Raw genomic sequence first — 43440 nt, 5'->3', positions numbered from 1 at the left:
AAATGGTCAATACTTCTCTCACTATGTTAAAAGCATATATTCAATATTGATGTATGTTGATAGCGCAATTAATATCTCGGAGCGAGAAAAGTGTGATTATGCTTTTATATTAAAATCGACGCTATCTACGGCAGAATTGCAACTTCTATTCTATGTAGGCTTGTTTCAAGAATGGAGGTCTACGTTTGTACCACTGGTAGAAAAATACTCGATGCTCGAGGGAATAGATTTATCTTGCATGCCTGATGAACTGTGCAATTCATATAGTCCAACGGCGTATGTTCCCGCTTCACAATTCACCCCACTGCCACCGCCCCAACCCCCATCTGATACCCCAACCCCTCCAACCACGCCGTGATCTCCTCGCGCGCGCCGCGTGAGGCGACGTTGGCGAGGAGGAAGGGGGCGGAAGGGGAGTAGGGCGGGATGGCCGTGCGCGGAAGCACCGGGATGCCGTGCACGCTCTGCCCGATCTTCTTGGCGTCGATGTCCACGAAGGCTTCGATGGCGAGGCCCAGCGCCACAAGCGGCGCCATCTTCTGCCTGCTCACCCGGCCAGCCCCCCACACCCACACGCGCGGGTGCCGCCTGTTGTGCCGCGCCAGCCAGCGCCACAAATACTGCGCCTTCACGCGCGCAAAGGCCTCCACGCCGTACTCCGAGGCGGTGCGCGAAAGCCGCGTGGGCGGGTCGTTCCAGACGAGGATTTCCTCCGCCACCTTGCCCATGCGCACGCCGCCCTCCAGCCAGCGCAGCCACTGCTCGTAGTCCTCGGGGAAGGGCTGCGCGCCCGCGGCGTCGCCGGTGTTGGGCAGCGCGCCACCGAACTGGTCCACCAGCTCGCGCCGGAACATGACCGAGGGGTTGGCGATGGGCGAGTCCACGAAGCGGCTGGCGCTGATGTCCTCGGGCGTGAGCAGGCTGTTCAGCCAGTCCACGTGCGCGGCGTAGCCCGCCCGGGCCGTGCGGCAGCCGCCGAAGCGCACCCGGCCGGACACCAGGCCGAGGCTCTGGTCGGCGTCGAGCAGGGCGGCTTGCAGCTCCAGGCGGCGCGGCAGGCAGAGGTCGTCGGCGTCCATGCGCGCGATGTACGGGGCGCGGCTTTCGGCGCAGGCGGCGTTCCAGGCCAGGGCCACGCCCTGGTGGGGCTGGTGCAGGGGCCGCACGCGGTTGTCGCGCCGGGCGTAGTCGCAGAGGATGTCCCAGGTGGCGTCGTCACTGCCATCATCAACGGCGATGATTTCGAAGTCCGGCAGGGTCTGGCCGAGCAGGCTGTCGAGCGCGGCGGGCAGCGTCGCGGCCGCGTTGCGGCAGGGCAGGCAGACGCTGACTTTGGCGCTGACCCTGGCGCTGACTTTTGGGCCGCCTGACACGACGCTGCCTCGGCTACTGGCGGTCCGGGTCGGCGGCGCGGCGCTCGGCCACGGCGATGCCCAGTCGGCACACGCCGCACGTGCCCGTGCTGGTGGGCGAGCCGCAGCTCTCGCACGGGGCCACGGGCGCGCCGGACTCCTGCTCCACCTGGGCGAAGGCGGGCCGCCCGCGCTTCAAAAAGCCGTCGTAGAAGGCGATCTTGGTGCCGGGGCTGGTGTATTCGAGCCTGGCCCAGAGCTCCTTGTGGCCGGTGAAGCTGGCGCCGGAGCTGTACGGGCAGGGGGCGGTGTGGATCTCGATGCCGTTCAGGAAGGCGTAGCAGGCGGTCTCGAACTCGGTGAGGCGGTACAGGGGCTTGATCTTGCGCGCGAAGCCGTTCTCGGCGTCGAGGCAGGGGCCCTGGTCGGACAGGTAGCCCGCGTCCCAGCGCAGGGTGTTGGCGAACAGCCGCGCCACCTCGTCGTCCAGGTTGTGGCCCGTGGCCAGCACCTGGAAGCCTTCCTCCAGCGCGACGCGGTTGAACCAGTGGCGCTTGATCTTGCCGCAGGCGGAGCACACCGGGCGGTTGATGTACTTCTTCACGTCCGGGATGGGCAGGCCGTGCTTGGCGAGCTCCACCACGCGCAGCTTGAGCCCGTGGAGCGTGCAGAAGCCCTCCACCTTGGCCCGCGCCGCCAGGGAGGACACGGGGATGCCCAGGTCAACGTGCAGGCCGGTGACGTCAAAGCCCATGCGCGAGAGCTCGAGCATGAGGCCGAGGGAGTCCTTGCCGCCGGAAAGGGCCACGAGCACGCGCTCGCCGGGGTTGATGAGGCCGTGGCGGCGGATGGACTTCTCCACCTGGCCGGTGAAGTAGGCGGCGAAGCAGTCGCGGCAGAAGGCGGTATTGTGGCTCGGCAGGGGCACTTCCGCCGGGGCCTTGCATTTGCGGCATTTCATGGTGTTTCCTGTCCTGTGCGATTAGCCGGTGCTCATGACCTTGCGGATGCGAATCTCGTCGCCGTCTTTCAGCTGGCAGTCCGGGGTGAGCAGCTTGTCCCCGCGGATGACGAGCGCGTCGTTGACGCGCAGGTTAAGCTTCCGTTGCAGCATGAGCACCGTGTTGTGGCGCTCGAAGGTGAGGGTCTCGTTGTCTGGCTCGATGAAAACGGTGATCATGGTCCGGGTCTCCTTGGCGGCTTCGTGCGGCAGAGGTGCGCATATCGGGGCGGGATGTCAAGCCGAGGGTGGCCTTGGCGGGGAAAGAAACCGGCTCGGCGCACAATTCTGTTGACCACAACGGAAATCAGGATATACATTTTAGACTAGGAAGAGCCAAGCCCCCAGGAGTGTCTGTATGACCGACAGCAAGCCCAAGATTCTCGTCGTTGATGATGAAAAGCACATCCGCATGCTCTATCAGGAGGAGTTGGAGAGCGACGGCTTCGCGGTGGCGACGACGGATGGCGAAGAGCCCATTGAGCAGGTGCTCGCCCGGGAGAACCCGGCGATGGTCATCCTGGACATACGCCTTGGGCCCAACAACTCCGGCCTCGACCTGCTGCAGACCATTCGCAGCCTGGACGCCAAGCTGCCGGTGATCCTGTGCACCGCCTACGACAGCTTCCAGCACGACCTCAAGTCCATCGCCGCGGATTTCTACGTGGTCAAGTCGGTTGATCTTTCCGAGCTGAAAGACAAGGTGCGCCAGGCTTTGGCGCGCAGTCACTAGCGGTTCTTTTCGCCAATCTCGTAGCCGAAGTGGCGGTCCTGGAGCCAGCGCACGCCGAAAAGGTCGCGCACGCCCACCAGGGCGCGCTGCCAATTGCTGTACTTTGACACGCCGGAATAGCGCTCGCGGTGGTTCACGGGTGCTTCGGCCACGCGCGCTCCCTGGAGTTTCATGAGCGTGGGCAGGTAGCGGTGCATGCCCACGAAGCGCGGGATGCGCACGAGCATGTCGCGGCGCATGACCTTGAGCGAGCAGCCGGTGTCGCGCACGGATTCACGCGTCAGGTAGTTCCTGATGGCGTTGCCGATTTTTGAGCCGATGCGCTTGCTCCAGGTGTCTTGGCGCTTCCTGCGCCAGCCGATGGCCATGTCGAAGCCCTGGTCGAAGAGGGCGAGCATTGCCGGGATGTCGGCGGGGTCGTTCTGCAGGTCCGCGTCGAGGGTGACGACGACAGGGTGGCTGGCGTTGTCGAAGCCCGCGCAGAAGGCCGCGGACTGGCCCCTGTTCCGCGTGAAGGCGAGATAGCGCAGCTCGGGGTTGCCCAGGGCCAGGCGCTTGAGCACGTCGAGGCTTTTGTCGGTGCTGCCGTCATCCACGAAGACCACTTCCCAGGTGCGGGCCAGCGGGCGCATGGCCAGCGCGATCTCTTCGAACAGGCGGGGGAGGTTCATTTCCTCGTTGAACACGGGGATGACGATGGAGACGGGCAGGGTGTTTGGCATGGGTGGGGTATAGGAAATTTCCGGGCCGCTGTAAATAAGCGTTGACAGTGCGAGTGTGGGGCTATACAAACCCCTTCTCGACGCGACGCCCGTTTCGTCGAAGTGTCGCGGGGTGGAGCAGTACGGTAGCTCGTCGGGCTCATAACCCGAAGGTCGTAGGTTCAAATCCTGCCCCCGCTACCAAGAAGATCAAGGCCTTACGAGAATTGCTCTCGTAAGGCCTTTTTCTTTCCCAACCGTCTTCCCAACCTTGGGCATAGTAAATGGTGCAAAGCCATATCGCTGATCTTTGCTGTCACGTGACTGGTCGGACGCCTAGCTATGATGTTTCTCATTGACCAGAATGGCCTCACCGCTTGATTGGGCTTGCGGATGGGGGTGAAGTGCGAAATGTAGTCACGGCTCATGGTGTCCTCCTAGAGCCTGCACGGATTCACCCTAAGGTCTGTCTCCCCGGTTGCCTTTTGTTATCACGAGGTTTCGAAGACACTTACTGCTTCCTCCATACGGGAGGCAAGATTCTTGATCCTCAACCCGCTGACCCGTCCGGCATTTCGCGTGGCCTCATCCGAGAGGAGCGCGGCAGTCACGACGAGCCAACCCTTTTCTTTTTTGACATTCGGCGAAACATTTAGATGTTTATAGCGCTCGCCAATGGCGGTCATCGCAGCAATGACCGCACTGGGGGAGGCATTGAGCATCGCCTCGACAAATTTCTTAGGTTCTATGTTCGCCAGAATCGGCGTATCGTGGAACATCCCTCCACCAGGAGAGCTGGTCAGGTAAAGTGACCGGGCTGCCTGAATATCGCCCTCTTGTAATGCCTTCAACAGCGTCTCCGCTTTGCCCGGTAGACTGGCTGCCTTCGTCTCCTCCCACGTGTTACGGATAAACTGAGTTAACTCATCAAATTGAGGCACATCCCGTGAAGCGAAAACCAATCCTCCCCAGCCAAACCCGTCAAGCTCACCGAAGTGCTCGTCGGATAATTCGAGCTTGCCAGCATCCTTCAAACCTACGACATTCGCTTTGGCCTGTTTCAGAATCTCATCAGATGGCATTGGGCAGAGTCCCTCTTGCGCAAGACTCATCAGTATGCCGACGACATGCCGCATCACGCCAATAACTTTGTATTCGTTGTCCTTGAACCGGCGTAGCACTGTCGCGAGCAATCCCTCAAAGGCAGCATCTTCAAGCCGAAAATATGACGCGAGTCTTCTCCAATCCGGTTCTTCGGAGGTGGAAAAGTATTTGCTTTTTGCGATTGAGGCATTGATCACGTCTGCGTCCATGTGCCCGGTATCGAGAATTTGTGCCAGGATATCTGCACTGATTGGCCCTTCTGTCCATCGGTAGCTCATGTACCTAGCATTTAGATCAAGGAATATGTCTGTTTTGTCGTCGGAAGCGTTGCCCTTCATGCTCGCAACCATGCTGCGCGTGGAGACAGAAACGATGTCATTGATGGCCAAATTCCTGGACCGGTACTCTAAGAACAGAATAATGAAAGACGTCATGAGGTCTCTTGCGGCGTCCTCGTTTTTGAGGAATTCGGCGTCAACATGCGACAGGAGCCTTTCCAGTTCGAGTATGGCCTGCCTTGCGTCACGAAGGTTCTGTTTTCCAGTGGCATCATGCACTTCACAAAGTAAATCGATTCTTGATTTCAAAAACGTGGCTGCTGGCTCGGATTTCAGCTCGTTGACGAAGAAAATGATGGCTCCTTTCGAGTCTGCCTCTATTTCGAATGACTTCCCAACAAGTTTGTCACGCATTGATGCGAATTCAGACTTGTCGCCATCAGTTTGGAGCCTGTGCTCAAGCTCTTTCTCGTTACCAATGATGACAACCTTGTTCCCGGAATGCTCAACAAAGAAGTTGATGTACCCCAGGAGCTCTTTCGGAGTCATTTCACAGCGTTCAAGGTCATCGAAGATCAACCCGCGAGAGCTAGATTTCTTGAAAATGTCCGCCTTGTCTAATTCAGGCATTGCCGGGTTGATTGACGCATCGTCTTTGCCGTCTCCATCAAGGTCGATTTTCAAAACTCCTTTCATCAGCCCCTTGGCTACGCGGGTGACGACACGCATCCCGTCGCTTGCGAGAATCGGGTGCAGCTGTCTGAAGATTTCGTCATCAATTCCTGATGCGGTAGTGATGCCATACAGGCTGACATAGATCGGTCCGCGCCCGGTTTCGTCTTGTATCCGCTGTGCAGCAACATCCTTGACGTGCCAAGTCTTCCCCGCACCCCATTTCCCCTTCACCATGACGGCATAGCCGGGAGCATACCCCATTGTGAAATATTCATGGAGGAAGCTGGTAATCTGCTCGTTCTTCGGGGTCATCTTCGTAGCACCTTTATTGTCTGTCGTGGATTCTGATTCCGTTCTGGAAAATTGGAGCATGTGACATACACGTCCAAGCAGGGCCCCACATTTCATTGCTGTCCAAGGACAGAGGCGAACTAGCACGCCACGAATATCGATGTTTCTTGCAAGTCGGCTGCCTGAATCCTTCATGCCCTCACCTCGTTCACGCTGCCCCTGGCCCGGTGTAACTGTCGTATACGTGCCGGAAGGTGAGATCCCACTATGTGTCGTGCAGGGCTAGGGGCGTCCTTGACCCTTAGCAAACATTCCAGGGCCATCTTCAGGGGCATGGGGTCCCCTTGATCATTAGCAATTCCAATCTTCATGCCCCAATGGAACTTCCTTCAGGAGAGCACGGTATTGCCGCCACTGTGGCATGAACTGGGCAATCAGCCCCATGAACCGCTCATTGTGGTGTCTCTCAAGCAGGTGGACAAGTTCATGGACCAGGACGTACTCCAGGCACTGGACAGGACGCTTGGCCAGTTCAAGGTTGAGCCAGATGCGTCGCGCCTTGATTGAGCAGCTCCCCCATTTGGTCCTCATCTTCTTGATGCCCCAGGAGGACGCCTGCACCCCTATGACCGCCTGCCATTTTTCGAGGAGAGGGGACAGGAGCGCCTTGAGCTGCTCCCTGTACCATCCGAGCAGGATGGCCTCTCGTTGTTCCTGGGAGGCCCCTGGACGAGCGAAGAGGTCTATGGTGGCGATACCGCGCAGGGCTACCTTGGGGGAGCCAACGTGCTCATGCACCCGCAAGCGGTAACGCTGGCCCAGGAAATAGTGGCTCTCGCCGTTGACCATCTCGCGCTGTGACTGTCTGGGCTGGTCCTTGAACCGGGCCTTGTGCTTCTTGATCCATGCCAGCTTTTCGATCACCGCCAAGCGCACGGCCTCATCGCTCAGCACCAACGGGGCTGCCACCCGTACCCTGCCGTTAGGCGGATAGACCCCAAGGTGCAGGTTCTTGATGTCCTTGCGGACGATCTCGACCCTGATGCCCGCGATCGTGATATGGTTGGTCTTAGGAAGCGCTGCGGTAGTCATTCTGATGCTTCGCAAGTTCGACGATATGATTCGTCAGGTCATCATCCCCAAGGATGCCTCGGATAGCATTGCGGACTTTTTTGGTCTTGCCGGAGTGGTTTTGCCAGTCATCCTGAATTTCGGCCAGGATGGCAGCATCCACCGCCAAGGCCTGCGCTTCGTTTCGGCCCAGGTTGTTGTAGAGCGCACGTTGTGCTGTGGTCTTCACCGTCGTGGGATAGCCGCCTGGGCTTCCCCCTGGCGTGTTGGCCTGCTGCGTCAAAGTGGCGATCTTGGCGAGGTACTGCTTGTAGTTCAGCACCCCCGTCCGCCTTTGCTCAATCAGTGCGTCCAGCAGCGTGGACATCTTCTCATAGTAGGCCGGGTCCACTGGGGCCTCGTTGATGATGAGCTTGCGGACATTGTTTTCGATGGTTTCGGCAACCGCCCCCTCACTCTTCTGGATGCTCTTCGGCAACTGCTCCACCGCGTCCGGGCCGCGATCAACGATGAGCTGGATCAGGCTCATGTCGTCGAAGGCGGAGATCTTTTCGCTCTCCTCGGCGCGGATGTACGTGTCGATGAGGTGGCGCATGGCTGGTTCAAATACCTTGAGGTCAATGTAGTCTGCACTATGCAGGCGTACGGCGTCACGAACCTTGCTGAAGTGGTCCACCTCATCCTTGATGATTTGGATTTCCGCCGGGCTATAGCCTGCCTCGGCCAGTTCGTTGGCGATACTCGCGTAGGCTCGCAGGAGTGCCGCCACGAATTTGTAGAGCTTCAGGCGTAGCGGTTCGTTGTCCTTGAGCTGCTCAGCGTTCCCGGACTCCTTGGCGCAGAAGTAGTGGAAGTATGCCTCCAAGCTTTTGGGGGCTTCCACTGGTTCACAGAGGGCTTTCACCGCCTCGCGGGCCTCTTCCAGGTCCTCCCGCGCATGTTCCAGGCGGTTCTCCAGCAGGCCCTTCACGTCGTCCTTGTCGTACCCATCAAGCGCTTCGCTGGTGTAGTCCTGAACCGCCCCTTCCAGGCTCTTGAAGAGATCTTTGTAGTCGACGATGTATCCGTATTCCTTTGAGTCGCCGTCCAGCCGGTTCACGCGGCAGATGGCCTGGAACAGGCCATGGTCGCGCATCTGCTTGTCGATGTAGAGGTAGGTGGCGGAGGGCGCGTCAAAGCCGGTGAGGAGCTTGTCCACCACGATCAGGAGCTTCATCTGCCCAGGCTCGTCGATGAACTTCTTCTTCACCTCCAGCTCAAACCGCTCGACCTTGCTGACGGCTTTTTCCACTGGCTCGTTGAACCAGTCGGCCAGCATCTGGGAGTACACGGCATACTTGAGCAGGTTGTCGGTATCGCCTTCGCCCGTGGCTTCGCCCTTGGTGTCTGCCACCGAGGGCGCGTAACTGGTGACAATGGCGCACTTGCCCTTCAGCTCGCCCTTGGCGAACAGCTCGTAAAATTTGCACGCCTCGAAGATGCTGCCAGCAACTAACATCGCGTTGCCGTGGCCATCCATCAGACGGGGCTTCTTGTTCATGTCGATGAGGATATCAGCGACGATTTTTCCCAACCTGTCTTGGCTGGAAAGCACCCGCTGCATGGTCCCCCACTTCGCCTTCAGCTGCGCTTTGGCGTTATCGTTCAGGCCCTGGGTCTTGATTTCGAACCATTCATCAATCTTGTTCGGGCTGGAAAGCGACTGGTCGATGTCCCGCGCCTCGTAGCGCAGGTCCAACACCACACCTTCGCGAACGGCCTGGTCGAACTTGTAGGTGTGGATGTAGCGGCCAAAGACCTCGATGCTCTTCTGCTTGTCCGCCTTGAGCAGGGGCGTGCCAGTGAAGCCGATGAACAGCGCGTTCGGTAGCAGCGTCTTCATGGCCCGGTGCAGATCGCCGGACTGCGTGCGGTGGCACTCGTCCACGAACACATGGATGTCGCCCTTGGCCTTGAAGTCTGGCGGCAGGGCCTGGATGGCCTTGATGAATTCCTTGGTCCCCTCGTCGTTCTCCTCGCTGCTGTTGTCCTTGCCGCCGAATTTGTGGATGAGTGAGCAGAGCAAGGACTTGTCGAGCGCATTGAGCTGGGCCACGAGGTCCGCGCCGCTTGAGGTGCGGTAGATGTCCTCGTGGACACCCTTGAAGACCTTCTCGATCTGCTCGTCCAGCTCGGTGCGGTCGGTGATGATGAGCACCCGTGCAGCCGGGTTGTGCTCGCGTATCCACTTGGCCAGCCAGACCATGGTGAGCGACTTGCCGCTGCCCTGCGTGTGCCAGATGATGCCGCCTTCGCGCCCGTGTAGCGCGTCCTGTGCGGCCTTTACGCCGAAATATTGGTTTTGGCGGCAGACTTTCTTGGTCCCGGCGTCGAACACCACGAAGTCGTGGATCAGCTCCAGTAAGCGCGTCTTCTCGCACAGCTGCAAGAGGTGGCGGTCCAGCAGGTTCGTCTCGCTGGAATGGGGACCGGTGTCCTCGACCCACTGGAGGTAGTACTTTTCCGGGGTCTCGATGGTGCCGTAGCGCAGGCCTTGGGAGTCGTTGCCCGCCATGATCCATTGCATGGTGGAGAAGAAGGGCTGGATGAAGGACTTCTTCTGGTTGTCCAGGTTCTGGCGGATGCCCTCGGCCATGGACACGGTGGAGCGCTTCAGCTCCAGCACGCCCAGGGCGATGCCGTTGACGTAGAGCACGATGTCCGGGCGCTTGGTGCTGGCCTTGGCGTCCGCGCCCTTAACCGTCACCTCTTCGGCAATGGCGAAGTGGTTGTTCTCCGGGTGCTTCCAGTCGATGAGCCAGACCGTGACGTGGTTCTCGCCCGCGCCGGGCTGCACATTCACGCCGTAGCGCAGCATCTCGTAGACGGCCCTGTTGCGGTCGTAGAGGTGCTTGCTGGTGTCGCCCGCCACTGTGAGCAGCTTGTGCAGCGCCCGGCTGATGAGCGTGCCGCTGACACCCTGCTGCTCCAGCCAGGCCGTGAGATACTCCTGCTCGATGTTGGCGTTGCCCGCGCGGTCGATCCAGTTGCCCAGGTAGTCGTACCCCAGGCGCTCTTGGAACAGCTTGATGACGCGCTGTTGGGTCTTCTTTTCGATTTGGCCGACGGTGCTCATGGGCTACCCCTTCAGGAGTTTAAAGCTCACTTGGTACCGGTAGAAGTCGATGTTCGGCGCCACGGCCAAGGCGCGGCGGATGCGCTGGTCGTCGCCCAGGGCGATGATGACGCCCCGCGTTGTTTGGCCCGGCTCGGCCAGTTCCTGGGCCACGAAGCCCATGTAGCGCAGGGTCTGGCCCACTACCACGTCGCTGGCGCGGCCTTTTTTGAGTTCCACCACGAGCAACTGCTTTTTGTCCTTGCTGATGGCCAGGATGTCGATGGGGCCGGTGTCAGTGGGGTACTGCTGGCCCTTGCGCTCGCCGTCGTCCTGGAAGATGTCGAAGACCTTGCCCAGCTCGGTCTGCTCCTAGTTCTGCACCAGGAAGTCCTCCAGGTGCTTCTCCATGGCAAAGGCAGCCGGGTCGTCCACGGTCTCGTCGGTAGAAATGAGCCTAGGCGCGGCCTGGGCATCAAGAAAGCGCTCGATCTCGTCGCGGTGGCCGGAGATGCTACTTACGGTGCCGATGGACCCGGCGGAGTTCCGCAGGCTCTCGCTCATGGCGGAACGATCGATGACACAGTCCAGCCAGCGCACCGGGCGGCGGTGGGGCAGGTCCTGGCCTGACGTGTAGGAGTAGTCCCCGATCACCTCACCCACGTGGTACACGCCGGAGCCGTCCGGGCAGAGCACGATGTCGCCCTTGTGGATGCCCTTGGCTACCGTCCACAGCGCGCCGCAGGCCAGCCCGGCTGAGATTTTTGACTTGTCGGGGTACAGCGCCAGGTACTTGGGGATGAAGGCCTTGTTGAAGGCGCGCCACTCGTCGGGCAGCTGCCCGGTCAGGTCCTCGGCGATGCCGAAGTCCGCGCCGATGTAGTTGCCGCTGAAACACTCGGCGGCGTGTGCGCTCTGCTTGCCCAACATGACCCTGTAGTAGTTCTTCACGTGGCTCTCCCTTGCGTCGTGGGGTGGACGGTGGTCGGGACTCCTGGGCCGCTTACACGAGGCGTATGCGCCCGGTCAAAAGCTCCTGCATCATGCCCTGCTTTAGGGCGCGGGTCTTGTCGCGCCGCGCCTCCAGCTCCGCGATCTCGGCGTCCATGTCGGACAGGACGGCTGCGATGGCGGTTTGTTCAGCCACGGATGCTAGACTGAATGGTATGCTTTTGAGGTCTGGTAGTGAAATTCCTTTGACAGTGCTCCCACTCCCCAGTTCTTCTATGAGTGAAGCGTTGTACTCGAACCAGTAGCAGAGGAACATCGTATTGATGGTAGGTTTTGGGAAAAGAGCCTTAAGATCCTGATTGATGCTCACATCAACTTCGTAGATCACAGCCTTCCCAAGCGCCATACGAGTTGAGGTAATTATGGTGCCGTGAGGAATGAGGTTTGAAGCACTGGATTTTAATCCCTCTGAAGTGATGTATTCTTGAGTTGCCAGTGGGTTGAAGGTCGTAAAATCTTTGACTGTAACCCACGGGATTTCTCCGCCCCAGTATGCGGGGTTAGAGCGGCTCGGTGTACCTCCTCCAACGATCCTTTCCAGTGCATCCCCCAGCCTCTTTTCCTCCCATTCCCCGCTGAACCCCGGCAGCCGCCTCTTGCCGGTGAGTAGCTGCTGCATGGCGGCCTGCTTGAGGTCGCGCTTCTTGGTGAGGAGTTGGTCGAGCTTGGCGATCAGGGCGTCCACGTCCGAGAGCGCGGCGGCAATGGCGCGCTGTTCGGGGAGGGGAGGGCGAGGGAGCGCGAAAGGGCGCAATTTTTCGAGATTGATGTTTAACTGTGCATTTTGCGTCGCGAGTTGCTCAAAGGTGCTCTTTTTAGACTTCAGCTCATGAAATAGCCACTCAACATCCGTTGAGCTATTTGTCGTGATGGCGATTAGGCTGTCTGGGCAAGCTGTGCTGAAAGCTGCGAAACCCAAGTCGCCAATGTTTGCAGCTATAGTGAAGAAGAGAGTTCCTTGAGGAAACAGCTTGCTGACTTTAAGCCCAGCATCATTTAAGGTTTGTGAATAGCTGGTGATATAGCCTGCCGAGTTGGTGACGTCGCCCGTTTGGATAAAGGGAATATCCCCTCCATAATACTTGGGGTCGTTTCGCGGGCGTGCGGAGAATTTTCCGCGTTCGAGTATGGCAAGTTCTGCAAAAGACTTAACCTCCCACTCCTCGGGGATCACCCCGACCTCGGTGCGCTTGTAGCCCGGCTTCAGTTCCATGCGAACCCCATCTTCTTGAGGTGTTCGCCAACGCGGGCGGAGAGGGCTTCAACTTCCTTCGCCAGCTGGGGCAGCGGGGTGGCGTAGCGGTCGGCAAGCTGCCGGATGCGCCCGGTGAGCGCCTGGCTCACGCGGTCCAGCTCGCCCTGCACTGCGGCGGCCAGGGTCGCCAGCCACTTGTCCTCCACCACCAGCATCTTCACCTCGTCCTCGCTGAGTTCCGGGTATTGGGCGAAGACCTTCTCGTCCAGCGCCTTGCGGGCGTCCTTGGCCTTCCTGCTGGCGTCGAACTCCTGCTCCAGCAGGGCCTGGTAGGCCTCCAACTGGGCGCGCTCGTCCGCCAGGTCCTTGTCGCGCTTGATCTCCTTGAGTCGGGCGGCCACGCTGCCCTTGGCGATTTTGCCGTCCTCCACCACTTCCGCCAGCAGGCCGTCCTCACCGCCGTGCTCCTCGCGCAGCTCGTCCAGCTGCTGCGCATAGGCGGCGGCCTGGGCCTCGAGCGCCTCAATGGCGGCCAGCTCGGAAGGGAAGTAGTTGGCGATGATCAGCGCGGGCGGGATGATGTCCGCCTTGTAGCGCACCTTGTTGAAGACGAAATCGTGCGGCTCGTTGTAGGTGGGCTTGTTGTTCTTGTCCTTGCTCGGGATGAGCTGGCGCACAGTGTTCGCCACGGCCCAGCCCTCGGCCACTAGCAGGTACACGTCATCCTGCATGGTCGTTTCCCAGTAGTCCATGAGGTGCTGGTACACGTCATAGGCGTCGATGAGCGGCACGGCCTGGAAGTCGGCCAGCAGCCGCTCGGAAAGCTCCGCGATGAGCGTCTTGGGCCTGTCGCCGATCTGGATGCCCTCGACCGACGGCTTAGAAGGCCGTTGCCATGCCTCGAACTGTTTGGTCACCAGTTGGTTGAAGGCGGTGAACTCGGCATTCTCGAAGATGGCGGCCTTGATGGCGCTGGCCTCGACCTTGAGCTGGCTGTAGCCGGGGCGGTCGGCATCGGCGAACAGCTCCTTGCGCACAGAGGGGAAGACCTTCCAGTAGGCGGCCAAGGCGTCGATGTCCCGGTTGGGGATGCCGCCCTTGAGGTGCGCCTCGATGTCCTGCAAATCCTCCGGCTCGGTGCTGTCGATGTAGCGCGGCAGGTTCAGGTTGAAGTCGTTGCCCTCGATTTCGCTGAGCGGGACCATGCGCGAATACTTGGGCAGCTCCGCCAGCCGGGTGAAGGCGTCCACGATCTTGTGGATGTCTTGGGCGCGCAGGCGGTTCTTGTTGCCGTCCTTGAGGAAGCCCTTGCTGGCGTCGATCATGAAAATGCCCTTGCGGGCGGCGGCGTGCTGCTTGTCCATGACGATGATGCAGGCCGGGATTCCCGTGCCGTAGAACAGGTTCGCGGGCAGGCCGATGATGCCCTTGATGAAGCCCTGTTTGATGAGGCGGGTGCGGATGGAGGCCTCGGCTCCGCCACGGAACAGCACACCGTGGGGCAGGATCACCGCCGCCTTGCCGGTGCTCTTCATGCTTTTGAGCATGTGCAGCAGGAAAGCGTAGTCGCCGTTCTTGTCGGGTGGGGTGCCGTATTCGAAGCGGTCGTAGGGGTCGTGTGCCGCGTTTAGGCCGCTGGTCCAGTTTTTGTTCGAGAAGGGCGGATTGGCCACCACGAAGTCGAATGTCTTGAGGCTGCCGTCATCGTTCACCCAGTGCGGGGAGGACAGGCTGTTGGCCTGCCATATCTCCGCCGTGGGGCAGCCGTGCAGCACCATGTTCATGCGGGCCATGGCGGACGTGGCGTTGTCCATTTCCTGGCCGTAGATCGTGAGGTCGCGCCCGGTGAGGTTCTTGGCCTCATCGTGGGCCTTGAGCAGCAGGGAGCCGGAGCCGCAGGTCGGGTCGTAGATGGTCTGTGCGCCGCTGGTGGCCCGGCCCAGCTCAATGACCATGGACATGACGCGGGAGACCTCAGCCGGGGTGTAAAACTGGCCCTTGCTCTTGCCCGACTCCGTGGCGAAGTGGCGCATGAGGTACTCGTAAGCATCCCCCAGCAGATCGTCGCCATCGGCGCGGTTGCGGCCAAAGTCCAGGCCTTCGAAGATGGACACCAGCGTGGTCAGCCGGTCCACCATCTCCTTGCCCTTGCCGAGCTTGTCCTCGTCGTTGAAGTCCGCGACGTTGATGGCGCCCTTGAGGCTGTCGTTGGCGTCGGCCAGCTTGCCGATGATCTTGTTGAGGCGGTCGCCGATCTCCTTGTCGCCCTTGGCCGCCACCATGTCGGCAAAGCCGCCGCCAGCAGGGATGTCGATGAGGGCGTCGCGGTCCCCGGCGTACTTGTCAGAGACATATTTGACGAACATCAGGACCAGCACATAATCCTTGTACTGGCTGGCATCCATGCCGCCGCGCAGCTCGTCGCAGGACTTCCAGAGGGAGGAGTAGAGTTCGGATTTCTTGAGTGCCATGGGGAGGGGGGGGCCTGCCTGGTTCGAGTGTGTTGGGCATTGCCTTGACCGTTGCCTTCAACTCTGGCGCAGCCCAAGAGTTGCCATGGAATGGTATGTACACAATCTACTTGAAAATGGAAAGCATGGTGAGGTGATCAACTTGGAATTGTTGCTAAACTGAGGCCGTGTGGTGGGTTGGGCTCAAGGCGGTGTTGTTGAGGTCAGTCGCCTCCACTTCAGAGGAACAGAAGGTCTGTTACGACCACGCATGGGTGTTGCCCTGAATCTCGAAAGAATTAAGAAGTGTTTTCTTGGGTAGAATTGCCCTGTTTTCGGGGCAACGGCATGAGGAATCAATGAAAACATCGACACTTGTTTTAGCACTGGGCTTGGTGGGAAAGATGGGTTTCCTATTCCGCTTCAGCTAACGGTGACCGTCGTAAGTTCTTATAGCATCCCAAGGTGCCTCATTATCTTCTCGATGACCACCAACTTGTCGTGGAGTTTGAGTGTCCAGCTGCTGTTCTTCCCTTGTTTGATGGCTTTAACCATGGCGAGGTCTTGTGGGTTGATGTCTGCTAGCGCTTTGAGCTCGATGCTGTCGCCCCTCCAGTCGATAAAGTCATCGATTGTGACATCCGTCATTTGCACCAATTTGCCCAGGATTGCGTCTGCGGTGGTTATACAGGCGTCCCGACGCTCCAAAAGTGAGCGCTTGATGGCCTTGCTTATGTTAGGACGCTTTTTAAGGCGATCGGCATTGCTTGTGTCTTTGTACCCCGCTCGGATCATCGCTGCTGAAAAAATGCAGTCACGCATGAATTCTCGAACAAGCAAATGCTGTTGGATTGTCAGCGGTCTGTTTGGGTCGTTGGCTGCCCATCGGTTATCATTAGGGTGGATCACCCGCAATGCTTGTTCCGAGGGCCATGCTGGAGTGGGGATGTTGCGCATTATTTGCTGACAGGAAGACTCAATAGCTTCCTTAGGAGTCCTAGACAATGAATGGGTGGATTTTGCCATGGTTAAACCCCGTGGTTTGGCACACAAAACTAGTCAGACGGCAATGGTGCAGGTGAGCCGGATTAAGGGCTGCAGTTTCCTCGGTCTGGCCCTAGCGCACACAGTTATGCCCCTAGTCTGTAGCGTGACGTGGGCTCCACCCGTAAAGACGGGTGGCCTAGTTACTCGTTTGTCAGTGTCTGGTTGATGAGGCTGGTTTGAAAAATTGTTCCGGTTCGCTTTTGTCCGACTGGGTGCGGGATGCTGTCTGTGAGAGCGTGCACAAGGTCTTCTTGCTTGGGCGTTCATGTCTGATTGCTCGTCGTATGGCCCCCAACGAGCGTATTGCTCCGGGGCTGGCTTTGGCTCTGTCCTTCTTTGTCAGGCGATCGAGAACCGTCTGGGCCACTAGGGTCGGAGTGTCGACCAGCAGTATACCCGTTCTATAAAAGTCAGTTGGAGAGAGCGGTGCGGTGCCTTCGTCGTTCACAAGGAGTAAACCGTTTTCAAACAGCCAGTTTTTTGCCCTAGTGAAGGTCCGAGGCTCAACCCCTGCGAGTTTCTGTAAATAAGCAGGGCCTAAGCGTTCGACTGGCACAAAACGCGATTCCCCTTGCATTATATCGGTGTTTTGCCAATCACCAAGGTTGTCACCTGAAATGTATGCAGCCCTTTCATTCCAACTTAGAGCGAGGAGGGTGAGGTATAAACGTCTGACAGAGGGTGGCATCACCGCCCATATTCCATTGAAGACGATGTAGTTTTCGATGCGGAGCCAAGATAAATGGTCACCTTGCTGATATTGTGGATATATCATGTGGTATTCGAACCGAGTTCTGCCACCAGAAATTTGACAAGTATATATACTAAGCCAGTTCGCCTTTGCGAGAGCTGCAACGGAATCTGCGACTGCTTGCTTTGAAATTCCTGCCAATGCGGAAATTCGTTCTTGAGATGGGTAGGCAATGCGTTTCGCATGATTCTCATGGGCAATTAGGACTGTCAGAACTGATAGCGCGGCATCCGGCCAGTTCGTCAGTAATTGCTCCGAGAGAATCCTTTTCCGCAAAGGCAATAATAAGAAACTGCCGCCCGCCATATGTCAGTCTTTATGCCCTGTCGCTGCTGGTCACTCGGGATGTTTCAATAAATACTTCGAGATCGCTTTTTAAATATCTCACAGACTTTCCAAATTTGATGTACGCTGGTTGACGTCCCGTAAAGCGCCGTGCCCGTAACGAATGCACACTCATCCCGAGATACCGTGCGGCCTCTGTTTCGTTGATAACCTCTAGGGGATTCATTGTGGACATGGAAAGGCTCCTTTTTTCATTGCTAACGTTAATTTCGAGCTGCAGGCGACTAGGAAGTGCTTAGTGATTCTGGCTACAAGCCAAGTGTGTAGGTAGTTGATCGAGCGTCACTGTGAGTGGAGATATTACATCGCCAGGAGAAGTCAACCATAATATCCTGGATTTATACAATAAATTGTTGCAAAGTTTACCAGAAAGGTAAACCTGTACTTTGCAAAAATGATTATTTTGCTGCTTTGATATTTTTTATTATGCATAGGAATAATGGCCATCAGAGAGAACGCGGAGGGCCACTCGCAGGTAGGGGAGCGAGGGATGCCCTAGTACGCCTTCTTGGTGTGCTCGGGCGTATAATTCTTAACAACAACTCGGACGGATGCGAAGGGCATGGTGGCGGATATTCTGGAAACCTCAATCCCTGAGGATGTGGCCCAGTTTCGGTATTTCTGGGGATTATTGCAGATTGCCGTGTGACCGTTAGCCACTTTTGATCGTGGACTCAGCTGGATGCCTTGCAATTGCAGAGTGTGGAACCCCAGTACAGTTCATGTCCTGAACCTGCTGGACAATCCTGCCAGCCACTGCGCTGGCCTTTGCCAGAGCGTCGTCGCGAAGATGGGCATAGCGCTGGGTCATGGCGGAACTTTTGTGCGTCAGCAGCTTCTGGATGGCGTAGAGGTCCACCTCGCCGGATGAGGCCAGCATAGAGGCGTAGGCGTGGCGGAGGCCATGCAGCCCACGGAAGTCCTGCGGGAGCCCGGCAGCGTCGCAGATGCGGCGTACCGCTCGGCGCAACTCGACCCGCTGCCCTCCGTCGCGACCGGGGAACACGAAGTCCGAGGTGCGCACCAAGCCCTCCAGCAAGGCGCGGGCCTGGGGATTCATGGGGATGCGCTCCGAGCGCCCGCCCTTGGGGGTGCGGATGAGGATGAAGCCGGTTCGGAAGTCGAGGTCCGCCCAGCACAGCCGAAGGATTTCGCCGCGCCTCATGCCCGTGTGGAGGGCCATGAGCATGATGTCGGCCACGGCCTGGTTGTCGGCGGCGTCCAAGGCGGCCAGCAGTGACCGCAGCTGCTCGGGACTCAGGTCCTCTGTCTTGAGGTTGTCGACTTTTGGTAGGCGAATCTTGAAGCGGGGGGCGTCGCAGAGGCCCCGGTTGACCCCGAAGTTCACTATGCGGCGCAGGAGTTCCAGCGCATTGGCCACGGTTGCCGGGGCGTGGGTCTTGCCCATCATCACCCGGAACCGGTCCACGCTCATGGGGTCGATCTCGGTGGGGAGTTTCTGGCCGAAGACGGGTTCAAGGTGCTTGGCAAAGCGGTTCTTGTCAGTGACGATCCCTTTGAGGCCAGGGTTGGCCTCCAGATACCACTCCCAGAGCCTGGCGATGGTTGGGCGGTTGGCCTGGGCCACCTTCTCGGCGTTTTTGCGCTCCCTGGCGGCCCCTGGCGCCTCCTTGCGACCCTCTATGCGGTCGGCGCGGATGCGGGAGGCCTTCGCGGCGGTCATGTTGTCCCGGTACTGACGTCCTGCGGGCTCTTCGTAGACCTTTCCACCCTGTTTGAACACGATGTAGAAGACTTTCTCCGTCCCGGAGCCCCCGGCGCGGGATTGCTCGTAGTAGTAAACCCCTGGGTAGCCTGTCTTCATTCTGCCCTTGGCCATGCCCGCCTCCCCGGCTATCTTCCCAATTCCCTTCCCAACCTTCTTCCCAACCTCGAGCCAACGAAACCATAAAACATGGTACAAGGTCAAGTGAATCGCGGCTATCTTTATCTGGCTAGTATATTGTGAGTTTGTTCTGAATGGTGAACCTGGCGTTGGCGAATGGATTAGTGTTGTTCTCGGGCTCATAACCCGAAGGTCGTAGGTTCAAATCCTGCCCCCGCTACCAAGAAGAATTAAGGGACGTAGATGAAAATCTAGGTCCCTTTTTCTATGGGCAAGCTTTTGCCCGCCACTATTGTCGCCAGGATGTCGGGCTGACTCAGTGAGCGCGCCGCGACAGGCCGTGCCCCAAAGAGGGCAGACGCGGGTCCGCATGTCAGGGGTTGCGGTGTCGGGAAGCCGGCCAGGCTTTCGTCCTGTGGTCGCACAGGAACCTGCGGCAGGTCATGCCTCGGGTTCTTGCCGTTGTGCGGGACCGGAGAGAGGCCGGGGCGGGTCAACCGGTGCTGCCGCCCAGGCGCAGGAAGTCGAAAAAACGCTGCACATAGCGGCCAGAGACCACTTCGGCCATGCCGAATCGGGGAAAGCCCTCGGGCATGAACTGGCCAGTGAGGGTGAAGAACACTTCGCGCGAGATCTTGTCCAGGGCCGGGGCCAGGGTGGCATCCCAGAGGGGTTTTGCCTGCTCCGGGGGCAGGTCGAAGGTGCGGCAGCACAGGGGCCGGGAATCGAAGCCCTGGCACGCGCCGTTCACCAGCAGCGGGCAGGCCTGGAGCGGCAGTTCGCCCCCGCTTCCGTTGCGGTTGGTGGCCCGCTCAATGGCCGCCTCGCGCCGGGCCTGGTCCAGGGTCGCGCCCAGCTGGGCGTTGACGTGCACGGCCTCCACCAGGGTCAGCTGCATGGGCTCGCGGCAGCAGCGATCATGCCCGCGCCCGCAGCGCTGCGCGCCGTTGCGCTCGGTGCCGATGGCCTGTTCCACCTGGCTCACCAGGGTCTCGTAGTCCGCGAAGAAGGGGCGCAGGTCCACCTGGAAGCGGTGCTCCAGGGTCGGCTGGCGCATCTTGAGGCGCACCGCGCCGCTGCCGTAGCGGCGTACCGTGCGCCATTGCGCGAAGTTTGTCGGCTTGGAGCGCAGCTTGCGCAGCTTGCGCCAGGCCAGCAGGTGCCCCAGCCCTCGGCGCAGGAGATAGGCGTTCAGCACCGTGCCTGTCCGGCCGATGCCGTGCCGGCAGTGGATCAGCACCTTCTTGCCCAGGTACACGGCCTCGTCGAGCCAGGCCAGGGCCTTCTCCAGGGAGGGCAGGTCCGGGGCCTCCTCGTCGGGGATGGGAAGGTGGTAGACCTCGAAGCCGTTCTGGGACTCGATGTCGTGCAGGTCGCAGAACTCTCCGCACAGGTTCAGGATGGCCCCGATGCCCTGCTCGCGCAGGGACTCCAGGGCGGCGTGCGACATGGGCGCAGGCCCAACGGCCAGGTTGTCCGTGACCCACGTCAGCGGTTGCTGGTTCTTTCGCATCACGGCCATGCGTTCCCCCCTGCCTTCTGTTATCATTATTGCTCCGAACGGGCCAGCGCGCCAAGCTCGGCGAGGAAGTCGTCGGCCAGGCCCGCCGCCTGCGTCTCGTCGACCAGCCGCAGGTCCATGAGCCGGGTGCGGGCCAGCAGGCGGCCAAGCAGGGTCAGGCGCTCGCTGGTGGCATTCTGGTCCGCGCGGGCGTGCCGGGCGTCGAGCATGTCGCCGCGCGTGTTCACCGTGAAGCCGCACTGCGTGAGCACCCGGCCGATGAAGCCCAGGCGCAGCAGGCGTTGCTGCTCCAGGCCGCCGCCGCCCTTGAAGCGCAGCCCGATGTAGTTGCCCTCGGCCCTGGGGCCGCAGAGGCTGTCCAGCACGGCGAAATGATACCCGAAGCGCACCTGCAGGTGCAGGTAGTCCGACGAGACCAGAGCGTAGCTTGCCAGGAGCTTGGAGTCCTTGCGGAAAATTCCGGCGCTGACGCGGTCGAACTCCTGCCAGTCGAAGTGCAGCCCGCTGCCGTCCCAGCGCTCGTCCGGGTGGGCCAGACCCTGCCAGAAGGCGCGCATGGGCACGCTGGCGAAATCCTCTGGCCGGAGCGTCTGGTCGTTGCCTGGCCGCAGCCCCTGCCCCAGGTCCAGCACGAACATGGACAGGGGCAGGGCGCAGTCAAGCCGCCTGGCCGCAGTCAGGCCGCGGCCCGTCCTGTCGGCCAGGGTGAACATTTCACCCACGGCGCACTCGTGGCAGAAGCGCACCACGTCGTGCAGGGACTTGCAGCTCTGGGGCGAGAAGTCCGGGCTGTCGGGGTCCGTCAGGCTGAGGCGGCAGGTCAGGGCGGTGAGCCCTGCATAGCGCCGCATGGCCCCCTGGCGCAGGACCTCGCGTCCTTGTCCGCGTCCGGCCAGCACCGCCTCCACCCGGCCAGGGTAGACGGCCCCGGCGTCGGCATCCACGCTGACGACATCGCCATCTGCCAGGCGCGCCAGCAGCTCCCCGGCGTCGGCCAGCACGGGCAGGCCGAATTCCCGCGCCACCGAGGCGAAATGGCTGGCCCTGCTGCCGGACCCGGCCAGCACCGCCTCCACCCGGCCGATGCATTTGCCCAGCGTGGGCGACAGACCAGGCACCGCAAGCACCGCGCCTTCGGGCACCTCTGCCAGGCGCGTCAGGTCGCGCAGGTGGAACACCGGCCCGCAGGCCGCGCCGGAGGCCACACGGCTCAACCCCGAGGCCAGCGGCTCGGCCACGAGCAGGCCCGGTTGGAGCGCTGCCGTCGCCGGTTCCGGGCAGTGGGGCCGCGATTGCAGCACGAACACCCGGCCTGTCCGGTCCAGCGCCCATTCCACCTCCTGCGGCGATTTGAAAAGCTGCTCCAGCGCCAGGGCGGACCGCGCCAGTCCGTCCAGCTCACGCTGGCTCAGCTCCACTCCTTGCGGACCGGCGTCGTCCAGGATTTCCGCCGGGGCCCCGGGCGCGCCGGGGCGCGACAGCCGCAGCGCGCGCGGGGAATCCTGGCCGGACATGAGCCGGTCGCCCAGGCCAGCCAGGGCAAAGATCGCCACCGCCTGCTCCTCGGCGCCTGCGCGGCCGGGCCGGTCCTCACGGCTGAACAGGGCGCCGGCGGCCCTGGCCTCGATCATGGGCATGAGCAGCACGGCCATGGGCGTCTGGGCGTCGGGCAGGCCGCTCAGGATGCGGTAGGCCACGGCCCTGGGGCGATATTTGGCAGCGAGGATCCGTTGGTAGGCGTCCGGCAGGTCCTCCGGCGACACGCCGAGCTCGCTGGCGTACTGCCCGGCAAAGGATCTGCCGCCGTCCTCGCCCAGGGCCGAGCTGCGCACCGCAAGCCGAGCGCCGCCAAGCTCCGGGCTGGCCACCGCGCGCTTGAGCGCCTCGGCGACAGGCTCGGGCAGGGGCGCGCCGAGGATCACAGCGCGCAGCTCCGCGCACAGGGAGTCCAGCTTGTCCGGGCTGGAGAGGTCGACCTGGCGCAGGAGCCTGTCCAGCCTGGGGCGCAGGCCGCCCGCCTCGATGAACAGGTTGAACGCCGCGGCGCTGACCACCAGGGCAGGGGGAACGTCCAGCCCGGCGCGCTTGGCGCGGGCCAGGTTCGCCGCCTTGCCTCCTGCCAGCTCCGGGCGATCCAGGGCTTCGTCCAGGGTCAGGATGTACGGCGGAGCGGAGCCCAGGGCCGGGGACGACGCCCCCCAGGAGCCGGTCTCGGCGTGGATGCCCGCGCTGATGCGCTCCAGCCTCAGGGTAAGGCCTTGGGCGCAGGCCGGGCACATGGCGCTCAGGCGCTCGACCATGGCCTGCACCAGCGCCACAAGCCGCCGACACAGCCATTGCACGCGGGCCGGGTCCACGCAGCGCGTCCCGTAGAATACCTCGTCGAGCTCGGCGATGAGCACCAGGGCTTTTTCGTCGGCGTCGAGCAGGCCCTTGAAGGCCTCGTACTTGGCGCGCAGATGGGCCGCCGGGGTGAAGACCCGCCGGGGCCAGTGCCGCAGCATGTCGCGCAGGACACCCACCGCCGCCTCCCTACTCGCTCAGCACCTTGGCCACCTTGGCCTCCAGTTCGTCGCGGTCGATGGGCTTGATGCAATATTCCTTGGCGCCGAGGGCCAGGGCCTGGCGCGCCGTCTCCAGCGTCGGGTAGCCGGTGAGCATGATGGCGCGGGTGCCGGGCGAGATCTTGCGGATCTCCTCAAGCACTTCCACGCCGGTCATCTTGAGCAGCTTCATGTCCAAAATGGCCAGGTCGACCGTGTTTTCGCGCACGAAGTCCAGGGCTTGCTCCTCCTCGGTGAAGGCCTCCACCACGTGGCCCTGGCGCGAGAGCATGCGCTTGATCATGATGGCGGCGTCGGCAACGTCGTCGAGAACGATGATGGTGGCCATGTGGATGCTCCTTTGGGTCAGGCCGGGTCGGGTGTTTGCGAGAGTTGGCCTGCGGGCGGCGCCGAGAGCGGCAGCAGCACGTGGAACACGGTGCCCGGACCGCTTTCGGCGATGTCATCGGTTGTTGCGGGCCGGAACTGCGGCGGGGCAGGACTTTGCACCTCGATGGTGCCCCCGTGGCTCTGCACGATGCCGAACGACACGGACAGGCCCAGGCCCGTGCCCTCGCCCACGCCCTTGGTGCTGAAGAAGGGATCGAAGACCTTGCCCAGGTGCTCCGGGCTGATGCCCGTGCCGGTGTCGGCCACGGACACAGCGAGCACGCCGTCCTGGTCGCGCCGGCGGGAGCTGACGCGGATGGTTCCGCCGTCGGGCATGGCGTCGCGGGCGTTGTTCAGCAGGTTCATCCAGACCTGGCCCAGCTTTTCGCGATCACCGGCGACAGGGGGCAGCCCCTCGTCCAGGTCGAACTCGATGGAGACCTTTTCCAGGCTGAAGGTATGGCGCACCAGCGAGGCCACCTCGCGCACGGACTCGTTCACGTCCATCTCGCCCATGCTCGACTCGTGCTGGCGCGAGAAGCCCAGCAGGTCGGCCACGATCTTGCGGCAGACCTTGGCCTGGCGTTCGATGATGCGCAGGTCCGCGGCCACCTGGCCGTCCTCGGGCACGTCGTCCTGCAGGAGCTGCGCGTAGCCCAGGATGATGCCGAGCGGGGTGTTGATCTCGTGCGCCACGCCGCCCGCCAGCTTGCCCAGCGACTCCATCTTCTGCGACTGCAGCAGCTTCGCCTCGATGTGCTTGACCTCGGTGACGTCGCGCGCGGTCTTGAGCACGCCGCCCACCTGGCCGGAGGCGGCGAGCACCGGCACGTTGACCTCGTGGAACCAGCGCTGGCCCTGGGGCGTGCGCACGCTGACCTCGGCCTGGCCGCCCCGGCCGGACTCGAGAACGGCGCGTGTGTGGGCCTGGCGCTCGGCCACCTGTTCCGGCGGGAAGGCCTCGGCCTCGGTCTGCCCGATGATTTCGCTTTCAGGCCGGTCGAGGAAGGCGGCGAAGGCCCTGTTCACGGCCAGGAAACGGCCCTCCGCGTCCAGCAGGCACACCAGGTCCGGCGTGGCGTCGAGGATGGTCCGCATGAGTTCCTGCTGCTGGCCCAGCGCGCCGATCTGCTTTTTCAGCGTCATGGCCATGATGCCGAAGGTCTCCGCCAGGTCCTGGATTTCGTCGCCCGCGTTCTCGCGGAACACCGGGCAGCGCTCGCAGGTCTTGCGGCCCTGGCTGTCGGCCGGGGCGCAGTCCGGGCAGAGGGTGCCGTGCATGTGCCAGCAGCGGTGCCTGGGCTTGCCGTGGGCCGGGCACTTGGTGCGCCCGCAGTCCATGATCTCCCAGCAGTTTTTCTTGAGGGTGGAGGCGGTCTCGATGTCCAGGTTCCCGCTCACGACCTCCTGGGCGTATTCCTTGAGCAGGTTGATGCGCCGGGCCACGCGCCGGGCGAACATGGAGCTGAGCAGGAGCGCCGCGGCCAGGGCCGCCACCGAAAGCCCCGCGTAGGTCAGCAGCAGGCGGTTGACCTCGGCCTCGGCGCGGGAGCGCGAGAGCCCGAGCCGGGCCGTGCCGAAGCGCCTGTCCGCGATGACCACCGGCACGGCGAAATCGTAGACCAGCTCCGAGCCGGTATCCAGCAGCTGGACGCGCGCGCCGGTGCCGCTTGCTGTGTTGGCGGTCTTGAGCTCCACCGGGAAGCCCTTCTTGAAGGTGTGCGCCAGCACGTCGCCGGACTCGTCGAGCACGAAGGCGTACACGGTGTCGTCGCCCACGCCGGTGAGCTCGTCCACCATGGTCTTCATGCGCAGGAGGTCCTGGGTGAGCATGGCGTCGGCCAGGCGCAGGGACAGGTTCTCCGCCAGGGCCAGGCCGCGCCCGCGCGACTCCGAGATGATGGCCCGGGAGGCCATGCGGCTCACCGGAACCGCTGTCATGAGGGCCACGGCCACGACGATGAGGAAGGTGCCCAGGCTGATTTTCGTCTGGAACTTGAGCCGGGAGATGAGCCGCATGTTCCCGTCCCCCTAGTCCAGTTCGAGTTTGCGCACGAGCTCGCGCACCGGGTCGAAGTCCTGGTCCCTGGCCGGGATGATGCGCTTGAGGCCCGCCGCCTCCAGGATGGCAGCATGTTCCGGGGTGTCCGGGTTGAGCGCGAACATGGCCTGGGCGACCTTCGCCACCACGTGCTCGTCCAGCCCCTTGCGGGCGGCGAACAGCCAGCCTGGGTAGGCCTCGGTGCGCGCGAGGATGCGGATCTGGTCCGGGTCGATGCGGCCCTTGAGCACGTCAAGCGTGCCCTCGCGGATGGAGCCGAAGTCGTATTTTCCGGCCAGCACGGCCAGCACCACGTTCTCCTGCTTGCCGCCCGGGCCGGGCGCGAACGCGATCTCCGCGAAGTCGCGGCGCTTCAGGCCCTGGTCGTAGAAATGCCCCAGGGCGAACAGGAAGCCGCCAGCCGAGTGCGGGTCCACGGCGATCCAGCGCTTGCCCCGGCAGTCGGCCAGGGTCTTGATGGCGCGGTTGTCGCTGCGGCAGATGATCTGGCCGCGGAACTCCGGCCTACCCGTGGCCTCCAGGCTGCGGGCGAAGCAGCGAGCGCCTCCGGTCGAGAGCTTGATGTAGGCGAACGGATTGGAAAACGAGATGTCGATGTCGCCCTGGGCCACCATCTTCATATGCTCGTCGAACGTGTTCGGGAAAACCTGCCGGATGGGCAGGCCCGTGGCCTGGCGCAGGTATTCCACCAGCAGGTGGTGGCGCTTGTAGGACGTGGTGTGCGAGTACTGGGGCAGGTAGGCGTAGGTGATGCCCGCTTCCGGCGTGGGCAGGACGGTCTCCTGGCGCTTGGAAAGGTCCACTCGCCGGGTCGGCTCGTCCTCGGCGCAGGCGGCGCAGCCCAGGCACAGCAACAGGAGGGCGCACAGCGCCAGGGCGGGTCGGAACAAATTCCGCTTTGCCGGGTGTGAAGGCGCTTCCCCTGTGGTCAGACCCATTCCTCCCCCTGATTGCCGGACGCGAAACCCGGCGCACCGCCGACACTGGACACGTCCAGAGGCGCTTGATCTCCACCATAGCACAGGTGCAGCGCCGGGGACAATGGCGCAGCCTCAAAGCCTTCCGCGTGGCGCTTTGTCTTTAACATGCTGTTATGAAATGAAAAAGCTGCATTGCCTTGAGGCTGTGGTGGGCGGCCAGGGTCGACTGTTGCGGATATTGCCGACGCGAACGGGGGAATCGTCTGCTGGTCGGCTCGGCAGGGCCGGGACTTACTGGAGAGAGCGTGTCGCGACCTGGCGCAGGGCGCGCAGCAGTTCGGCCTGCTGCACGGGCTTGGTCACGTGGTCGTTCATGCCCGCGGCCAGGAAGCGTTCCCGGTCGCCGGGCATGGCGTAGGCGGTGAGCGCGATGATGGGAATCTTGGACTTCCCGTTCATGCCCACCAGGCTGCGGATGGCCTTTGTGGCGGCAACGCCGTCCAGCTCCGGCATCTGCACGTCCATGAGGATGCAGTCGAAGTCCCTGTCGCGCAGGGCCTCCAGAGCTTCCAGGCCGTTGTTCACGCTAAGGACCTTGTGCCCCAATTTTTGCAGCGTCAGGGTCGTGGCCATCTGGCTGATGGCCTCGTCCTCCGCCAGCAGGATGCTAAGGGGCCTGAGAATGTCCAGCTCATCCCCTTTGCGCTTGGCCGACCGTGTATGCTCTGCTCCCGGCAACTCAAGTGGCAGGGCCACGGAGATGGTGGTGCCGGCGCCCACCTCGGAGTCCACCAGGATGTTGCCGCGCATCAGGGTCACAATGCGCTTGACCAGGGCCAAGCCTAGCCCTGCGCCCTCGAACGGCCGGGCGAAGGAGGAGTCCACCTGGGTGAAGCGCTGGAAGATGTGCTCAAGCTTGTCATCCGGGATACCGACGCCCGTGTCGGTGATGGTGACGTAGAGCCAGATGGCGCCGGCATTGAGTGTAGAGGGTTGCGACCAGGCGTCGATGTGGACGGAGCCGGCGGGGGTGAACTTGACCGCGTTGCCCACGAGGTTGAACAGGACCTGGTGCAGGCGAGCCTCGTCTCCGAGGAGCTTCCCGGGGACGCTCTCGTGGACGGAGGCGGAAATCTTGAGCCCCTTCTCGCGGCTGGCTAGCAGGTACATGCTCAACACTGACTTGAGCAGATCCCGAACCGAGAAGGGCTGGGTCTTCAGCGTTTCCTGGCCCAGTTCGAGCCTGGAGAAGTCGAGGATGCTGTTCAGGAGGGTCAGCAGCCTGTTCCCGGCCTCAAAAGCCATGCCGGTGTACATCGCCTGCTCTTCCTGGGAGACATGGCCGCGCAGGAGTTGGAGCATGCCGAGCACTCCGTTCAGGGGCGTGCGGATCTCATGGCTCATGTTGGCCAGGAATTCGCTCTTGGCGCGGTTGGCGGCTTCGGCCAGTTCCTTGTTGCGGATGAGTTCGGCCTCATCCTGCTTGCGGTCTGTGATGTCTCTGTTGCTTGATCGCCTGCCAAGCAGCGTGCCGTCCGGCCGGGTGATGTTTCGGCAATAGTGGTTCACCCAGGCCGTGGCGCCGGACCTGTGGACGATGCGGAAGTCGATCTCGCTCGGCTCGCTGCCTTCCTGCTCCATCTGCTGATGGTGCTCCTGCCAGACGTCCTCGTCGTCCGGGTGGATGATCCTGAACAGGAGTTCCGGGTCCGCCATGAATTCGTCGGCGGAATAGCCGGTGACGACCTCGCAGGACGGGGACACCCATATCATCGCGCCGTCGTTGCCGCGCCAGTACTCCCAGTCGTAGGCGAAGTCGGCCACGGTGCGGAACTTCTCCTCGCTCTGCTGGAGCGCCACCTCCGCCCGCTTGCTTGCGGTGATGTCTTGGAAGAGCACCGCGAACATCCCTGGCGAGGGCGAATAGGCCTTGATCTCGTACCAGCATCCGAGAGCTCCTGAGAATTCCTCAAACTCCGCTGGGTTCCCGGTGAGCGCGACCTGGCCGTAGATTTCAATGAAGCGCGGTTTGGTGTCGGGCAGGATTTCCAGAACGGTTCTGCCCACCAGGCTCTCGGCCTTGAGTCCGGTCATGCGCTCGAAGGCCGGGTTGACCTCCAGGAACCGGTAGTCCACAGGCCGTCCGGCTTCGTCGCAAATGATCTCATGCAGCGCAAATCCGTCGTTCATCTCCTCAAAGAGGTTGCGGAACTTCGCCTCGCTCCGGCGCAGGGCCTCCTCGGCCTGCCTGCGCGCGGTGACGTCATGGAGGATGCTCAGAAGGACCTCGCGGTCGTTCACGGTGGTTATGGTGCTTTGTATGGAGACGAGGCGCACCTCGTCCCCGGCGGCAATCACCTGGATGTCACGACCCAGGTCGTTGTCGGTCGGCGCCTGCTTGAAGCTTGCGACGCCTGCGCCCGGATGGGCCTTGGGGTGCAGGGCGCTCTGGTGCAGCCCGAGCAATTCTTCTCTGGCCCGGCCGAAATAGCGCTCCGCCGCCTGGTTGCATTCCACGACGAGGCCCGTTCCCCTGTCCGTCGCCAGCACCGGGTCCTGAATGGCACCGAACAGGTCGCGGTACTTGATGTTGCTGGCCCGCAGGGCTTCACCGGTCCGCCGCCGTTCTTCAAGGGCCACGGCAAGCACCTGCATGGTGGCAAAGACCGTGCCCAGGAAAAGCTGCACGTTTTCCAGGTGCCAGACGCTGTACGCCAGGGGGGCTGCGATTGTGGAATGCGCCCGGAATGTCAGGACGACGGCAATGAGCACCAAGGCCAGGCCGGCCACGCACACCCCGAGCACCCGGAAGCGGAAGGCCAGCCAGATCAGCGGCGGCAACAGCAGGAACTTGTACTCCAGGCGCGAGTGGTCGTGGAAGATCAACGCCGTCGAGCCGAGCACCACGGCCAAAAGAATCAGGAATTCGGCCCAGCGTGCAGCTTGGCGTGGGCGCAGGATGTCGTGCCCATAGCGGTGGAAGGCCACAAGCCCCATGCCCAGAACCATGACGCTGATGCTGTCACAGCTCCACCAGAGAAGCCAGACAAAGGGGGTGAAGCCGACACCAAACACCAGGGACAGCACGGTGGTGCCCACAAGGGCGCCCAGGGCCGGGCCGACAAAGCCGGAGCAGGTCAGCATGACCAGCAGTTCGCGCATGCCCAGGTAGCCTTTGGTTCGCACCGGCACGATGCTGCGCACCAGCCATGCGCCGCTGACGGCCTCCACGGCGTTGGCCAGGGCGAAGCCAAGCGCGGCCTCAACGGGCTTGCCGTTCAGCAGGTCGAAGCACATGTTGGCGGCATAGGCGGCAAGAACCAGGCGGGGCCAGAGGCGTTTTTCGGTGCACAGCAGGGCGGCTGCGAACAGGCCGCTGGGGGGCCAGAATACGACGAAATTGGCGGGCTCGAAGGACAGGAATTTTCCGCCCCAGGCCAAGCAAAAGTACGCCAGGGCGAAAAAAGGCCCCAGATACTTGTCTGGAATGCTCCAGCTTGCTGGCAAAGCGGTTGTTTCAGGCTGTGACATGAGCCGCCCTCTGGTGCCGTGGGAGGAATCCTATTTCCTCCATACACAAGGACAGCAAAAAAAGTCCATACAAGAATTTAAAAATGGACGGGTGTGAGCGCCTGCCCGTCTGGGCGGTCCAGTTCAGGGGCGGCGCAGCGTGGGCCTGACCTGAGGAACTTCCACGTTCACCGCGCGCAAGCCCTGCCCCTCTTCGGCGTAGTCGAAGAGCACTTCCTCCCCGGGGGCGAGGGTCTGGAAGCCATCGCGCTGGATCTCCGCGAAGTGCACGAACACGTCCTGGCCCTCGGCATTGCGCAGGAAGCCGAAGCCCTTGCGCTCGTTGAAGTAGCTGACCACTCCGCGTTGTCTCTGCATGCTGCCCTCCTGGCCGGATGTGGCGCGGCCAAACGGAGCATAGCCCATGCCCCGGCCTGGACGCAATGGCGGGTTAAGGCGGCCAACTCGTTGGGTTCCTCCGAGAGAGTCGGCCGCAAGGAACGCAAAAAGCCCGCCCCATCCAATCGTGGGGGGCGGGCTTGTGCGAACAGGTGCAGGGGGGCTAGCGCAGGCGGAAGGTGATGCGCCCGCGAGTCAGGTCATAGGGCGAGAGTTCGACCTTGACCTTGTCGCCGGGGAGGATGCGGATGTAGTGCTTGCGCATCTTGCCGGAAATGTGGCCCAGGATGCTGTGGCCGTTTTGCAGTTCCACGCGGAACATTGCGTTGGGCAGGGCTTCCTGGATGACGCCCTCGACCTCAATTGCTTCTTCTTTGGACATGCATTCTCCGCAGATTGTCCCGGAACGCATCGGCATAGTTGCCTTTCTGCGCCCATGGGATCATGTAAGGTGCCGCTATTTACGCCGAATCGCGAGCTTTGGCAAGTCCCGTGCCCTGCGCCGAGGCCGCCAGGGCTTTTCTGGCTTCGGCCACAAAGCGGCGCACAAGCGCCTCGTCCTTGTCGCCGGACGCATTCTCAAGCCCGGTGTGCGCGTCCACGCCCGCCGGGCGCACGGCCTCTATGGCGCGGGCGACATTGTCCGGCGTCAGCCCTCCTGCCAGGATGAGCGGCCTTGGGAGCGCCTCGGCCAGCCTGCGGCTGACGGCCCAGTCGTGGGCCTTGCCCGTGGCGCCGCTGGCCCCGCTTGAGGGGTCGAAGGTGTCGGTGAGGAAGGCGTCGACGCATGTGGCGTGCGCCTGGGCTTCGGCCAGCAGGGCGGCCTCGCTGGCGGTTCCCACCACCAGGCTCTTGATGATGAGGAGCGCTGGCGCGGCCTCGCGCAGCCGCAGCGCCTCCGCAAGGGGCATGCGCCCGTGCAGCTGCACTCCGTCGACCCCAAGATAGCGGCACAGCTCCAGGGTTTCGCGGGCATCGGTCAGGTAGGTGATGAGCACGGTTGCCGCAGCCCGGCAAAGCCCCTGCACGATGTCCCTGGCCTCGGCCTCGCTCACGTCGGGCGTGTGCACGGGCAGGCGCAGGGGCAGCCCCACGTGCGTCACGCCGCAGGCGGCGAGCATCCGCGCTTCGGCCAGGCTCTTCACTCCGGCCGCCTGGATCAAGTTTTGCGTATTTGTCAAGGCAGCCTCTGGATTTTTCTCTTGGAGGGGAGTAGGAATATTCCGCAATTGGACACGCAACCCCCGGAGCGCCTGTGGAATGCACTGACCGCCAGCCTTATGACATCATCCGAGACATACTTACAGTCATCGAGGAACTCAACACCCTCAAGGACGTGGACGCCATCCTGGACCGGGTCCTGGGCGAGGCCCGGGGCATGACCAACGCCGACGCCGGCTCCATCTTCCTGGTCGAGGGCGAAAACCTCCGCTTCAGCTATGTGCACAACGACACCCTGTTCAGGGGCGCGGACGCGAGCAAGCACCTCTACACCAACTTTGCCGTGCCCATCAACGAGAAGTCCATCGTGGGCTATGCGGCTATGACCGGGGAGTCCCTGGTCATCGACGACGCCTACGCCCTCACCGGAGCGGAGCCCTATACCTTCAATAAAAAGTTCGACGAGGACACCGGCTACCGCACGCATTCCATGCTGACCATTCCGCTCAAGACCTTTCAGGACAAGATCGTGGGCGTCATGCAGCTCATCAACGCGCGCGACTGCAACAACGTGTATCGGCCCTTCAACAAGGACGACATCCAGTATGCGCCGCTGTTCGCCAACTCGGCCTCGGTGACCATCGAGCGAGGCATCATGACCCGCGAGATCATGCTGCGCATGATGAAAATGGCCGAGATGCGCGACCCCAAGGAAACCGGCCCCCACGTCCAGCGCGTGGGCGCGTATTCGGCGGAAATCTACCAGCGCTGGGCGAAGAAGAAGGGGCTGCCCGAGGATGTCATCCGCCGCAACAAGGACGTCCTGCGCCTGGCGGCCATGCTCCACGACGTGGGCAAGGTCGGCATCAGCGACACCATCCTGAAGAAACCGGGGCGCTTCGAGCCGCACGAGGCGGCCATCATGAAGTGGCACGCGGTTTACGGGGCAGCGCTGTTCGCCAACACCACCTCGGAGCTGGACAAGGTCTGCAGCGCCATCGCCCTGGGCCACCACGAGCGCTGGGACGGCAAGGGCTATCCCGGCAGGCTCCCGGCCAACCTGGGCGAGGCCCGCGAGCTCTGCCTCGAATCCATCAGCGGAGAGGACATCCCCATCGAGGCGCGCATCACGGCCCTGGCGGATGTCTACGACGCGCTCATCTCGACCCGCGTCTACAAGGATGCCTGGCCGGAGGAGCAGGTGGTGGAGGAGATCATGAACGGCCGGGGAACCCAGTTCGACCCGGACGTGGTGGATGTCTTCGCGGAGATCCAGGACGTTCTGCGGGCCATCCGGGCCAAGTTCCAGGGGTAGGGGCTACAGGCTCACCCGCTCGAAACTCATTCCTTCCAGGTCGAAGACGAGCATGGCTCCGGCCAGTCTCGGCTCGCGCCCGCAGAGAATGTTCAGCACTTCTGCCGTCATGAGCGCCGCAGCCGTCGCCACCGCCGGGGCCGGTGTGCCGAGGGTGTTCTCCGCGGCCTCGCTGTCGGCGCCGAAGATGTCCGACGGCCCCTTGGCGCCGGGCAGCACCGTGGCCACATAGCCCGCCTGGCCCGCCACGGCCGCCGTCACCAGCGGGATGCCGGCCTTGGCCGCCTGGCGCAGCAGCGCTGGCCGGTCGCGCAGGCCGCCCAGGGCATCCACCGCGAGGCTCGCGCCCATCAGGAAACGTTCCATGAGCCCCTCGTCGAGAAAGGCCGCCACAGGCTCGAAATCCACCGCCGGGTTGATCAGGTGCACGCGCGCGGCCGCGGCCGCGGCCTTGTAGCCGTTGAGGCTGCGCCGGGTGCAGAGGAGCTGGCGGTTCAGGTTGGAGGGCTGGAACTCGTCGCCGTCGGCGGCGCAGATGCTGCCCACGCCGGAGCGCGCCAGTATCTCCAGGGCGTGTCCGCCCAGGCCGCCCAGGCCCACCATGGCCACGCGGGACTTGAGCATGCGGATCTGCTCGGCAAAGCTGTAGGTGGTGCTGTTGCGCAGGTAGCGCTCGGGGATGATGCCGAGTTCCAGCGCGGCCAACTCCACGTTGAGCATGGCCTTGCTGCGCGGCTTGGCCTTGCCGCGGCCCAGGGAGCGGGCAAGGTCCAGCACGGCGAAGTAGGGCAGCACCCTGCACTGGCCGCCATCGGACCGGGCGTCCGGGCGCGACAGGGCGCGGATGTTTTCGTCCAGAGTGAGCGACAGCGGCATGGCTAGCCTCCTCCCACGGCGGGGAACAGGCCAACGCGGTCGCCGTCGGCCAGGGGCGCGTCAAGCTCGACGTGCGCGCCGTTGATGAACACAAGCTTGAGGTCCGCGGACGGGATGCCCAGGCGCTTGACGAGATCGGCCACGGTTTCGCCGGGGGTGATGGCGAAGGCCTCGGCATCGGGCGGGGTGAACCGCGAGAGCGTGGCGAAGCATTTGATGGTGACGTGCATGGTTTTGCCTCTACGCCGATGCCCGGTGCCGGTCAATGGCGCATCGAAAAACGCGTGGGGTCAGGGATGGCATTTGCCTACCCAGGCGCCGCCCTTGCCGAAGAGGCCGGTCTCAGACCACGTCCCGGAGAAGCTCATGCCGTCCACGGAGCGGGTCAGCCTGACCGGCCCGGTGCCGGTCACCCTGCCTGAGGCCAGGTCGGTCTCCACCCATTCGCCGGTGATGACGCCCCCGGAAATTGATCCGCGCAGCTCTCCGTGGCGGTTGTTGTAGCCGTAGACGGCGGAGGCCCTGTCGCCTTCAAGGCTGACCACCATCTCTCCATACGTGGTGGTCCACTTTCCGGCAAACGAGTCCGGGCAGGTGAGCGCCGCCCCCGGCTGTCGCGCGTCCTGCCCCCTGCCCAGCTGCTTGAGCCGGATGCGCGCCGCAGGTGCGAGTTCGCTCTCGGGGAACTGTGCCAAAAAAGCCTGCACGTCTGCTGGGTTAGGGCTGTTCTTCACGGTGTCCCAGAAGGCCTGCTCCGCTGCGGCGTGGCTGCCGCCGGTCGCCTTGGGGGCATTCGTGGCCTGTGGCGCGAGCGTCGAAGGCGCGCCACACTGGCCGGTCAGGCAGAACACGCCGCGCAGGTTGTCCGATTTCCAGGGCGACTGCTCCCCGGCCGTGGCCTGTTCAACCTCAGCGCCAACCTGCATGAACACGTCCTCGATGCGCAGGCCGGGAGCCCGGATGGCCTTGGCCAAAGCCGAGGTGAAGGGGCTGTTCCTTCCCTTGCCGTCAGCGGCGGTCTTGCCCGGAGCCGTGGAGTAGGCGACCAGCGTGCCCTTGGGCGCCATGACCGAGGCCAGGCCCGGCGTCACGGCGCGCAGGCCGCGACCGGCGAAGGGATTGTTGCGGCAGGCGTCGAGGATGATCACGTTCACGCTGGTGTTGGAACTGGCCATTTCGTCGAGGATGTAGTCCGTGTCGACAAGCTCATATTTGATGTGGGTCTTGGCCGCCACGTCCGCGCCCACGGGGATGAGGTAGTTCTTGCCGTCGACCTGCACCCCGTGGCCGGCGTAATAAAACAGGCCGACACCGCCCCCCCGGATCAACTCGCCAAAGCGGCGCACGGCCTGCTCCATCTCGGTCTTCCCCGCGATGTCAGTGAGGGCGCGCCCGTTGACCAACTCGAAGCCTATGGCCTTGAGAGACTCGGCCATGAGCCGGGCGTCGTTCACAGGATTGGCCAGGGGGGGCGCGTGCTTGTAGGCTCCGTTTCCAATGACCAGAGCGACCTTGCGCTCCGCCTGGGCCGGTGCAGCCAGAAAGAGCAGCAACAGGGCGAGAGAAAGCATGGGAAGGATGCGGTTCATGTGGACCCTCCTGGTGTTTTCTTCCTATCAGATCGACTTGAAACAGCAAGGGGGCCGAAGGCTTGCGCCTCCGGCCCCCTGTGCGCGGTGCTCGCTTAGGCGGAGTAGAAGACGAAGAACATGGTCATGACGGACACCACGGCGGTGATGGCCATGGAGATGATGAAGGCCGGGCGGATGGCCACCTGGGCCTCGCGGATCTTGTCGATGCTGGAGGCCGCGGTCTGGAGCTTGGCCGGGGAGATGACGCTGGCCAGGCCGCCGCCGATGCCGCTGGCGGCCGCGATGATCATGCCGCCCGTGACGCCCACCCCGATGCGCTCCGCCGTGGACAGGTGCAGCTTGGTCAGCATGGCGATGGAGGAGGTCTCCGAGCCGCTGATGAAGCCGCCCAGCAGGCCCAGGTAGGGCGCGAAGGCCGCGTAGAACTTGCCGAAGGTCAGGGCCGAGGCGTCGGCCATGACGTAGATCATGTTGTGGGTCGGCTCGACGAGCTTCCAGTCCGCGCCCTTGCCGGAATGGTTCATGATGTAGGCGATGGCGAAAAACACCGAGGCCGACAGGATGGGCCGGAAGGCGCGGCGGCCGGAGGTCGCCAGGCCGCGCTTCACCTGCTCGGGCGTGGCGCGCATGATGGGCAGGGCCAGGAAGGTGCAGATCACCACCCAGGTGTATGCCTGCCAGAGCAGGCGCAGCTTCTCCGGGCTGCCGGGGATGATCTCGACCGGCATGGCCCACTGCTTGAAGGTCAGGTCGAAGAAGGGCAGGCCCGGCGCGTTCAGCACCAGGGAGAAGATGGTCAGGAGGATCCAGGGCGAGGTGGCGCGCAAGAGGCTCAGGCGCTCCTCGGCGGCCAGGTCGCCCGCGTTCAGCAGGCTGCGGTCCTGCAGCTGCTTGCCGGTGAGCTTCACGTAGATGACCAGCATGACGATGACGCCTAAGCCCGCCGCGATGCCGGTGATGGTGACCAGGCCCACCTTGGCCATGAGGATGGCGATGACGCCCGCGGTGACGCCAGCGATGCACGCCGGGATGAAGCCTTTCTTGACCAGGGCCGTGCCGCCGGTGACCTGGAGCATGCCCAGCGCGATGCAGGTGCTGATGACGGGCATGTACATGGCGAAGTATCCGCCGATCTCGTTCACCGGGCGGCCAACGAACTGGGCGTAGACCACCGCCGGGATGCCGAGCAGGGCATAGGTGCACAAGGCGTCGTAGCCGATGGCGGGGAGAAGGATCGCGGTCATGGTGGAGTAGCCGAGCGCGATCATGATGGGCGGCAGGATGGACACGGTGACCGCGCCCAGGCTGGTGAGCAGGATGCCGAAGCCCACGTTGATGATCATGATCTGCACGGTCTGCTGGCCGGGCGCGATGGTTTTCATGAGCGCCACCACGCGGGCAACGGCGCCGGTCTCCTGCATCAGCGTGATCTGCAGGATGCTGGCGGCCATGACGAGGGCGATGGGCAGAGAGGCCACGATGCCAGCCGCCGAGGCGGTGAGCACCACCTCAACCGGGGTTTGGAAATACAGCCAGGCGACAACCGCGGCCAGGACCCAGCCGATGAAGCCCGCCGTGTCCGCCGCCACCCGGTACACCAGAAGCAGGAGGAAAATGGCTATGACCGGAAAAAAAGCCAGGAAAACCGATAGAAAGTCCATGTTGATCCTCCAGCCCCTTGGGGAATGTGCGTGCGGACGGCCAGCCCTTGGCCTGATACTGCGACGCCGCAGTCTTATTGATTCTCACGTTTGAAAGCAAGCCCCCACTTACTCGTCGGGAGGAATTCCGGCGCGGATATCCGTCTCGCTGATGTTCCATTGATTTTGTCCGGGCACTGTGCAAGGGTGGAGCATGCAACGCATCCACCTGCTCCCGCTCGCCCTTTTGCTGTCGCTCTCGGTCTGCCTGGCCGGGTGCGGCGACCCCGTCGAACATGTGCGCCAGGCGCGCATCTCGCCGGACCCGTCCATGACCGTGGCCGAGGCTTTGGAAAAGTATCCCTATTTCACCAAGGTCCAGTGGTCCAGCTTTGAGGATAAGGACGGCAAGCTCATGGTGCAGGCCGAGTGCGACATCGACGTGGCCGCCAACTGCCGCACCGTGAGCGAAACCAGCCTGGCCGCGGCCACGCGCGACGTGCGGCGCGACTATCTCCAGGCCCGCTTCGTGGTGGAGGGCTTCCCCCGCAAGGTGCGCGCCATGGAGGCCGCCCACGTCACGGTCTGCTCCAACGGCAAACCGTTGCGCTTGGCCGATCCAAAGTACCTGCGCGCCATCTACTCGCGCGAGCTGGTGCGCTTCTTCTGCCTGGAGGGCCTCAACTGCCCGCCCGGCCCCGCCAAATAGTCGGCAAGACCCCGGAACCCCGGTTATTTTTCCGCTGCGGCCAACTCGCGGCCAAGGCTTCGCGCTTCCTCCAGCACCTCTGGACGGGCGGCCGCGTCGCCTTGGTGGTAGACGGAGCAGGCGCGCAGCAGGTGGCTTTTGGTGAAGCCCTGCCAGTTGAGCAGGTATTGGTAGCGCGGGAAGATGTCCGTGAACAGATCCTCCCGGGGGTGTCCCTGGGCGATGACGAAGACCAGGGTCTTGCCCGAGGCGAGCCGCGAGCGCTCTCCGCGCGGCAGGTGCTGGTAGCCGCCCTTGAGGTAGGCGAAGGTGCGGTCGATGAACCCCTTGAGCTGGGCCGTGACCTCCCCGAAATACACCGGCGTGGCCAGCACGAGCACGTCGCAGCCGCGCACGGCCTCCAGCACGGGGGTCAGGTCGTCGTCGAGCACGCAGGCCTCCGCGTCCTTCTTGCAGGCCAGGCAGCCCTGGCAGCCCCGGTAGGTCAGCTTGTTGAGGACAAAGGCCTGGACCTCCGCCCCGGCAGCCTCTGCGGCCTCGCACAAGGCCTGGGCCATCACGGCGCTGTTGCCTTTTGGCCGGGGGCTGCCCAGCAGACAGACGATCTTCTTCACGGTTGCACCTCCACCTTCGCGCCAGCTTCAGCCAGGGCGCGTTCCACGCTCTCGGTCTTGGCGCTCATGCCATGCTCGCGCCCGCGCCGCCAGTCGGCCTTCAGCGTCAGGTAGACGCGGTCCGACTCCTCGGCCATGGCCTGGAAGCATTTGTCCACCACGGCCATGACCTCGTCCCATTCGCCTTCGATGCAGGTGCCCATGGGGGTGAGCTGGCAGGCCAGCCCGCTTTCGCGGATGATCCTGACGGCCCGGGCCACATGCGCCCCGACGCTTTGGCCCTTGTCCATGGGGAATAGCGAGAGTTCAGCGATGACGCTCATGCGCGCTCCATTATTATATGGTGTGTGTCTTTGCGTGGATAATATGTGGTCGCGAAGTCCAGATATCGCGTCAGCATTCGCTCCGGCTCCAGCACCGGGAAGGCGCGAAGGCTCAGGTGCGTCTCGCGAAGCAGGCAGAAGATGAGCGGCAGCAGCCGGGTTTGCTGGGCCAACTCGCCGTCGAAGGCCGCCGCCGCGCCAGCCAGGTCCAGGGATGGCAGCACCTTGACGAGGGCCGTCTGCGGGCCGAAGGGCGTGCGGCAATTCTGGGGCGGCGAGCTCATGGCGTACTGGCGGCAGACAAGCGGGCGCTCCGCGTAGATGCCGCAGGCCTGTTCCTCCAGAAACGGGCAGGGGATGCCGAGTTCCCAGTAGGCGGCCTGCATTTCGGCCTGGGCGATGTGATCGCTGGCCGTGCGGGTGAAGACGGCGTAGAGCCGTGGCAAAAGTCCCGCGGCCTCGACACGGTCAAGTCCGGCCTGGAAGCGCGAGCGGATGTCGGCCTGCCGGGCCTCGGGCAGGGCGGCCAGTGTGCGCAGCAGGCCGAGCGCCTCGGCCTCGCCCAGCATCACCAGGTGTCGGCAGCAGGTGTCGCAGCCAAGGCCGCAGGTTGCGGGCCGCCCCATGCGGGCCACGGTCTGCAGGGCGTCGTCCTGGAGGGCGTCGGCTATGCTGCGGACGGCAGGCATGATGCCGACAAAAGTCGTGGCAGTCGCGGGCAGTTCGACCGGAACGACGAGAGGATCGGCATGCGCGCGTTCGAGTTTGATGGTGATTTTTCGCAAAGGCAGCGGGGCATGGGTGTTCATGTTCCCTCCTCGTCAACTATCGCCGAAGCAGGGTGCAATGGTCAATATGAGCTGAGATCTATGTAGATGGTATGGAAAGTCGAGGTGTTATGTCTTGTGCCAATTCTTTGTATGGAGAATGCGTTGTGGTTTTTTTGTGTTCCCCCCTTGCCATTGTCTTTGGACCCGTGTATTGGCTACCACAGCTAACCCACTGTTTCGCTTGCTATTTTTTACAGGATTCGTATGGCAAGTGTGGCACGGTTCAGCGAAATGTGTCACACAGGAATAAAGGTAAGAGTTTACAAGGCGTTCCTGTCACGTATCATTATAATCTGGAGGTGTTGTATGAAGATTTCCGTAGGACATGGCTTGGCCGACGCCGAAAAGCGCCTTGAAGAGCGTGGCGTCTCCCGCCGCGACTTCATGAAATTCTGCGGCGTCATCGCGGCAGCCATGGGTATGGGGCCGGCGTATGCCACTGAAGTCGCGGCCGCCATGACCGCCGACAATCGCCCGTCGGTGATTTGGCTCCACAACGCAGAGTGCACGGGCTGCTCCGAGTCCATCCTGCGCACTGCCGCTCCCTACATTGACACGCTGATCCTCGACGTCATCTCCCTGGAATACCAGGAGACCATCATGGCCGCCGCTGGCGAGATGGCTGAGAAGGCCCTGCACGACGCCATGAAGAAGCCCTACCTGGTGGTTGTCGAGGGCGGCATCCCCATGAAGGACAACGGCATCTACGGCAAGGTCGGCGGTCACACCATGATCGACATCACCAAGAAGGTCCTGGGCAACGCCAACTGCAAGGGCACCATCGCCTACGGCACCTGCGCCGCTTACGGCGGCGTGCAGGCCGCCAAGCCGAACCCGACCGACGCCAAGGGCGTGAAGGCCGTGTTCCCCAAGAACCTGGTCATCAACGTTCCCGGCTGCCCGCCCAACCCGTACAACCTGGTCGGCACCGTGGTCGCGGCCATCGCCACCGTCACCAAGGGCGCCCCGCTGCCCGCGCTTGACGGCGACCTGCGCCCCACCGTGTTCTTCGGCGAGACCGTGCACGACAAGTGCGAGCGTCAGCCCTTCTTCGAGAAGGAGCAGTTCGCCATGTCCTTCGATTCCAAGGAAGCCAAGCAGGGCTGGTGCCTGTACAAGCTCGGCTGCAAGGGCCCTTCCACCTACAACAACTGCCCGACCAAGAAGTTCAATCCCCTGGACAAGGGCGTCGGCGTGAACTGGCCTGTTCAGGCTGGTCACCCCTGCATCGGCTGCAGCGAGCCCAATTTCTGGGATAAGATGAGCCCGTTCTACGAGATGGAGAAATAGGCTCGGTCGTTATTTCTTGGAATTGTCAGCCTACTTGCTGCACCTAATCATTTAAGGAGGACTTAGATATGGCGCCCAAAACGCCCCAGAGCAACTTCTCCGGCCCGGTCGTCGTCGACCCGGTCACTCGTATTGAAGGCCACCTGCGCATCGACGCCACCGTCGAGAACGGCAAGATCGTCGATGTCCGCAGCAGCTCCCAGCTGTTCCGCGGCCTGGAAATCATCCTGAAGGGCCGCGACCCCCGCGACGCCCAGCACTTCACCCAGCGCGCCTGCGGCGTCTGCACCTACGTGCACGCCCTGGCCTCCACCCGCGCGGTCGACAACGCCGTCAAGGTGAAAATCCCGAAGAACGCCACCATCATGCGCAACCTGACCATGGGTTCGCAGTTCCTGCACGACCACATCGTGCACTTCTATCACCTGCACGCCCTTGACTGGGTCAACGTGGCCAACGCCCTGCAGGCCGACCCCGCCAAGACCGCCGCGCTGTCCAACAGCCTCTCCGCGGGCCGCAAAGAGACCGCTGACCAGTTCAAGGCCGTCCAGACCAAGGTGAAGGCCCTGGTCGACTCCGGCAAACTCGGCATCTTCACCAACGCCTACTTCCTGGGCGAGAAGAAGAACGAAGCCTACTACCTGCCCGCCGAGGCCGACCTCATGGCCGTGAAGCACTACCTTGACGCCCTGCACATGCAGGTCAAGGCCGCCCGCGCCATGGCGATCTTCGGTGCCAAGAACCCGCACACCCAGTTCACCGTCGTCGGCGGCGTCACCAACTACGACGCCCTGAAGGCCGACCGCATCGCCGAGTACAAGGCCCTGACCGACGAAGTCATCGCCTTCATCAAAGACTTCTACATTCCGGACCTGCTCGCCGTGGCCAGCTTCTACAAAGACTGGGCCGGCATCGGTGGCACCTCGAACTTCATCAGCTTCGGCGAGTTCCCGACCGACGAGTACAACCTGGATTCCCGCTTCTTCGCCCCCGGCGTCATCATGAAGCGCGACATCGCCAAGGTCGCCTCCATGGACCCGAAGAAGATCGAAGAGCACGTCAAGCACAGCTGGTACGTGGGCGATAAGGCTCACCACCCGTTCCACGGCGTCACCGAGCCCAAGTACACCAAGCTTGAGGACAAGGACCGCTACTCCTGGATGAAGGCTCCCCGCTACAGCGGCGAAGCCATGGAAACCGGCCCCCTTGCCACCGTCCTGGTCGCCTTCGCCAAGGGCCACAAGCCCACGGTCGACGCGGTCAAGTTCGTGCTCGACTACCTGAAGGTTGACGCCTCCGCCCTGTTCTCGACCCTGGGCCGCACCGCCGCCCGCGGCATCGAGTGCCTGGTCATCGCCAACCAGATGCAGACCTGGCTCGACGCCCTGGTCGGCAACGTGAAGGGTGGCGACACCGAGCTGTACACCCCGTGGAAGATGCCCAACGAGGCCGAAGGCGTTGGCTTCGTGCAGGCCCCCCGCGGCGCTCTGTCCCACTGGATCAAGATCAAGAAGGGCAAGATCGAGAACTTCCAGCTCGTCGTGCCTTCCACCTGGAGCCTTGGCCCCCGCTGCGCCGCTGGCAAGCTGGGTCCCGTTGAAGAGGCCCTCATGGGCACCCCGATCTTCGATCCGCATCGTCCGGTCGAGATCCTGCGCACGGTCCACAGCTTCGACCCCTGCATCGCCTGCGGCGTGCACGTGCTCGACGCCAAGACCGGCAAGACCAGCAGCTTCAAGGTGCTGTAAGCCTTAAGGACCATTGAGTGGACGGGAATCCGGGCAACCGGGTTCCCGTCCCTTTTTCACTTCAAAGAGCAAAGAGGCCGCATGACTGACTCGCAAAAACGCATCCTGGTCCTTGGCGTGGGCAATATCCTTTTCACCGATGAAGGCATCGGTGTCGCTGCGGCGGACGAGATCAACCGCCTCTACGACCTGTCCGACAACGTCACCGTCATGGACGGCGGCACCCTTGGCACCCGCCTCATGGACCCCATCATGAACTGCGAACTGCTCATCGTGGTCGACGCCGTGCTGGGCGATGGCGAGCCCGGAAGCATCTACCGCCTCACCGGAGAGGACCTGCGCAAGAGCCTTGCCTTCAAGGATTCCATGCACCAGACAGACCTTGTGGATACGCTCATCATGTGCGAGATTGTGGGCAACAGACCCGAGGCCGTCATCATCGGCATGGAGCCCTTCGATTACCACACCATGAATGTGGGGCTTTCGGAGGTGGCGAAACAGCGCCAGGAGCCGCTTATCGGCTTCGTGCTGGAGGAGATCGTCAAGGCCGGTGGCACATACAGCCTCAAGGCCAACCCCGGGTCGATCACACAGGAGAGAGAACCATGTGCCTAGCAGTCCCCGCTGAGATCATCGAAATTTCTGACGACGTGGCCACCTGCCGCGTGGGCGAAGGCGACACCACCGTCACCGCCTCGCTCATGATTCTGGACGAAGAGGTCGCCCTTGGCGATTTCCTCATCATCCACGCCGGGTTCGCCATCCGCAAGCTGCACCCCGAAGAGGCGCGCGAGACCCTCAAGGTGCTGCGCGACGTCATGGCCGCCGCCGAAGAGGCCGGGATCGTTCAGGATCGCGTGGTCTAGCGCCGCGCCCGCAACGAGCCCAAAAAAGGGGCCATGCCGCGACTGTCCGGCATGGCCCCTTTGGCGTTCTTTGGCGCGCTGGTTTAGCGCTTGCAAACGTAGCTCGCCTTTGCGAACCGGCGGGCAAGAGCCAGCACGCCGAGCCCGAAGGCCAGGCCAAGGTGCGCCCAGTCCACCAGCATGATG

General features: G+C 62.7%; 40 protein-coding genes and 1 tRNA gene (1 of these 41 only partly in view). 9 read left to right on the top strand and 32 right to left on the bottom strand.

Annotation, left to right across the window (positions count from 1 at the left end):
* The coding region (locus RDU24_RS15965; protein WP_374989749.1) for a putative phage abortive infection protein at positions 1-358 on the top strand (358 nt) is incomplete at its 5' end.
* Here RDU24_RS15965 and RDU24_RS08200 read toward each other — a convergent pair.
* Genes RDU24_RS08200 through RDU24_RS08190 form a run of 3 tightly spaced genes read right to left on the bottom strand, consistent with a single transcriptional unit; the run spans position 297 to position 2532 of the window.
* Positions 297-1373 (bottom strand): glycosyltransferase, encoded by a 1077-nt coding sequence (locus RDU24_RS08200; RefSeq protein ID WP_308735269.1) that lies wholly within the window; start codon positions 1371-1373, stop codon positions 297-299. The genes RDU24_RS15965 and RDU24_RS08200 overlap by 62 nt on opposite strands.
* Before the next feature lie 13 nt (positions 1374-1386).
* Positions 1387-2313 carry an ATP-binding protein gene (locus RDU24_RS08195; protein WP_308735268.1) on the bottom strand — a complete coding sequence of 309 codons (927 nt, stop codon included), beginning with the start codon at positions 2311-2313 and terminating at the stop codon, positions 1387-1389.
* 21 nt (positions 2314-2334) lie between these two features.
* Positions 2335-2532: a hypothetical protein gene (locus RDU24_RS08190; protein WP_308735267.1), complete on the bottom strand. Its 198-nt coding sequence runs from the start codon at positions 2530-2532 to the stop codon at positions 2335-2337.
* Positions 2533-2710: 178 nt separating this feature from the next.
* Between RDU24_RS08190 and RDU24_RS08185 the strand changes: the two genes are divergently transcribed.
* Complete coding sequence (locus RDU24_RS08185) at positions 2711-3085, top strand: response regulator (protein ID WP_308735266.1); 375 nt, start codon at positions 2711-2713, stop codon at positions 3083-3085.
* Here RDU24_RS08185 and RDU24_RS08180 read toward each other — a convergent pair.
* Complete coding sequence (locus RDU24_RS08180) at positions 3082-3807, bottom strand: glycosyltransferase family 2 protein (protein ID WP_308735265.1); 726 nt, start codon at positions 3805-3807, stop codon at positions 3082-3084. The genes RDU24_RS08185 and RDU24_RS08180 overlap by 4 nt on opposite strands.
* Positions 3808-3913: 106 nt before the next feature.
* On the opposite strand from RDU24_RS08180, the gene RDU24_RS08175 reads away from it, so the two are divergent.
* Positions 3914-3990 (top strand) — tRNA-Met (locus tag RDU24_RS08175).
* 287 nt (positions 3991-4277) lie between these two features.
* On the opposite strand, the gene RDU24_RS08170 is transcribed toward RDU24_RS08175, so the two are convergent.
* From RDU24_RS08170 to RDU24_RS08075, 20 genes are all read right to left on the bottom strand, one after another.
* A complete protein-coding gene (locus tag RDU24_RS08170; RefSeq protein ID WP_308735264.1) occupies positions 4278-6329 on the bottom strand; it encodes a P-loop NTPase fold protein in 2052 nt (683 codons plus the stop codon).
* Positions 6330-6485: 156 nt separating this feature from the next.
* On the bottom strand, positions 6486-7226 hold the full coding sequence (locus RDU24_RS08165) for a M48 family metallopeptidase (RefSeq protein ID WP_308735263.1): 741 nt from the start codon (positions 7224-7226) through the stop codon (positions 6486-6488).
* The gene (locus RDU24_RS08160) at positions 7204-10320 is read right to left on the bottom strand and encodes a type I restriction endonuclease subunit R (RefSeq protein ID WP_308735262.1); all 3117 of its coding nucleotides are present in this window, start codon (positions 10318-10320) and stop codon (positions 7204-7206) included. The genes RDU24_RS08165 and RDU24_RS08160 overlap by 23 nt, the downstream gene beginning before the upstream one ends.
* A 3-nt stretch (positions 10321-10323) precedes the next feature.
* On the bottom strand, positions 10324-10641 hold the full coding sequence (locus RDU24_RS08155; protein WP_308735273.1) for an endonuclease NucS domain-containing protein: 318 nt from the start codon (positions 10639-10641) through the stop codon (positions 10324-10326).
* A 30-nt stretch (positions 10642-10671) separates the two neighbouring features.
* Positions 10672-11250 (bottom strand): restriction endonuclease, encoded by a 579-nt coding sequence (locus RDU24_RS08150; RefSeq protein WP_308735261.1) that lies wholly within the window; start codon positions 11248-11250, stop codon positions 10672-10674.
* A 52-nt stretch (positions 11251-11302) separates the two neighbouring features.
* Positions 11303-12523, bottom strand: a complete 1221-nt coding sequence (locus tag RDU24_RS08145; RefSeq protein ID WP_308735260.1) for a restriction endonuclease subunit S — start codon at positions 12521-12523, stop codon at positions 11303-11305.
* Entirely contained in the window at positions 12514-14976 is a 2463-nt protein-coding gene (locus RDU24_RS08140) for a type I restriction-modification system subunit M (RefSeq protein ID WP_308735259.1), read from the bottom strand. Before RDU24_RS08140 ends, RDU24_RS08145 begins: the two co-directional genes overlap by 10 nt.
* 429 nt (positions 14977-15405) lie before the next feature.
* Positions 15406-15981 carry a terminase small subunit gene (locus RDU24_RS08135; protein WP_308735258.1) on the bottom strand — a complete coding sequence of 192 codons (576 nt, stop codon included), beginning with the start codon at positions 15979-15981 and terminating at the stop codon, positions 15406-15408.
* A gap of 172 nt (positions 15982-16153) precedes the next feature.
* Positions 16154-17059 carry a helix-turn-helix domain-containing protein gene (locus tag RDU24_RS08130; RefSeq protein WP_308735257.1) on the bottom strand — a complete coding sequence of 302 codons (906 nt, stop codon included), beginning with the start codon at positions 17057-17059 and terminating at the stop codon, positions 16154-16156.
* A gap of 10 nt (positions 17060-17069) precedes the next feature.
* Positions 17070-17264 (bottom strand): helix-turn-helix transcriptional regulator, encoded by a 195-nt coding sequence (locus tag RDU24_RS08125; RefSeq protein ID WP_308735272.1) that lies wholly within the window; start codon positions 17262-17264, stop codon positions 17070-17072.
* Positions 17265-17750: 486 nt separating this feature from the next.
* Complete coding sequence (locus RDU24_RS08120; RefSeq protein ID WP_308735256.1) at positions 17751-18938, bottom strand: tyrosine-type recombinase/integrase; 1188 nt, start codon at positions 18936-18938, stop codon at positions 17751-17753.
* 499 nt (positions 18939-19437) lie between these two features.
* On the bottom strand, positions 19438-20457 hold the full coding sequence (locus RDU24_RS08115) for a protein-tyrosine phosphatase family protein (protein ID WP_374989750.1): 1020 nt from the start codon (positions 20455-20457) through the stop codon (positions 19438-19440).
* 35 nt (positions 20458-20492) lie between these two features.
* Positions 20493-22988, bottom strand: coding sequence for a PEP/pyruvate-binding domain-containing protein (locus RDU24_RS08110; protein ID WP_308735254.1), 2496 nt, complete (start codon positions 22986-22988; stop codon positions 20493-20495).
* 10 nt (positions 22989-22998) lie between these two features.
* Positions 22999-23358 carry a response regulator gene (locus RDU24_RS08105; protein WP_308735253.1) on the bottom strand — a complete coding sequence of 120 codons (360 nt, stop codon included), beginning with the start codon at positions 23356-23358 and terminating at the stop codon, positions 22999-23001.
* Positions 23359-23375: 17 nt separating this feature from the next.
* On the bottom strand, positions 23376-25418 hold the full coding sequence (locus RDU24_RS08100) for an ATP-binding protein (protein WP_308735252.1): 2043 nt from the start codon (positions 25416-25418) through the stop codon (positions 23376-23378).
* 12 nt (positions 25419-25430) lie between these two features.
* A complete protein-coding gene (locus RDU24_RS08095) occupies positions 25431-26399 on the bottom strand; it encodes a phosphate/phosphite/phosphonate ABC transporter substrate-binding protein (RefSeq protein ID WP_308735251.1) in 969 nt (322 codons plus the stop codon).
* A gap of 273 nt (positions 26400-26672) precedes the next feature.
* Positions 26673-29912, bottom strand: coding sequence for a PAS domain S-box protein (locus RDU24_RS08090; protein WP_308735250.1), 3240 nt, complete (start codon positions 29910-29912; stop codon positions 26673-26675).
* Positions 29913-30035: 123 nt separating this feature from the next.
* Positions 30036-30269 (bottom strand): cold shock domain-containing protein, encoded by a 234-nt coding sequence (locus RDU24_RS08085; protein WP_308735249.1) that lies wholly within the window; start codon positions 30267-30269, stop codon positions 30036-30038.
* Positions 30270-30453: 184 nt separating this feature from the next.
* Positions 30454-30672 carry a translation initiation factor IF-1 gene (infA, locus tag RDU24_RS08080; protein WP_089272379.1) on the bottom strand — a complete coding sequence of 73 codons (219 nt, stop codon included), beginning with the start codon at positions 30670-30672 and terminating at the stop codon, positions 30454-30456.
* A gap of 79 nt (positions 30673-30751) precedes the next feature.
* Positions 30752-31471, bottom strand: a complete 720-nt coding sequence (locus RDU24_RS08075; protein WP_308735248.1) for a phosphoribosylanthranilate isomerase — start codon at positions 31469-31471, stop codon at positions 30752-30754.
* Between the two features lie 74 nt (positions 31472-31545).
* Here RDU24_RS08075 and RDU24_RS08070 point away from each other — a divergent pair, with 74 nt between their 5' ends.
* Positions 31546-32766, top strand: coding sequence for a GAF and HD-GYP domain-containing protein (locus RDU24_RS08070; RefSeq protein WP_308735247.1), 1221 nt, complete (start codon positions 31546-31548; stop codon positions 32764-32766).
* A gap of 3 nt (positions 32767-32769) precedes the next feature.
* On the opposite strand, the gene RDU24_RS08065 is transcribed toward RDU24_RS08070, so the two are convergent.
* From RDU24_RS08065 to RDU24_RS08050, 4 genes are all read right to left on the bottom strand, one after another.
* The gene (locus RDU24_RS08065) at positions 32770-33642 is read right to left on the bottom strand and encodes a HesA/MoeB/ThiF family protein (RefSeq protein ID WP_308735246.1); all 873 of its coding nucleotides are present in this window, start codon (positions 33640-33642) and stop codon (positions 32770-32772) included.
* A 2-nt stretch (positions 33643-33644) separates the two neighbouring features.
* Positions 33645-33872: a MoaD/ThiS family protein gene (locus RDU24_RS08060; RefSeq protein WP_308735245.1), complete on the bottom strand. Its 228-nt coding sequence runs from the start codon at positions 33870-33872 to the stop codon at positions 33645-33647.
* 60 nt (positions 33873-33932) lie between these two features.
* Positions 33933-35231: a caspase family protein gene (locus tag RDU24_RS08055; RefSeq protein WP_308735244.1), complete on the bottom strand. Its 1299-nt coding sequence runs from the start codon at positions 35229-35231 to the stop codon at positions 33933-33935.
* A 95-nt stretch (positions 35232-35326) separates the two neighbouring features.
* Positions 35327-36895: an L-lactate permease gene (locus tag RDU24_RS08050; protein WP_308735243.1), complete on the bottom strand. Its 1569-nt coding sequence runs from the start codon at positions 36893-36895 to the stop codon at positions 35327-35329.
* A 193-nt stretch (positions 36896-37088) separates the two neighbouring features.
* Here RDU24_RS08050 and RDU24_RS08045 point away from each other — a divergent pair, with 193 nt between their 5' ends.
* Positions 37089-37583, top strand: coding sequence for a hypothetical protein (locus tag RDU24_RS08045; protein WP_308735242.1), 495 nt, complete (start codon positions 37089-37091; stop codon positions 37581-37583).
* 23 nt (positions 37584-37606) lie between these two features.
* On the opposite strand, the gene RDU24_RS08040 is transcribed toward RDU24_RS08045, so the two are convergent.
* From RDU24_RS08040 to RDU24_RS08030, 3 genes are read right to left on the bottom strand one after another with little or no spacing between them, the layout of a single operon-like run.
* On the bottom strand, positions 37607-38197 hold the full coding sequence (locus RDU24_RS08040; RefSeq protein ID WP_308735241.1) for a flavodoxin family protein: 591 nt from the start codon (positions 38195-38197) through the stop codon (positions 37607-37609).
* Positions 38194-38520 (bottom strand): MTH1187 family thiamine-binding protein, encoded by a 327-nt coding sequence (locus RDU24_RS08035; RefSeq protein ID WP_308735240.1) that lies wholly within the window; start codon positions 38518-38520, stop codon positions 38194-38196. The genes RDU24_RS08040 and RDU24_RS08035 overlap by 4 nt, the downstream gene beginning before the upstream one ends.
* Positions 38517-39329, bottom strand: coding sequence for a YkgJ family cysteine cluster protein (locus tag RDU24_RS08030; protein ID WP_308735239.1), 813 nt, complete (start codon positions 39327-39329; stop codon positions 38517-38519). The genes RDU24_RS08035 and RDU24_RS08030 overlap by 4 nt, the downstream gene beginning before the upstream one ends.
* Positions 39330-39656: 327 nt before the next feature.
* Between RDU24_RS08030 and RDU24_RS08025 the strand changes: the two genes are divergently transcribed.
* From RDU24_RS08025 to RDU24_RS08010, 4 genes are all read left to right on the top strand, one after another.
* Positions 39657-40640 (top strand): hydrogenase small subunit, encoded by a 984-nt coding sequence (locus tag RDU24_RS08025; protein ID WP_308735238.1) that lies wholly within the window; start codon positions 39657-39659, stop codon positions 40638-40640.
* Positions 40641-40708: 68 nt separating this feature from the next.
* Positions 40709-42388, top strand: a complete 1680-nt coding sequence (locus tag RDU24_RS08020) for a nickel-dependent hydrogenase large subunit (RefSeq protein ID WP_308735237.1) — start codon at positions 40709-40711, stop codon at positions 42386-42388.
* 81 nt (positions 42389-42469) lie between these two features.
* A complete protein-coding gene (locus RDU24_RS08015) occupies positions 42470-43003 on the top strand; it encodes a HyaD/HybD family hydrogenase maturation endopeptidase (protein WP_308735236.1) in 534 nt (177 codons plus the stop codon).
* The gene (locus RDU24_RS08010) at positions 42994-43254 is read left to right on the top strand and encodes a HypC/HybG/HupF family hydrogenase formation chaperone (RefSeq protein ID WP_308735235.1); all 261 of its coding nucleotides are present in this window, start codon (positions 42994-42996) and stop codon (positions 43252-43254) included. The genes RDU24_RS08015 and RDU24_RS08010 overlap by 10 nt, the downstream gene beginning before the upstream one ends.
* An 83-nt stretch (positions 43255-43337) precedes the next feature.
* Here RDU24_RS08010 and RDU24_RS08005 read toward each other — a convergent pair whose 3' ends face one another.
* Positions 43338-43440 carry the 3' portion of a 4Fe-4S ferredoxin gene (locus RDU24_RS08005; RefSeq protein ID WP_308735234.1) on the bottom strand. Its footprint extends 353 nt past the window's final position, so only the last 103 of its 456 coding nucleotides appear in the window; its start codon lies beyond the right edge, outside the window; it ends in the stop codon at positions 43338-43340.

It is taken from the genome of Humidesulfovibrio sp., from assembly GCF_031082295.1.
Classification (GTDB): Bacteria; Desulfobacterota; Desulfovibrionia; order Desulfovibrionales; family Desulfovibrionaceae; genus Humidesulfovibrio.
Note: the sequence above shows the minus strand (reverse complement) of the source record. Positions and strands in the feature narration are given on the sequence as shown.

What these genes read in the sequence shown, in the direction of transcription:
- RDU24_RS08195 (WP_308735268.1), bottom strand. Translation starts at nt 2,313, where the DNA reads ATGAAATGCCGCAAATGCAAGGCCCCGGCGGAAGTGCCCCTGCCGAGC.
- RDU24_RS08190 (WP_308735267.1), bottom strand. Translation starts at nt 2,532, where the DNA reads ATGATCACCGTTTTCATCGAGCCAGACAACGAGACCCTCACCTTCGAG.
- RDU24_RS08185 (WP_308735266.1), top strand. Translation starts at nt 2,711, where the DNA reads ATGACCGACAGCAAGCCCAAGATTCTCGTCGTTGATGATGAAAAGCAC.
- RDU24_RS08180 (WP_308735265.1), bottom strand. Translation starts at nt 3,807, where the DNA reads ATGCCAAACACCCTGCCCGTCTCCATCGTCATCCCCGTGTTCAACGAG.
- RDU24_RS08170 (WP_308735264.1), bottom strand. Translation starts at nt 6,329, where the DNA reads ATGAAGGATTCAGGCAGCCGACTTGCAAGAAACATCGATATTCGTGGC.
- RDU24_RS08165 (WP_308735263.1), bottom strand. Translation starts at nt 7,226, where the DNA reads ATGACTACCGCAGCGCTTCCTAAGACCAACCATATCACGATCGCGGGC.
- RDU24_RS08160 (WP_308735262.1), bottom strand. Translation starts at nt 10,320, where the DNA reads ATGAGCACCGTCGGCCAAATCGAAAAGAAGACCCAACAGCGCGTCATC.
- RDU24_RS08145 (WP_308735260.1), bottom strand. Translation starts at nt 12,523, where the DNA reads ATGGAACTGAAGCCGGGCTACAAGCGCACCGAGGTCGGGGTGATCCCC.
- RDU24_RS08140 (WP_308735259.1), bottom strand. Translation starts at nt 14,976, where the DNA reads ATGGCACTCAAGAAATCCGAACTCTACTCCTCCCTCTGGAAGTCCTGC.
- RDU24_RS08135 (WP_308735258.1), bottom strand. Translation starts at nt 15,981, where the DNA reads ATGGCAAAATCCACCCATTCATTGTCTAGGACTCCTAAGGAAGCTATT.
- RDU24_RS08130 (WP_308735257.1), bottom strand. Translation starts at nt 17,059, where the DNA reads ATGGCGGGCGGCAGTTTCTTATTATTGCCTTTGCGGAAAAGGATTCTC.
- RDU24_RS08125 (WP_308735272.1), bottom strand. Translation starts at nt 17,264, where the DNA reads ATGAATCCCCTAGAGGTTATCAACGAAACAGAGGCCGCACGGTATCTC.
- RDU24_RS08120 (WP_308735256.1), bottom strand. Translation starts at nt 18,938, where the DNA reads ATGGCCAAGGGCAGAATGAAGACAGGCTACCCAGGGGTTTACTACTAC.
- RDU24_RS08115 (WP_374989750.1), bottom strand. Translation starts at nt 20,457, where the DNA reads ATGCGAAAGAACCAGCAACCGCTGACGTGGGTCACGGACAACCTGGCC.
- RDU24_RS08105 (WP_308735253.1), bottom strand. Translation starts at nt 23,358, where the DNA reads ATGGCCACCATCATCGTTCTCGACGACGTTGCCGACGCCGCCATCATG.
- RDU24_RS08100 (WP_308735252.1), bottom strand. Translation starts at nt 25,418, where the DNA reads ATGCGGCTCATCTCCCGGCTCAAGTTCCAGACGAAAATCAGCCTGGGC.
- RDU24_RS08095 (WP_308735251.1), bottom strand. Translation starts at nt 26,399, where the DNA reads ATGGGTCTGACCACAGGGGAAGCGCCTTCACACCCGGCAAAGCGGAAT.
- RDU24_RS08090 (WP_308735250.1), bottom strand. Translation starts at nt 29,912, where the DNA reads ATGTCACAGCCTGAAACAACCGCTTTGCCAGCAAGCTGGAGCATTCCA.
- RDU24_RS08085 (WP_308735249.1), bottom strand. Translation starts at nt 30,269, where the DNA reads ATGCAGAGACAACGCGGAGTGGTCAGCTACTTCAACGAGCGCAAGGGC.
- infA (WP_089272379.1), bottom strand. Translation starts at nt 30,672, where the DNA reads ATGTCCAAAGAAGAAGCAATTGAGGTCGAGGGCGTCATCCAGGAAGCC.
- RDU24_RS08065 (WP_308735246.1), bottom strand. Translation starts at nt 33,642, where the DNA reads ATGCCGCTGTCGCTCACTCTGGACGAAAACATCCGCGCCCTGTCGCGC.
- RDU24_RS08060 (WP_308735245.1), bottom strand. Translation starts at nt 33,872, where the DNA reads ATGCACGTCACCATCAAATGCTTCGCCACGCTCTCGCGGTTCACCCCG.
- RDU24_RS08055 (WP_308735244.1), bottom strand. Translation starts at nt 35,231, where the DNA reads ATGAACCGCATCCTTCCCATGCTTTCTCTCGCCCTGTTGCTGCTCTTT.
- RDU24_RS08050 (WP_308735243.1), bottom strand. Translation starts at nt 36,895, where the DNA reads ATGGACTTTCTATCGGTTTTCCTGGCTTTTTTTCCGGTCATAGCCATT.
- RDU24_RS08045 (WP_308735242.1), top strand. Translation starts at nt 37,089, where the DNA reads ATGCAACGCATCCACCTGCTCCCGCTCGCCCTTTTGCTGTCGCTCTCG.
- RDU24_RS08035 (WP_308735240.1), bottom strand. Translation starts at nt 38,520, where the DNA reads ATGAGCGTCATCGCTGAACTCTCGCTATTCCCCATGGACAAGGGCCAA.
- RDU24_RS08030 (WP_308735239.1), bottom strand. Translation starts at nt 39,329, where the DNA reads ATGAACACCCATGCCCCGCTGCCTTTGCGAAAAATCACCATCAAACTC.
- RDU24_RS08025 (WP_308735238.1), top strand. Translation starts at nt 39,657, where the DNA reads ATGAAGATTTCCGTAGGACATGGCTTGGCCGACGCCGAAAAGCGCCTT.
- RDU24_RS08020 (WP_308735237.1), top strand. Translation starts at nt 40,709, where the DNA reads ATGGCGCCCAAAACGCCCCAGAGCAACTTCTCCGGCCCGGTCGTCGTC.
- RDU24_RS08015 (WP_308735236.1), top strand. Translation starts at nt 42,470, where the DNA reads ATGACTGACTCGCAAAAACGCATCCTGGTCCTTGGCGTGGGCAATATC.
- RDU24_RS08010 (WP_308735235.1), top strand. Translation starts at nt 42,994, where the DNA reads ATGTGCCTAGCAGTCCCCGCTGAGATCATCGAAATTTCTGACGACGTG.